Here is a 55,106-nt window from a genome sequence, read left to right as displayed (position 1 = left end):
CGACCCTGGTGGTCAACAAGATCCGCGGCACCTTCAAGTCCGTCGCCGTCAAGGCCCCGGGCTTCGGTGACCGCCGCAAGGCCATGCTCGGTGACATCGCCATCCTCACGGGCGGCACCGTCATCTCCGAGGAGGTCGGCCTCAAGCTGGAGAACGCCGGTCTCGACCTGCTCGGCCGCGCCCGCAAGGTCGTCATCACCAAGGACGAGACCACGATCGTCGACGGCTCCGGCGACAGCGACCAGGTTCAGGGTCGCGTCAACCAGATCCGCGCCGAGATCGAGAACTCCGACTCGGACTACGACCGCGAGAAGCTCCAGGAGCGCCTCGCGAAGCTGGCCGGCGGCGTGGCCGTCATCAAGGCCGGCGCCGCGACGGAGGTTGAGCTCAAGGAGCGCAAGCACCGCATCGAGGACGCCGTCCGCAACGCCAAGGCGGCCGTCGAAGAGGGCATCGTCGCCGGTGGTGGCGTGGCGCTCCTCCAGGCCTCCTCGGTCTTCGACAAGCTGGAGCTCACCGGCGACGAGGCGACCGGCGCGAACGCCGTCAAGCTCGCGCTGGAGGCCCCGCTCAAGCAGATCGCCGTCAACGGTGGTCTCGAGGGTGGCGTCGTCGTCGAGAAGGTGCGCAACCTGCCGATCGGTCACGGCCTGAACGCCGCGACCGGCGAGTACGTCGACATGATCGCCGAGGGCATCATCGACCCGGCGAAGGTCACCCGCTCTGCCCTGCAGAACGCGGCGTCGATCGCGGCCCTCTTCCTCACCACCGAGGCCGTCATCGCCGACAAGCCCGAGAAGGCCGGTGCCCCCGCGGGCGGCGGCATGCCGGGCGGTGACATGGACTTCTGATCGACTGGGGCCGTCAGGCCCACGTTGATCGGCTGTCTGCAGCCGAAGGCGGCACCCCTGGGGGGTGCCGCCTTCGGGCGTTTTGGGGGGCGGCTTCGCCGCTGTTTGGCTAGGGCTTCGTGCGTCCGGGGTCGGGGTGGTTCCGGGGGCTGCCCGTCAGTTCAACTGTCTCTCCGGTGTGGGCCGTGCCCTCAAGGGCGCTCCTTCGTCGCGTCGCTGCGCGATGGCCTGCGGCCACCCTTGACCGCCCAGCCCACCCCGGAAAGCCAAGAACTGTCGGGCCGCCCCCGGGGGAGGCAGGGGGGAGGCTGCCCATTCCTGGCCGTCCGCGCCCGGCCGAAGGCCGAGTGGGGGCTCATGTGGCGCCCTTTGGGCGATAGGAACGCAGTCAATCGCTACGCGCTTCGCCGAGAGAGGCGTCTGCGGGTTGTTTTGGGCTGGTGAGGGGCGCGGCGGGGCTCAAAGCTCGGCCAGACGAGAGTCCACTCGGGTCAAGGAGCCGTCGACGCTCAACAGTCGCTCAAGATGCCCCTTTTACGGCTGTTTGATCTCCGCTTTTGGGGCGGCTGGGCATCAGATCTGGACCAACACCCATCTGACCGAAGTCTCAGCCCCACGCAGCTCGCTGACGCTTCTCTCGGAGGAGCGCGTAGCGATTAGGGGCGCTCTTTCCGCCCGAAGGGCGGGGCATCGGCCCCACTCGGCCTGCGGCCGGGCGCCGGACGGCAAGCAACGGGGACCCTCCCCCCTGCCTCCCCCCGGGGGCGGCCCGACAGTTCTTGGCTTTTCGGGACGGGGTGGCATGTCAAGAGTGGCCGCAGGCCATCGCGCAGCGACGCGACCGCAGGGAGCGCTCTTGACAGGGCGCCCCGGCACGGGAAGACAGTGGAACTGACGGGCAGCCCCCGGAGCATCACCGACCCCGAAGCTCGAAACCCCGCCCCCCTCGCGGCGAAGCCGCGACCGGTTACGCGGCCGGGTGGGCCACGAATGCAACCTCTTCGTGGTCATGGCCGAGGTCGATGGTCAAGGATGCGTCCAGTGCGTGGGCGAGGCGGCGCAGCAGGGGCAGCGTGGGGACGGCGTCGGCCCCTTCCACGCGGGACACCTTCGCCTGGGTGAGCCCCGCCCGCTCGGCCAGCTGAGCCTGGGACAGGCCGAGTGCCTTGCGTCGGTCGTACACGGCCTTGGCGAACGCCATCGCGAGGTGGATCTCCGCCCGCTCGGCCTCGATCTCGGCCGGCTCGGCGTGCTCCCGCGAGGCCTTTCGTTCGCGGGCCGACTTCCAGCGGCTGTGGTTCATGACGCGTCCCCTCCCTCGCCGCGGCTGTACGTGGAGTGGGCCGGGGCGTGCTCCCGTGCGCACACGATACGGGCCGCCACCGCGCGTTCCACTTGGCCCGGTTCGTGCATGCGCGTCTTGCGGAATACGGTCAGCAACACGATTCTGCGCCCCGGCGCAAACCAGTAGGTGATCCGGGTGGCCACGCCATCGAGCGTGGGTCGCAGCTCGTACACGCCATCTCTCAGCGGACGGGCGAAGGGCATCGGGGTCAGCGACCCGTGGGCTGCCGGCAGCTCGGCGTACTCCTCGACCTTCCGGTAGTGCTTACCGGGCAGCAGGTCCAGTCAGATGCGCACGGCGGGCTCCACCTCGATTACGTGCAGATCCTCGTCCGAGGGGCAGGGCTGTCTGTGTTGACGGCGGGCCGGGTGGTTGACTTCTGGCATGACTGACGTGTTCATCAAGATCTGTGGGTTGCGGACCGCGGCCGATGTCGACGTGGCCGTGGGCGCCGGGGTCGATGCCATCGGGTTCGTTTTCGCCGCGGGCAGTCCGCGTACGGTCGATGCCGCCACGGCCCGTGAGCTGGTTGCCCGGGTGCCGGCGGAGGTGCTCACCGTGGGGGTGTTCCGGGGGCAGTCGGTGGACGAGGTGCGGCGGTTCGCCGAGGAGAGCGGCGTGCGGGGCGTGCAGTTGCACGGTGAGGAAGGGCCCGAGGACTTCGCGGCCCTGCGGGCCGAGGGGCGGACGCTGCTGCGGGCCACCTCCCGGCAGGTGGCGGACTGCGGGGAGTACGGGGAGGACCTGCTCCTGCTCGACGCTCCGGACCCCGGCTCCGGGAAGCCGTGGAACTGGGGGTCGCAGGAGTTCACCGCCCCTCGGGGCCGGTGGCTGCTGGCGGGCGGGCTGGCGCCGGGCACCGTGCGGGAGGCCGTGCTGACCACCGGGGCGTGGGGGGTCGACGTGTCCAGTGGCGTGGAGCGGGAGCGCGGGGTGAAGTCGCCCGAGCTGATCCGTGCCTTCGTGGAGGCGGCCCGCTCGGCGCGCGGGCAGTAAGTGGGTCTGTCGCCTTACGTGTTGGTGTGATTACTCTGAGCGAGAATTCGGGTGTCGGCGCGGCGCTGGGTGGGCAGACCGAAGTCATGGTCTCGGACATGCTCGAACGACTGCGGCGGTTGACTCCGTTCCTGCCGCGCCCGCGCCGTGCTCCCGTCTTCACCGCCGACTTCACCTCGCCCACCCAGTGGATCGCCGGCCGCTCGTGGGCCTATCCCGACGGCGGCCCGGTCAATCCGGGCGACAACAAGCTGGACCACCTCGTCGCCGACCCCGCCTACAGCCGGGGAGGGGTCTTCCGGGCGACGCTGCGCCCCGACGGCGACTGGGACAGCGGGCTGCTCACCACCGAGGGCAGCGACGAGGGCTTCATGGTGCGCACCGGCGACGTGCTGGAGGCCCGGGTGAAGCTGCCGGTGGGCCGGGGCGCGTGGCCCGCGATCTGGACCTGGCGGGACGGCGGGCAGGAGATCGACGTCTTCGAGTACCACCCCGACAATCCCGATCTGCTGGAGCTGTCGAACCACGTCCGTGAGGCCCACCGCTACTACCGCGATCCGGCGATCCGGCCGGGCGAATGGGTCGACCTCAAGGTCGAGTTCGGGCGGTACTCGGCCGTCTGGTGGGTCAACGGCGCGCGCGTCTTCAGTGACGGCCGGGGCGTGGGCCGCTCCTGGCACGCCTACCTCATCGTCAACCTCTCGGTCTCGGCCGGCCGCTACCACCCGGCTCCCGAGCCGGGGGTGACGGAGCTGTCGTACGAGGTCGCGTCGCTCCAGGTGTACCGGCGCTAGTGCCGGAGGAAAGGGGTCCGCGATGACCGTGGCCATGGCCGAGCCCGGCCGGAACGCGGATGGCGTCACGTGGGAGTACCTGCTGCGGAGCCGGCGCGGCCTGGACGTGCCGGAGGGCTGGCGCGCCGAGATCGACGGTGGTCGGATCGTCTTGGCGCCACCGCCGCACCGCCGCCATCACGGGATCGCGGCCCGGGTGCAGCGCGCGCTGTACGGCGCGCTGCCGGAGGCGTGGGCCTACGCCCACGCTCCCGTCCCGGTCTATCTGCTCATCGACCGCTTCGATGAGCACGGCCCCACGGCCACGCTGTTCACCGGGCCCCAGAACGGCGCGTACCGGCACGCGGACCGCGTGCCGTTCGGGGACGAGGTGGTGCTGCCGGAGCCGTTCGCGGTGGCGCTCGATACGGCGGCCTTCCCGCACTGAGTGCGGTCAGAGGGTGCTGACGAAGGCCGTCCAGGCGGGGGCGTCGAAGGTCAGGTGGGGGCCGTCGGGGCGCTTGGAGTCCCGGACCGGGACGATGTCCGGGTGGCCGTGGTCCTCGGCTACCTCTACGCAGTCACCTCCGGTGCCGTCGCTGTAGGTGGACTTCCGCCAGGTGGCCAGCTCCATGCAGCTGCCGCCGCTGCCGTCGCTGTAGCTGGACTTTTGCCACCGAGCCGTCGAGATGTCGTACTCACGCCTACTGGTCATGTTCGTAATCCTCCGCCACGGACTCGATCAAGGCCAGGGACTCCCGCGGTGACAGCGCGCTGGCCGTGAGCAGATCGTAGGTCAGGGTGTGGCGAGCGACTGTGGCCGGATCGTCCAACAGCACGCCTATGGCGTTTCCTTGAACGTAGGCGAGAGGAGGGGCGTCCGCGAAGGTCATCAGTTTGAGGGTGCCGCCCATGGAGGAATGGGCTCCTGCGGTGAACGGCAGCACTTGGACGACAATTCGACGCCTCCGGACCAGCGCCGCGATGTGGCGCAGGGCTTCCGCCATCACCTTCTTGCTGCCGACGATCCGGCGAAGGACTGCTTCGTCAATCACACACCACAACATCGGGGTTGTTGGATCAGAAAGCAGGCGGGCGCGCGCCAGTCGGTTCGTGACCAGCTCGTCGATGACCTCGTCCGTCGCCGTGGGCTGATAGGCGCAGAACACGTCCCGGGCGTAGGCCTCGGTTTGCAACATCCCCGGGAGGGCGAGCGGCGCGTACTCGCGGATCGTTTTTGCCTCGGCCTCCGCCTCGGCGGCCTCAGCGAAGTGGTTCGGATACTTGGACTTGGCCAAGGCGTCGCAGTTGCGGACGAAGAAGCCCCCCGTGTCCAGGATTTCGTCGATCCGGCGGGCGATGTCGAGGTGCATCCGCCGGGTGCCCGCCTCCAGTTGGCCGATGAAGGAGCCGCTGACGAAGAGGGGTTCGCCCAGTTCGGCCTGGGTGAGGCCCGCGCGTTCGCGCGCGACGCGGAGTTCCGCGCCGAGTAGGGCGCGGGGTGAGGAGGAGGGGTCGAGGTTCTTTCGTGCCATGGCAACTCCCTGGGCAACACGTGCCGTTGTTGCGGTGTCCGCATTGAAAGGCTAGCGAGCGGGTCGCCACTCTGTGTGGGGAAAGTGATTACTCAGAGCGAAAGGTGACATGTCATGGTGATGACCCCCAAGGAGCGGCGCCAGGCGGCGGAGGAGGCCGTGGGGCAGCTCAAGGAGGCGCTGGACGGCGTCGGGGTGGTGTTCCCCTCGCTCGGGGTGGACGTGGTGTCGGCGGCCGGGACGTACGGGCTTCCGCTCGTGGACCTGGGACGGTGCAACCTGGACACCGCGATGCGGCTGGCAGCGGTGCTCCACGAGCGGGCTCACCCGTGACCGCCTACGCTGAAAACTCGGGTTTGTCCTCGTATGGCAGGAGTCCGGCCATGACGCACTCGTCCAGTCGGTTGCGCAGGGGGGCCGTGACCGTCGTCGCGGTCGGGACGCTGTTGGTGCCGGTCGCGGGTGGGGCCGCCTTCGCGCAGGGGGCGTCCGTACCGGCCGTCTCCGCCGCGACCGATCCACCGGTCGCGCCCGGGACCGTACGGGACCTCACGCCCGCCGTGGCGCGGCAGCTGGACGCGGCCGTGCAGCAGGTCCTGCGCGACGCGAAGGTGCCCGGGGTGAGCGTGGGGATCTGGACGCCGGACAAGGGCGAGTACGTACGGTCCTTCGGGGTCGCCGACAAGGCCAACGGCCAGAAGATGACGCCGGACCTCTACACGCGCATCGGCAGCGAGACCAAGACCTTCACGGTGACGGCGCTGCTCCAGCTCGTGGACCAGGGCAAGGCGGGACTGGACGACCCCATCGGGAAGTTCATCGACGGCGTGCCGAACGGCGACCGGATCACCCTGCGCCAGCTCGCCGAGATGCGCAGCGGGCTCTTCAACTACTCGGCGGACCCGGGCTTCTACAAGGCGCTGACCTCGAATCCCGACAGGCCGTTCACGCCGCAGCAGCTGCTCGACTACTCCTTCAAGCACCCCGTGCTGTTCGAGCCGGGAGCGCGGTTCTTCTACTGCAACACCAACCTCATCCTGCTCGGCCTGGTGGTCGAGAAGCTGAGCGGACAGCAGCTCGCGGACTACGTGCACGAGCACATCACCGTCCCGGCGGGGATGGACAAGACGCTCTTTCCGAAGGGCGCGGAGTTCCCGGAGCCGCACGCGCAGGGCTACACCGAGCAGACGGCCAGCGGGAAGCTGGAGGACTCGGCCGACTGGAACCCGTCGTGGGGGTGGGCGGCCGGGGCGATGATCTCGACCCTGGACGACCTGCGCATATGGGCGCCCACCGTGGCGACGGGCGTGCTGCCCGACGGGAAGCCGCTGATCAGCGCGGCCACGCAGAAGGAGCGGCTGGACACGGTGAAGACGACCATCCCGGGGGCCGGTTACGGCCTCGGCATCTTCCGGGTGCAGGGGTGGATCGGGCACAACGGTTCGCTGCCGGGCTATGAGTCGCTGACCATGTACCTGCCGGAGGCGAAGGCGACCCTCGTCGTGGTGCTGAACACCGACGTCGACTACAACGGCGCGGAGCCCACCACGGTCTTCGGGGAGGCGATCACGAAGATCGTCTCGCCGGGGAACGTGTTCAACCTGCCCGCGCAGGCGGCGGCCCGCTGACGGGGCCGCGCCCACGGGCGGCCGTTACGACATCGCCGGTTCCTGTGCGGGGACCGGCGAAGCCGTGGACGCGGCGGTGGCGGCCGGGTCCGCTTCCGGGTCGGTGTTCAGGTCCGTCAGCATCTGCCGGGTGAAGCCGAAGAAGTAGGTGGCGAGGAAGCCGGTCGCGTAGCCGACGGCCAGGCCGCCCGCGTAGATGGCGACGGTCGCGCCGAGCCCGGCCTTGCCGTTGAGCAGCGGGAACAGGGCCCAGCCCGAGGGGCCGATGGCGGTCGAACCGAAGGCCACGCCCAGCTGGTTGAAGAGGCCGACGAAGGCCCCGCCCGCCGCGCCGCCGACGCAGGCGGTGACGAAGGGGCGGCCCAGCGGCAGCGAGACGCCGTAGATCAGCGGTTCGCCGACGCCGAGGAAACCGGCGGGGAGCGCGGACTTGATGGTGCGGCGCAGCGAACCGTTGCGCGGGAGGCGGCAGTAGACCGCGAGGGCCGCGCCGACCTGGCCGGCGCCCGCCATGGCGAGGATCGGGAGCAGGACGGTGTAGCCGGTCTGCTCGATCAGGGTGGTGTGGATCGGGATCAGGGCCTGGTGCAGGCCGAGCATGACCAGGGGGAGGAAGAGCCCGCCGAGGACCAGACCGGCGAAGGCGCCGCCAGTGGCGAGCAGCCAGGTGGCGAAGGTGCCGATGGCGTGGGCGGCCTCACCGGCGAGGAACATCAGGCCGAAGATCGTGACCAGGCCGGAGACCAGCACGGTGACGGTGGGGGTGACCAGGACGTCGAGGGTTTCGGGGACCAGGCGGCGGCACCACTTCTCGACGTGCACGGCGAGCAGCGCGGCGGCGAGGGCGCCGAGCACGCCGCCCTGGCCGGGGGAGAGCTGCTGACCGAACACGTCGATCTTCGCGACGCCGGGGAAGACGATGATCGCGGCGACGGCGCCGCCGAGGATGGGCGTGCCGCCGAACTCCTTGGCCGTGTTGTAGCCGACGAAGACCGCGATCAGCGACATGAAGCCGGAGGCCATCGCGGCGAGCGCGGGGACGAGGGCGGGCAGCCAGCCGGCGTTGGTCAGCAGGCCGTTCAGGCCCGCGATGATGCCGCAGCCGATGAGGGCCGGGATCAGCGGGACGAAGATGTTCGCGACGCGGCGCAGGAAGAGTTTGACGGGGGTGGAGTTCTTCGCCTTCTGCGCTTGCCGGAGGGCGGCGCCGCGGGCGGCGAGCGCGTCGGCGGTCACCGCGTCGGCGGGCGCCGGGGTGTGGTCGGCCGCCGGGGCGTCGGCGGGCGGGGGCGCGGCGGTGCGTTCCTCGGCGACGAGGGCTTCGAGTTCGGGGGTGACGCGGGCGACGGTGCCCGGGCCGAGGACGATCTGGTAGGTGTCGTCCTCGACGACGCCCAGGACGGCGGGCAGGGCCTTGAGGGCCTCGTCCCGGACCAGGCTGCGGTCGCGCAGGCCGATGCGCAGGCGGGTCATGCAGTGGGCGATCGAGGTGATGTTGTCGGAGCCGCCGACCAGCGGAAGGATCGCGGCGGCGGTGGCGCGGTTCTTGTCTGTGGACACGGTGCGGGTCGTCCCTCGGTGGTGGGTGGTCGGGGTGGCGGGGCCGACGGGGTCAGCCGGTGACGGGAGCGGGGGCGGGGGCCGGGGCCGGGGCGGCGGCCAGGGCCTCGCGGAGGTGGCCGTGGGACGACTTCAGCAGGGCGGCGGCCCGGGGGGCGTCGACCGCGCCGAGGATGACCAGGATGGCGTGCTTGACCTCCCCGTCCGTGGCGGTGAGCGCGGCCTCGATCTCCTCGTCGGGGGCGCCGGTGGCCAGGGCCACGATGCGGTGGGAGCGGGCGCGCAGCTTCTCGTTGGAGGCGCGCAGGTCGACCATCAGGTTCCCGTAGGTCTTGCCGAGCCGGATCATCACGACGGTCGAGACGAGGTTCAGGACCAGCTTCTGCGCGGTGCCCGCCTTGAGCCGGGTGGATCCGGTGAGCAGTTCGGGGCCGACGACGACCTCGACGGGGTGGTCGGCGGCCGCGCCGAGCGCGGAACCGGCGTTGCAGGACAGGCCGACGCTGAGGGCGCCGCGGGTACGGGCGAACTCGACGGCGCCGATCGCGTACGGGGTGCGCCCGGAGGCCGAGATGCCGATGACCGTGTCGTCGGCGGTCAGGCCTAGGGCGGTGAGGTCGGCCACCGCCAGGTCCGCGGAGTCCTCGGCGCCCTCGACGGCGCGGACCAGGGCGGAGGGGCCGCCCGCGATCAGGCCGACGACCTGGCCGGGGTCGGTGTTGAAGGTGGGCGGGCACTCGCTCGCGTCCAGGACGCCCATCCGGCCCGCCGTGCCCGCGCCCGCGTAGATCAGCCGTCCGCCCCGGGCCATGCGCTCGGCGATGGCGTCGATGGCGGCGGCGATGCGCGGCAGCTGCCCGGCGACGGCGGTGGGGACGGTGGCGTCCTCGGCGTTCATGGTGAGGGCGATGTCGAGGGTCGGCAGCCGGTCGATGTCGGCCAGCTCGGGGCGGAACGCCTCGGTGGTGAGGGTCTCCAGCTGGGCGCGCAGGGCGGCGTGGGCGTCGGCGGCCGGGTCGGTGGTCATGGCGGTGGGCTCCTAGGGGGCGGTGCCGGGGGTGCGGGGAACGCGGGGCGTACGGGCGCTGCGGGCCGGGGTGCTGCTGCCGGCGCGGGGGGCGGCGGGCGCGGAGGCGCGGTGGCGGGGCGCGAGGGCTTCGTAGGAGGCGGCCAGGGCGGGGGCGGCCGTGGCGAAGGAGCGCTGCGCGACGCCGACGAAGAGGCAGTCGACGACGAGCAGCTGGCCGGTGCGGCTGGACATGGCCGCCGGGCGCAGCTCGGTCTCCCGGGCGGCGGAGGTGGCGAGCACGAGGTCGGCGTAGCGGGCGACGGGACCGCCGGGGCGGCCCGTTATGGCGATGGTGGTCGCGCCGCGCTCGAAGGCGTGGCGCAGCGGCTCGATCACGTCGCCGGTGGAACCGGAATGCGTGATCGCGATGGCGACGTCCCCGGGGCGCAGCAGGACCGCGTTGGTGATGGCCAGGTGCGGGTCGCCGTGCGCGTGGGCGATGAGGCCGATGCGGAGCAGCTTCTGCGCGAGGTCCTGGGCGACGAGGGCGGAGGCGCCGACGCCGTAGAGGTCTGTGCGGCGGGCGCCCGCGAGCGCGGTGACGGCCGCCTCCAGCTGGGCGTGGTCCAGGCCCGCGGCGGTCTCGGCGAGGGTGCGCTGCTCCTCGTGGGCCAGCTTGGCGACGACGTCGGCGATCGGGTCGTCGACGGCTATGTCGGCGGTGAGGGCGGGGGAGGTGCCGGACTCCTGGCGGGCGGCGATGGCGGCGAGGGCCAGGCGCAGGTCCCGGTAGCCGGGGTAGCCGAGGAGGCGGGCGGTGCGGACGACGGTGGCCTCGCTGGTGCCGGTGCGGGCGGCCAGGGCGGTGACGGTGAGCTGCGAGCAGTCCGCCGGGTCGGCGGCGACGGCTTCGGCGACGATCTGCATGGAGCGGGTCATCGAGGGGCCGAGCGTGCGGATCTTGGCGCGCAGGGTCTCGGGGCCGGGGCCGGGGCCGGGGCCGGGGCCGGGTGCGGGGCCGCGGCCGGGGGTGGCCGCGGGGGCCGCCCCGGCGGACGCGCTGAAAGTTTCCTTCTCGGTTTCGCTCACCTCTGAAAGATATTTTCAGGCGGTTCCGGGCGTCAAGGAGCCGTGCGGCCCCTCCTTTGGGGGGCCTTCGCCACTTCGCGTGCCGCGGGTCCACAATGACTCGTATGGACCACGCGACCCCTCTGGAGCAGGCGCTGCACGCCGCTCGCGCTCTCGTACTCGCCGACCTCATCGCGGGTGAGGTCGCGGACGCCGACGTCGTCTCCCTCGTCGAGGACTCGGTCGTGCACCGCCGTTGGTGGGCGGAGCAGTGGCCGGAGGGCGCCGGCTACCTCGCCGGGCTCGTCGCCCAGGACGTGCAGGACGCGCTCCTGGAGAAGTACGGGCGCTGGCCGCTCTGCCCGGTCTGCTCGCACGCCGATCTCCACGCGCTCGACGTGGACCCGGAGTTGGGGCCCGATCCGCACTGGGTGTGCGGGAAGCAGGGTGTGAAGGTGGCCGCCGTGGGCGGCCTCGGACCCGTTCTCGGGCGCTAGGGGGACAGGGGGTGACCCTCTACATCGATCCGCCGACCTGGCCGGGGCACGGCCGGATGTGGTCGCACCTGGTCAGCGACGTCTCGTTCGAGGAGCTGCACGCCTTCGCGGCGGCCATCGGCTGCCCGGAGCGCGCCTTCGAGCGCGATCACTACGACGTCCCCTCGCACCGGTACGCGGACGCCGTGCGCGCGGGCGCGGTCGAGGTGGGCAGCAAGGAGATCGTCCGCCGGATCACGGCGGCGGGGCTGCGCCGCCCGAAGGGCCGCCCGGCCGCTCCGTAAGCCGCCGCCTGTGCATATGGCAAGGGCAAGATCGCGCCACGCGGCCGGTGGCGCGGCGCGGAGGGCCTGCGGGGCGTTATCCGGGCCCGGCGGGGCGGCCGGATGTGGCCGGTCGGGGCCCGGCAGGGCCGCCGAGGCCAAGTCCCCCGGGCGTGGGGGCCCGTAAACCTGCGGTGTCGGCGGCAGGAGAAGCTCCTGGCTGAAGCGGTGATTCCGCTCGCGGGGGAGTCGCGAAGGCCGGTGCGGGCCCCGTTCTTGCGGCCGGGAGGGCCCTCTCCGCTCCTTCTTCCGGTTGGCCGAAAAAGCGCTCCCGGCGCAATGCTGCCGCAATGAAAAGTGTGGGGGCAGGGACGAACACGTGCCTGCTGCACCGATCATTTGTTCGCTTCAACGAACCCTCTGGGGGACACATGCGCATCGAAATGATTCTCGCCAACGACGCTTCCGACCTGGACCTCGACCTCAGCATCTCCGAGGTGACCGACCAGACGCAGGAGTTCGGCGCCGGTACCTTCACCTCCCCGAGCAGCTACGCCATCGGCACCCGCTGCCCCACCTGCTGCTGACGCGGTAGACGTCCGATGTGAAGCGGGGCGGGCCGGTGCCCGCCCCGCTTCTCCGTACCGACACGGGGGATCAACGACGTGCGACCGGACCCGGAACCGGACCTGGCCTTCGAAGCGGACCTGTTCGAGGTGCGCGGGCCCGTGCTCGTGCGCATGGCGAGCACACCGCGCGCCGCCGCCGAAGCCCGGATCGACGCCGCCGACCCCGTCCCGGGCCTGCGCCGCCTCGCCGCCGATCCGTTCCTGCGCCAGGCCGTCGAGGTCGCCAGCGGCAGCCTCGCCCTGAGCCTGCGGCGCCTCGCCACCGACGAGGGCGCCGCCGCCCTCGGCCGCAAGCGGACCCTCAGCGCCGCCCGCACCCTCACCCGCTACGCCCGCCGGGCCGGCGGGCGCCCCACCCCCTTCGGCCTGTTCGCCGGCGTCGGCACCGCCCGCTTCGGCGCCACCGCCGCGGCCGAGCTCACCGGCTCCCCGGAGGTGGCGGTCCGGCTCGACGGGGCCTGGCTGCACCGGCGGGTGCGCGACTGGCTCGCCGTGCCCGCCGTCCGCCGCCGGACCGAAGTGGTCATGAACGACCTGTGCGTGCGCCGGGACGGCCGCCTCCTGCGGCACACCGGTGAGCGCGAGGTCTCCGTCCAGGACAACGCGCTCGTCGCCGTCGTCCGCGAAGCCGCCGCCCGCCCGGTCCCGTACACCGCACTCCTCGACGCCCTCGTCGAGCGCTTCCCCACGGTCGGGACGGACCGGATCGACGGCCTGCTCGCCGGACTCGTCCAGCACGGCTTCCTGCTCACCTCCCTCACCCCGCACCGCATCGACGACGCGCTCCTCGACCGGATCGGGGCCGCCGTCGACGGAGCGGTGCCCGGCGCCGCCGAAGGGCTGCGCGCCGTCCGCGCCGCGGCCGCCGCGCACGAGGCGGACCCGCCCGGCGAGGGGCACCGCTCCTGGCGCGCCCTGCTGGACGCCGTACGCGCCCTGGACGGCGAGGGCGAGGAAGCCGCCGGGGCGCGGCCGCCCGTCCACGTCGACCTGCGGATGCCCGCCGACCTCGTGCTGCCGGAGGCGGTCGGCGAGGAGGTGCGCCGCTACGCCGCCGCGATCTGGGCGATGACCCCGCAGTGGACCACCCTCGACCACATGCGGGACTACCGCGAGCGGTTCATCGAGCGCTACGGCACCGCCTGCGCGGTCCCGCTCGGCGACCTCGTCGACCCGCACCGGGGCCTCGGCCTGCCGCCCTCCTACGGCGCCCCCGCGCCCGCCCACCCGCGCACCGGCCCCGGCGAGGACGCCGACCGGCCGCGCCGCGCCGCGATCGCCGAACTCACCCAGCAGGCGGTCCTCGACGGCGGCGACATCGACCTCACCGACGCGGACGTGGCCCGGCTCGCCGCCGCCGTCGGACACGACCCCGCGGCCCGCGCCCCGCGCACCCTCGAACTCTGCTTCCAGATCCTGGCCGAGAGCCCGGAAGCCCTCGACCGGGGCGAGTTCACCCTGCTGGGCAGCCCGCACATCGGCTCCTGGACGGCCGGCGCGACCGCGGGCCGCTTCGCCGCCGTCGCCGGGCTCACCGCGGAACTGCGCGCACTGGCGGCGGGACCGGAAGCGGGACCCGGCGAGGGCCCGGGCGGCGCCGACGCGCCGATCCTCGCGCAGGTCGACGTCATGCCGGGCGACCCGCGCTCCCTGAACATCGTGCAGGTCCCGCCGCTGCTGGAGCACCGCATCCCCATCGGGGTCGCCGACGACCGCGGCGACCCGCGCTGCCTGGACTGGCGCACCCTGCTCGTCGCCGCCGGGGAGGACGGACTGCGGCTGCTGCACGGACCCACCGGCCGCCCGGTCGTCCCCGTCTTCCCGCACATGCTGGCCCTCGACGCCCAGGCCCCGCCCGTCGCCCGCTTCCTCTCCGACCTGGCCGCGGCCCGCCCGCGGGTGTGGTCCGGCTGGGACTGGGCCGGGCTGGACGTGCTCCCGTACCTCCCCAGCGTCCGCTACGGGCGGGTGATCACCGCCCCGCGCCGCTGGCTCGCCGGGCGCAGGCTGATGGACGCGGCCCGCTCGCCGGACACCGCCGTGTGGGAGGAGGGGCTGCGCGCCTGGCGGCGCCGCGGCCGGGTGCCCGACCGGATCCAGATCGCCCGCAACGACCAGATGTTCCCCGTCGACCTGAGCGACCCCTGGGACCAGGGGCTGCTGCGCGCCGAACTGACCGCCCGCGAACCGAGGTTCCAGCTGTACGAGGACCTCACCGCCGGGGGCGCCGGGCTCGGCTGGAACTCCGGGCACAGCACCGAGATCGTCGTCCCGCTGGTCCGGGCCGCCCGCGCCGCCGCACCCGCCGCGCCGGGGGAACCGGCGCCGCCCGCGCCGCTCGCCCGGTCCGCGGTCCGCACCGCGCCCACCGCCGTCCACCTGCCCGGCGAGGACTGGCTGTACCTCAAGCTGTACGCCGAAGCGGGCGTCCACGACGCGCTGCTCGCCGACCACCTCCCGCCGCTGCTCGCCGAGGTCGACGAGGACGTCGACCGCTGGTTCTTCCTGCGCTACCGCGACCCCGACCCGCACCTGCGGATCCGGCTGCACGGCGACCCGCAGGCGCTGCACGGCCGGGTGCTGCCCGCCGTCGCCCGGCACGTGCGCCGCCTGGTCGAGGCGGGCACCGTGAAGACCCTGCTGCTGGACAGCTACCGCCCCGAGACCGACCGCTACCTCGGGCCCGCCGCCCAGGAGGACGCCGAGGGGCTCTTCCTGACCGACAGCCAGTCCGCCGTCATCCAGCTGCGGGCCCGGCGCGCCGGAGCGGCCGCCGTCCCCGACGAGGTGTTCGCCGCCGCCGGGCACGCCGTCCTGCTGGACTCCCTCGGCGACTGGGACTGGTGCGCCTGGGCGGACCACATGTTCACCAAGGGCCCCGACCACGAGGTCTACCAGCGCCACCGCGCGCTCGCCGACGACCTGGTGCGCCCCGGCGACCTCCCCGGGGACACCGCACGCCGGGCCGCCGAACGCCTCGGCATCCCCGCCCTCGCCGACCTGTGGACGAAGGCCCCCGAACCGCGCGCCTTCGGCGAGCGGGTGCTAGCCGCCTCCGAGGCCGACCGCGACGAGGCCGTCCTGTCGCTGCTGCACATGCGCCACAACCGGCTCTTCGGCATCGACCCGGCGGCGGAGGCCCGTGGCTACGCCGTCCTGCGCGGGGCCGCCCGCACCCGGATCGAGGGCCGCGCGCACGCGGCCCGGACGGCGCGCAGCGCCCCGACCACGACGACCAGGAGCGCCCGATGAACAGCGACGACCAGGCGCTCGGGACGCGCCACGACGAGGTGCCCCCGATGCACCCCGGCCAGGGCCCCGGCCCGGTGCGTCCGGCGACCGCCGAGCGGGACGGGCCGGCGGGCGCCGCCGACGGGACGACGACGCTGCGCCGGCGCGCGGGCGAGGTCTGCGCACAGGTCCTCGACCGGCTCGCCGACCCCGCCGCCACCATGGCCGCCACCCGGATCCCCGCCGAGGCCTCCGACGACGGCGAGCCCGAGGGGATCTGGGCCGAGCTGACCCTCGGCAGCGGCAGCCCGGGCCTGGCCATCGCCTTCAGCGGGGCCGCCCGCCCCACCGCCCTGCACGCGGCCCGCGCGCACGGCTACCTGGCCGTCGCCACCCGGGCCGCCGGCACCGGGGAGACCGTCCCGAGCGGCATCTTCAAGGGCCCCGGCGCCCTCGCCTTCGCCGTGCTGCTCGCCCACCGCGCCACCGGCGGCTACGTCTCCGCGCTCCAGCGGCTCGACGCCTACCAGCGCGACCTCGTGCGCACCGCGATGCCCGCCGTCCCGGAGAACTCCCCGCTGCCCACCATCGGCCACTACGAGGTGGTGCGCGGGATGACCGGCGTCGGCCGCTACCTGCTCGCCCGCGCCGACACCTGCGGGGAGGAGCTGGAGTCCGTACTGGCCTACCTGGTCCAGCTGTCCGTTGGCGAGGTGGAGCACCGCGGGCACCGGGTGCCGCGCTGGTGGGCGCTGGACGCGCCGCGGATCGGCACCGAGGCGACCCTGCCCGACGGCCACCTCAACCTCGGGATCTCGCACGGGGTGGCGGGACCGCTGGCCCTGATGTCGCTGGCCTGGAGCGCGGGCGTACGGGTCCCCGGGCAGCGGGAGGCCGTCGAGTCGGCCGTCGCGCTGCTGACCAGGTGGGTGGTGCGCGACGAGCACGGGGCCTACTGGCCGCCGCACCTGAGCCTGGCCGACTACCTCGCCGGACCCGGGGCCTACACCCGGCCCGCGGGCTGGCCGTCCTGGTGCTACGGCGCCCCCGGCGTCTCGCGCGCGGTGCAGCTGGCCGGGCTGGCCTTGGACCGGGCGGACTGGGCGGCCACGGCACACGCCTCGCTGGAGCGGATGCTGACGCTGCCCCCGGAGCGGTGGGGGATCGAGGACAACGCGCTGTGCCACGGCTGGGCGGGCGCCCTGCACCAGCTCGGCCGCCTCGGCGAGCACCTCGCCGACCCGCGGATCGAGGCGGTCCGGGACGGGATCGCGGCCCGGCTCGTCGCCGACTTCGATCCGGAGCTGCCCTTCGGCTACCGCTTCACGATGACGAAGACGCCGTACGGGACGGACGTCTCGGGCTACCTGGACGGCGCCGCGGGCGTGGCGCTGGCGCTGGACGCCTACGCCGCCGGGGGCGCGCCCGCGGGGTGGGACATGCCGCTGCTGCTGTCCTAGACCGGCTGGTCTGCGGGGGCGGTGGCGGAGGCGGGCGACGAGGACGAGGTCACGACGCGGGTCGCGCGGGGCGGCGTACGGCGGTCCAGGCGCAGGGAGACGACGGCCAGGGCGATCGCGGTGACCGTCATGGCGGCGCCGGCCCAGGCGGTGGCGGCGAAGCCCCAGCCCGCGTCGATGACCGTACCGCCGAGCCAGGGGCCGCCGGTGTTGCCCAGGTTGAAGGCGGCGGTGGTGGTCGCCCCGGCCAGGGTCGGGGCGGCGCCCGCCACGTTGAACATGCGGGCGTTGAGCGCCGGCGCGGTGAAGAAGGCGGAGAAGCCCAGCAGGAACGCCAGCGCGATCGCGGCGGCCTGCGCGGAGGCCAGCAGGGCGAGCGCGGTCAGGAAGACGGTGGAGGCGCCGATCCCCCAGAGCAGCACCCCGAAGAGGTGCGCGTCGGCGACCCGGCCGCCGACCGTCGTACCGATGAGCGCGCCGATGCCGAAGAGGCCGAGGATCCAGGGGACCCAGGCCGCATCGAGTCCGGCGACGTCGGTGAGCAGCGGGGAGAGGTAGCTGAAGGCGCAGAAGACGCCGCCCGCGGCGAGCGCGGTGACGCCGATGGACAGCCACACCTGGCGGTCGCGGTAGATGCCCAGCTCGCGCCGCAGGCGGGGCTTCTCGGCGGGCAGCGGGATGGGCGGGATCAGCGCGAGGATGCCGACGAGGGCGACGGCGGAGGCGGCGCCGACCGACCAGAAGGCGGAGCGCCAGCCGAGGTGCTCGCCGAGGAAGGCGCCCGCCGGGACGCCGAGCACGTTCGCGATGGACAGGCCGCCGATCATGACGGCCATTGCGCGGGCCCGCTGGTGCCGCTCGACCATGGCGATCGCGACGGCCGCGCCGACGGCCCAGAAGCCCGCGCAGGCCAGGGCCGAGACGATGCGGGAGGCGAAGAGCAGCTCGTACGTCGGGGCGAGGGCGCCCGCGACCTGGCCGAGGCCGAACAGGCTGATCAGGGAGATGAGGGTGGTGCGCCGGGGCAGCCGCAGGGTGGCCACGGCCAGCAGCGGGGCGCCCACCACCATGCCGATCGCGAAGGCGGATATGAGCAGGCCGGCCTGCGGGATGGTGACGCCCATGTCCTCGGCGATGGGCGGCAGCAGCCCGGACAGCATGAATTCGCTGGTGCCGAGGGCGAAGACGGAGAGGCCGAGGACGTAGACGGCGACGGACATGCGGGTGCGTTCGGCTGCTGCGGGCATGTGTCGCACCAACCGCGGGGGAGGGATCCGCATTCCCGCGGGGGTGGTTATGTGAGGTTTTACTCGCTTCCGTCAGGCGGCTAGGAGGTCAGGCGGGCGGCTTCGGCGGCGAGGTTGGCGCGGGCCGGGGCCTCCCAGTGCGCGGCCCCGTACGGGGTGCGGAAGAGCCGCGGCAGGGCGAGGAGCTGGCGCAGGACGGCGGCGCGCCCGGCCCGGAAGGCGTCGTCGGGGACGAAGCCGTATTCCTCGCGGACGGCGGCGGCGTAGGCGGCGTAGTCCTGCGGGGACCCGGCGAGGACCGCGAGGTCCGCGTCGCAGAGCACCTCGCCGTCGGTGTCGCCGGGGGCCGGGTCGTGGGTGACGGTGAGCCGGACCAGGCGGGCCACCTCGGCGGTGCGGGCGGCGCCGATGCCGAGTTCGGGCAGGGCGCGCTCGGCGAGGGCGGCGCTGCGCTCCTCGTTCTCGGAGCGGTCGGGGCGGTAGACGGCGTCGTGGAACCAGGCGGCGAGGCGGACCGCGACCGGGTCGGCGGCGTGCCCGGCGAGCGTGTCGACGTGGGCGAGTACGGCGGCCAGGTGCGCGGTGGAGTGGTAGCGGCGCTGGGGTTCGGCCCAGGCGGCCAGCAGCCGGTCGGCGTAGGGGCCGGGATCGCGGTCGGCGCCCGCCTCGGTGGCGGTCCGGTGCCAGGCGGCGCGCAGGTCCTCGGCGGCGCCGTGTGCGCGCTGCGGTGTGTCGGAGTCCATGCGCACATTGTGCGGGTGGCGTGATGGGTGCTGGTGGTGGGTGCCGGGAGGGCCGTACCCTGGATATTGGACTAGACCTATTTTCCATACCAGTCATACGAGCAGCAATCCGAAGGATGGGGTCAAATGAGCAACCGTGCGCTCCTGGAGGTGATCGCCCTCACCGTGGAGGACGCGGTCGCGGCCCAGGCCGGTGGGGCGGACCGTCTGGAACTGGTGACCGACATGGCCGCCGACGGCCTCACCCCGCCGCGCGAGACGTTCGCGGCGATCCGGGCTGCCGTGGACATCCCGCTGCGCGTGATGCTGCGGCTGGCGGACGGCTTCGCCGCGGGCGACGTCGGGGCGCTCGTCGAGAAGGCGCGGGAGTTGCGGGCGGAGGGTGCGCGGGAGTTCGTCCTCGGCTTCCTCCACGCGGACGGCACGCCGGACCTGGCGGCCGTCGAGACCCTGGTCGCGGAGCTGGACGGCTGCCCCTGGACCTTCCACCGGGCCATCGACCGGGCCGCGGACCGGGACGGCCTGCGCAAGGCCCTCGCGGACCTGCCGGGCCTGGACACCTACCTGACGGCGGGCGCCGCCGAGGGCGTGGACGCCGGACTCGCGACCCTGCTGGCGGAAACCGCGCGGCGGGGAGATCCGGGTTACGGGCCGCGGATCCTGGTCGGCGGGGGCCTCGGCCTGCACCACCTGCCGCGGCTGCGGGCCGCGGGCGCGGACGCCTTCCACATCGGCGGTGCGGCGCGCCCCGGCGGCTGGTCGACCCCGGTCGACGCGGCCGCGGTGGCCCGCTGGCGCACGGCCTTGTCCTGACCCGCGGGCCCGGGAGCGGTCAGCGCGACCGCGACCGGCCGCCGCCTGCGCCCGTCCCACCCTCCGGGGGCGCCTCAATCGCCGGCGGGGCTGGGGGTGCGTCGCCTCGGACGCCGCTGGGGCCAAATCCAGCCCCGCCGGCGTTTGAGGCGCCCCCGGAGGGCAATGGCGGCGCGGGCGATTACGGGCCTCAGGCCGTCCCCGGGCGCGGGCCAAATCCAGCCTCGCCGGCGTTTGAGGCGCCCCCGGAGGGCAGCGGTGCCGCGGGCGGCTGCGGGGCCCGGGCCACGCTGGCACGGCCCCCGGCCCCGGGGCGGGTCAGGTCAGGGCGTCCGGCAGGGGGCCGGCGTGCAGCGCCGTCAGCCCCGACACGGCGCGCGTCAGGCAGACGTACAGGCGACGCAACCCGGTCCGCTCATCCGGCTCCCCCGCCACGATCGCCCCCGGCTCGTCCAGCACGACGTAGTCGTACTCCAGCCCCTTGGCCAGCGACGCCGGCACCAGCGTCAACCGCGACGCGGCAGTCGTCTCCTCCCCGGGCCCCAGATACGGCAGGCCCGCCGCCACCAACGCCTCCCCCAGCCCCGCGATCCGCGCGTCCGCCGCGATCAGCCCGATGGACCCCTCGTGCGCGAGCGCGTCCCGGCAGGCCGCCACGACGGCCGCGGTCAGCTCCTGCGCCGACCCGGCCACCGCCCGTACCTCCAGCGACCCCGGCGTCTCCCGCACCGAGGACACGGGCGCCAGCCCGGGCGAGATCCGCGGCAGCAGCCGCGACGCGTACGCGATCACCTCGCGCGGCACGCGGAAACCGGCCGTCAGCTCCTCCAGCACCGCCTCCGGCTTGCCCAGGTGCCCCAGCGCCTCGGCCCAGCTCCGCGTGGCCCACGGCGTGGTCCCCTGGGCCAGGTCGCCCAGTACCGTCGCCGAGCCCGTCGTACAGCGCCGCCCGACCGCCCGGTACTGCATCGGCGACAGGTCCTGCGCCTCGTCGAGGACGACGTGGCCGAGCGAGTGCGTCCGCTCCACCAGGTCCGTCGCCTCGTCGATCAGCACCAGGTCGGCCGGCGACCACTTCGCGGCCTTCACGCTGCGGAACGGCTTCGGCCACAGCAGCAGCTTCTGCTCGTCCTCGGTGAGGATGCCTTCGGCGTGCTCCGCGAGGAACTCCGGCTCGGCGAGCAGCCGCAGCACCAGCTTCGCCGGGTCCACCGGCGGCCACATCTGCTTGACGGCCGCCTTGACGGCAGGGTTCCGGGCCACGGCGTCCTGCACGCGGTCGTCGGGGGCCTCGCCCGCCTGCTCCATGCGCACGAGCACGGTGTGCGCGATGCGCTGCGGGAGCGCGTCGCGGGCGGCGCCGTAGCGGATGTCGCGGTTCTGGAGCTCCTCGACGATCTCGGCGAGTTCGTACGCCGGGACCCGCCAGCGGCGCGATCCGCGGACCACCATCAGCGGCTCGGTCGGCAGCGTCACGTGTGACCGTACGGCCCGGCGCAGCACCTCCGCCATCCGGGCGTCGCCCTTGACCACGGCCGTCTCGGCCTGATCGGCGGCCCGTACCTCGGGCCCTCCCGGGCGCGCCACGAGGTCGTCCACCGTCGCCTGCTTGACCTCCAGCTCGCCCAGCGCGGGCAGGACCTGCTCGATGTAGTGGAGGAAGGAACGGTTCGGCCCGATGACGAGGGTGCCGGTCCGGGCGAGCCGGTCGCGGTGCGCGTAGAGGAGGTAGGCGACGCGGTGCAGGCCGACGGCCGTCTTCCCGGTGCCGGGCCCGCCCTGGACGCAGACCGATCCGCCGAGGCCGGACCGCACGATTTCGTCCTGCTCCGGCTGGATCGTCGCGACGATGTCCCGCATCGGGCCGACGCGCGGCCGTTCGATCTCCTGCTGGAGCAGCTTGCTGACGGCGGACGCCTCGGCGGGGTCCAGGAGGTGTTCGTCCTCGTACGCCGTCAGCTCGCCCCCGGTGTAACCGAAGCGGCGGCGCAGCGCGACGTCCTGCGGGTCGGTCCTGGACGCGCGGTAGAAGGGCTGCGAGACGGGCGCGCGCCAGTCGATGACCATCGGGTCGCCGCCCGCGTCGTGCACGTGCCGGCGGCCGATGTAGAACTGCTCGCCCTCCGCGCCTTCGGCGAGGGACGCGCCGGGCGCGTGCAGGTAGGTGAGGCGGCCGAAGAAGAGGGGGGTGTGGGCCAGGTCCGCGAGGGCCTTGATGCGGTCGTCGATCTGGGCCTGGAGGACGACGGCGTTGACCCAGTTCGCGGTGACGTCGCGGATGTCGAGGGACTCGACGTCCTCGCGCATGGCGCGCAGCGCGGAGCGGGACGCCGCGAGGTGGGCCCGTTCCCGGGCGAGCGGACCGGCTGACCCGGAACCGGTTGGCCCGGAACCGGTTGACTCGGAACCGTCTGGACGGGCTACGGCACTGCCTGCGGACACGGAACTGCCTCCAGCTGCTGATCTCTGTGATCGGACCGTCCGGTTTCCGAGCGGACGGCGGCTCTCCCCGGCGGCGTGGTGGAGCGACGGCGGGAGGGGAGGCGGCAAGAGCGGAGAGTGTAGCCATCGGCGCGGCGGTGTGCGAACGGATTTCGGGGCCGGGGCGGGGACGGGAGCGGGGAGGGGGGAGAACGCTCCCGTGTCATACCTGAGAGTGTCAAACCTTTGGGAGGGGCCCTAGGGGTGGGCGTGCGCCGTGAGGAGGAGACGGGGGGTCGCCCGGTTCCGCCCCGAGGGCGATGTGCGATCCGCCCTGGAAAAGGACCATGGATCCATGAGCACCGCACTCTTCACCCCGAGCCAGGGCCGCCACACTCGCGGCGCCACCACCTCTGCCCCAACGTCCCCCATCTCCGGCGCCGCCGACCTCCACACCGCTCACACGGCCCGCGCGGCCGAGGCCACGCGGCCCGGTCAGCGGCGCAAGGGCGGCCTGCTGCGCGCGGCGAAGATCTTCGCCGGGACCGCCGTGAGCGTGGTCCTGCTCGGCGAATACGGCGAGGACGCCGGCGTCATACGTCGCTGACGCCCCCGCGGCCGGCTCAGCCGCCGGCCAGCAGCTCGTCCGCGTCCATGATCCGGTAGGCGTAGCCCTGCTCCGCCAGGAACCGCTGGCGGTGGGCGGCGTAGTCCTGGTCGATCGTGTCCCGGGCCACCACCGAGTAGAAGCGCGCCTCGTGACCGTCCGCCTTCGGGCGCAGCACCCGGCCGAGGCGCTGGGCCTCCTCCTGGCGGGAGCCGAAGGTGCCCGACACCTGGATGGCGACCGTCGCCTCCGGGAGGTCGATCGAGAAGTTCGCGACCTTCGAGACGACCAGCACACTGATCTCGCCCTCGCGGAAGGCGTTGAACAGCTTCTCCCGCTGCGCGTTCGAGGTCTCGCCCTTGATGACGGGCGCGTCCAGGTGCTCGCCCAGCTCGTCGAGCTGATCGATGTACTGGCCGATGACCAGCGTCTGCTCGCCCCGGTGCTTGCGCACCAGCGCCTCGGTGACCTTCCGCTTCGTCGCGGTCGTCGCACAGAAGCGGTACTTCTCCTCCGTCTCGGCGGTCGCGTAGGCCAGCCGTTCGGTCTCGGTGAGGTTGACCCGCACCTCCACGCAGTCGGCCGGGGCGATGTAGCCCTGCGCCTCGATCTCCTTCCACGGCGCGTCGAAGCGCTTGGGCCCGATCAGCGAGAAGACGTCCGACTCGCGGCCGTCCTCGCGCACGAGCGTCGCGGTCAGCCCGAGCCGCCGCCGGGCCTGGAGGTCGGCCGTGAACTTGAAGACGGGCGCGGGCAGCAGGTGCACCTCGTCGTAGACGATCAGGCCCCAGTCCCGGGAGTCGAAGAGCTCCAGGTGCGGATAGATGCCCTTCCGCTTCGTCGTCAGGACCTGGTAGGTCGCGATCGTGACCGGGCGGATCTCCTTGCGGGTGCCCGAGTACTCGCCGATCTCCTCCTCGGTGAGCGAGGTCCGCTTGATCAGCTCGTGCTTCCACTGGCGGGCCGAGACGGTGTTCGTCACCAGGATCAGCGTGGTCGCCTTGGCCTGCGCCATCGCCCCGGCGCCCACCAGCGTCTTGCCCGCGCCGCAGGGCAGCACGACCACGCCCGAACCGCCGTGCCAGAAGCCCTCGACCGCCTGCTGCTGGTAGGGGCGCAGCGCCCAGCCGTCCTCGGCCAGCTCGATCGGGTGCGCTTCGCCGTCGACGTACCCGGCGAGGTCCTCGGCGGGCCAGCCCAGCTTGAGCAGGGTCTGCTTGATCTGGCCGCGCTCCGAGGGGTGCACGGCGACGGTGTCGGCGTCGAGCCGCGCGCCGACGAGCGGGGCGACCTTCTTGGACCGCAGGATCTCCTCCAGCACCGGCCGGTCCGTGCTGGTCAGCACCAGCCCGTGCACGGGGTGCTTGGTGAGGGTGAGCCGCCCGTAGCGGGCCATCGTCTCGGCGACGTCGACGAGCAGCGCGTGCGGCACCGGGTAGCGGGAGAACTCGACGAGCGCGTCCACGACCTGCTCGGCGTCGTGCCCGGCGGCCCGGGCGTTCCACAGCCCGAGCGGGGTGATCCGGTAGGTGTGGATGTGCTCGGGAGCCCGCTCCAGCTCGGCGAAGGGCGCGATGGCCCGCCGCGCGGCGGCGGACAGTTCGTGGTCGACCTCGAGCAGGAGGGTCTTGTCACTCTGGACGATCAGAGGCCCGTTCAAGAGCGTCCCTTTCCGGCGGTGTGGCCGTCCGGGCGCGGACGGCCAAACCTCCAGTCTGCCGTATCCGCCGCCGTGTGTGGGGGTCCGGCGAGATCCGAAAGGGACTGCCCGGGCGTATCCGGAAGGGACTGCCTAGGCGCCCAGGTGCGGGAGGGGGCCCGCCGGGTACGGGGTCTCGACGGGGAGCAGGGCGCGGGCCGCGGCCTCGTCCCCGGAGCGGACCAGGGCGTGGATCTCGCGGGCCAGCGGGGTGACGTCGCGGATGGACACCGTCCACGCGTCGGCGTAGGCGCGGGAGGCGGGTCCGGACAGGCCCAGTTGCAGGGACCGGTCGGGCAGCGGGTTCAGGTGGAGGTCCCGCTCCGGATCCCACTGGACGCGGGCGGGGGCGGCGCGCAGGGCGTCCCGCCAGGTGCTGTGGTCGGGGTGGGTGGCGGCCTCGTAGTGCGAGAGGCAGGCCCGGCGCAGCGCGTCGTCGAAACCGGCCCGGGTGATCTCGACGGCCAGGACCGTCTCCTGGTCGGCCTTGGTGCCCCAGCCGCAGCGGTACATCATCCACAGGAACGACGGCTTGATCCAGGTCATCCGCTCCCGCTTCCAGGCGGGAGGGAAGCGCCCGTCACGCGCCGCCGGGAGGCCCAGGTGCGGTCCGTAGGCCTGGTAGACGGTGATCGTGTCGGCGGTGTGGACGGCGCGGATCCGGCGGGTCGGTTCTGGGGGCATGCGCTCAGGATGGCCGCCCGCCGAGCCGCCCGGCGAACGGTTTTCGCGGCCCGCCGCCTCGTCTCACAGCTGGTCGTCGGCCAGTTCCGCGACGCCCGTGACCCGGTGCAGGGCGTAGGTGCGGACCTCGTCCGCGGTGTGGTCGTAGCCGGTGACGAAGCCGCCCTCGACCCGCACCGGTGCGATCACGCGCTGACTGGCCGCGCCCTCGGCGTTCACGTAGCCGATCCACACCGCGGACCCGGTCAGCGCCGCCGCCTGCACCGTCGCCAGGGTCTCCGCCGCGCTGGTGCGCGGCAGTTCACCGGGGGCGGCGGACGCCGTGGCGGAGGGCGCGGGCTCCTTGCGGACCGCCGTCGCCGCGAGGTCGCCGGCGCGGATCGCGCGCACGGCCGCGCCCAGCAGCGTCGCGTCCGGCACCGGCGGCCCCTCCGGGACCGGTACGGGCGCGGCGCGGCGGGGGGTGCGGTGCGCGTCGGCGCGCGCCACCAGCACGTCACCGGTGCGGGATTCGGCGGCCGGGGCGTAGCCCATGGCCCGCAGCCCGTCGAGCAGCGCACCCGGTTCGGCCTGCGCGGCCAGCACGGTCGGCGCGAGGCGGCGCAGGCCCAGACCGGCCGAGCGCTTGTCGGCGAGGAGTTCGCCGAGCACCGCGTCGTCGTCGCAGCGCACGTAGGAAGAGGCGGCGCCCACCCGCAGGTGGCCGTGCCGCCGGGCCACGTCGTCGATCAGGTAGGACAGCGGCTGCGGGACCGGGGTGCGGCTGTGCTCGGCCAGGAAGGCGTGCAGGTCGACGGCGGTGTGCCCGTTGTCCAGGGCTCGGCGCACGGATCCGGGCGTGAACCGGTACACCGTCGCCCCGCCCTTGGACTCCACGTCGGCGAGCACGGCCAGCACGTCCCCGAGCGGCCGGCGCAGCGGACCGGGTGCGACGGCGGTCAGGTCGGCCTGCAGCAGGACGTGGTCCACCGGTTCCGGCAGCAGCGGCGCCAGCAGCGGCCCCGGATCCTCGTGCGCGAGCAGCGCCCGGCCGGGCGCCGACAGCGCCCCGCGCCCGGTCACCCCGAGCAGCTCCGCCTCCTCCAGCGTCCACCGCGCCAGGCGGGCCCGCAGCTCGCTGGTCCCGCGCACCGGCCGCTCCCAGGCGAGCCGCGCGAGCAGCGCGGCGGGGTCGGCGGAGCCGCCCTCGGGCAGCGCGGCGAGGAGTTCCAGGACCCGGTGGCGGACTTCGGGGGCCGCGCTGCGGTCCAGGTCGGGCCCGAGGACGGACAGGGTGCGGCCCTTGGCGTCCTGCTCGCCGGCCAGCGCGGCCGTGCGGGTGGCCGGGAGCCAGGCGGCGGCCAGCGCCGACCACCGCTCGGCGGGCGGGAGTTCGACCCAGGTGTCGAAGGCGGGGGTGGGGGCGTAGCGCTCGTCGGCTTCGCCGTCGCTGGCCAGCAGCCCCGCCGCGTAGGCGAGTTCGATCCAGAAGGCGGTGAGGGCCTCGGTGGTGTCCAGCGCGGCGGCGGTCCGCTTGAGGTCGCGGACGGCGAGTCCGCCCGCGCGCAGCACGGCGGGCCCGGTGTGCTCCCAGTACTTGACGAGCTCCTCGACGGTGGAGAGCGCGGCGAGCGCCTGACCGGCCGCGTTCGCGTCCACAAGCTGTGGACGGTGTTCGCGCGCCGCTTCCACCGGCGGGGCGACGGGCTCCACCGTGCGGTGCGCCAGCCCGCCGCGCAGGTGCAGGGCGACCTCGCGCGGCAGGACGACCGTGCGCGTCGAGGCGGGCAGCAGCAGCCCGTGGTCGCGCAGCCAGCGCACGGGCGGCGTCGGATGCGCGGTCACCTCGCCGTAGGGCGGCCCCCACACGAGCCGGCCCAGCACCTGGTGTGCTTCGGCGGGCGCCTCGTCGAGCAGCGCGGACATCCTCTCCCCGTCGGCGAACAGGGCGGTCAGCGCGGACACCGCCGAGACCGCGTCGTGGGTCGCGGGCAGCCCGGCGGCCAGCACGATCTCCTGGATCCGGCCCGGGGACATGCCCGCGGTGGCCTCGGCGACGGTCGGGCCGAGCCCGGTCGGGGAGGGCCGGGAGGCGGACGGGGCGAGCAACTCCCGCGCGGTGCGCACCAGTCGCAGGGAATCCTCGCCGCCCCAGAGGAGGGCCTGGTCGCGCAGGGCCCGCACGGCGCCCGGCAGCGCGGCCCGCACCGCGTCGGCGGCCTCCCGGCGGTCGTCGTCGCCGTCCGGGGCCGCGCCGGTCAGCAGCGTTTCCAGCACGCCGTAGGGGCACGGGTCCGGCGCCACCGCCAGCGCCTCCGCGGTCTGGAGCGTGAAGCGGTCCAGGTGTTCCAGGGCGCGCACCACCGAAGCGCGGGTCCCGGCGCGGGTCGCCAGTTGGGTGACGTCCCCCGGTACGGGGCTCAGCAGATCCGGCCGGGCGCGCAGCAGCGCGGCGAGCGCGGCGTCGTCGCGGGCGCGCAGCGCCTCGGCGAGAGAACGCGGAGCGGTCCCTGCGGTGCGTGGCTCGGGCACGGTCGCCTCCTGGTCGCGTCGGCCGGTCGTCGGCCGGTCCCCATCCGGTCCACGTTATCCGCTGCGTACGCGGCCGCTCCACGGGCGCACGCGCTACCTTTCGACGAGGCGGTACGGGAGGAGCCGGGGCGTGGGCATCGAGAGCGACCATCTGGTCTACGAATATCTGAGCCGGGTCGGGGACTTGGCCCAGCGGCGGCAGCTGGCGTCGAGCGACCGGATGCGGCTCGTGACGGGTCTGCGGGACGAGATCGACCGGCGCCGCGCCAAGTACGACCCGGAGACCCCGGCGGCGGTCCGGCGCATCCTGGACCGGATCGGCAGCCCCGAGGAGATCCTGGACGCGCTGGAGTCGGGCGGCCCGCGGGCGGCTTCCGCCTCGGCTCCCGCTCCGGAGGCGGATGCGGGGATCGGCGTACCGGTGCAGCGGGGGCCGGGGCGGCTGCGCGGTCGCCCGCCCGTCCCGGCGCCGCGCCCCGAGCCGCCCGCGGCCACCGGGCCCGCGTCGCCGCACCTCGCCGGACTGGACGAACTCGGCCCCGAAGGGGGCGAATCGGGCGAGCCCGACTGGTGGCGGGTCACCCCCGGCCCCTACGGCGACGGTCCGCAGGTCGACGGTTTCGTGGGCGGCATCGAGCGGCCGCACCCGCGCGAGCTGCCCGACCTCTTCAAGGTCCCGCCGGAGGAGGACGAGGCGGCCGAGGCCGCCGCCGCTGCCGGGGCGGGGGCGGCGGGCGGGTCCCGGGGGCGGGCCGCCGTACGGGCGCTGCGTGAGCGGCGGCGCCTGCGCAAGGAGGCCGCGGCGGCGGCGGGCGCGGCCCCGGTCGCGGAGGTCCCGGTCGTCCGGGCGAAGCCGCACGCCTTCCTCCTCCTCGCCGCGCTGCTCCTGGCGGTCGGCGTGGTCAGCGGCTACTGGGTGCTGCTCGGGCTCGGCTGGCTGCTGGCGTACGCGTCGCGGGTGCTCGGGCCCGCCGAGAAGAAGTGGGCGGTGTTCGGGCTGCCCGGGGCGGTGTTCGCGGGGGCGGTGGTGTGGGTGTGGGGCCGCCTGAACCACCGCTGGGGGGATCCCCTGGCCGATGCCCAGCTCGGCGAAGCCTTCCAGAGCATGTGGCCCTGGCTGGTCCGCGCCGCCGCCATCGCCTCGGCCCTCTACCTGGCCTGGCGCGCCCGCCGCGCCCGCTGACCCCTCCCGCCCCCACCCCGGGCACCCTTGACCCGCGGATCGGGGCCGCTCCCGGGCCGGGGCGCCCCTGGCTCCCGGGCGGGGCCACCCCCGGGCCCGGGGCGCCCCTGCCCCGCGGGCCGGGCCGCTCCCGGCGCCCACGCCGAGCCACTCCCGGGCCCGGAGCAAATCCAGCCCGCCCGGCGTTTGAGGGCCCGCCGGAGGCCTCCCGGACCGGTACTTGCATCGCCGGAGGGGTCTGGGGCGGCCCCCGGGCTCTGCCCGGACCCGCGCCTCAAACGCCGGCGAGGCTGGGAGGTTCCGCCTTGGCGGGTCACGTTCGGCTTGCCGGGTGCCTACGGGGGCAAATCCAGCCTGCCCGGCGTTTGAGGGGCCGCCGGAGGCCGCCCCCGTGTGGGCGCTTCGATGGCCGGTGGCCAACGGGCTCTGCCCGGGCCCGCGCCTCAAACGGCCGGCGAGGCTGGGAGGTTCTGCCTTGGCGGGTCACGTTCGGCTTGCCGGGTGCCTACGGGGGCAAATCCAGCCTGCCCGGCGTTTGAGGGCCCGCCGGAGGCCGCCCCCGTGTGGGCGCTTCGATGGCCGGTGGCCAACGGGCTCTGCTCGGACCCGCGCCTCAAACGGCCGGCGAGGCTGGGAGGTTCTGCCTTGGCGGGTCACGTTCGGCTTGCCGGGTGCCGACAAGGACAGATCCAGCCTGCCCGGCGTTTGAGGGCCTGCCGGAGGCAACGCCACGGGCCCGCACCCCGGAAGCCCCCCGACTCCCCGCCCCGTCAGCGGCCCGGGTGCCCTCAGGGGGTCCAAGGGGAGGTCGGGACGATCAGGGGGGAGCCCGTTACCGGGTCGGGGATGACCAGGGAGGCGAGGCCGAAGACCTCGTGGACCAGGTCGGCCGTGACCACGGCGGAGGGCGGGCCCTGCGCCACCACGCGCCCGGCCTTCATCGCCACCAGATGATCCGCGTACCGCGCGGCCTGGTTCAGGTCGTGCAGGACGGCCACCACCGTCCGCCCCCGCTCGTGGTTGAGCCGCCGGACCAGGTCCAGCACCTCCACCTGGTGCGCGATGTCCAGGAACGTCGTCGGCTCGTCGAGCAGCAGCAGCTCCGTCTCCTGCGCCAGCGCCATCGCGATCCACACCCGCTGCCGCTGCCCGCCGGACAGCGCGTCCACGGGCCGGTCCGCCAGGTCGGAGACGGACGTGCGCTCCATCGCCGCCACCACGGCCCGCTCGTCCGCCTCGGACCACTGCTGCCACCAGTGCTGGTGCGGCTGGCGCCCGCGCGCCACCAGGTCCGCGACCGTGATCGCCTCCGGTGCCACCGGGGACTGCGGGAGCAGCCCGATGGTCTGCGCGATCCGCCGGGTCGGCAGGGATGCGAGCGCCTCGCCGTCCAGCAGGACGGCCCCGGAGCGCGGCTTCAGCAGCCGCCCCAGCGCCCGCAGGGTGGTGGACTTCCCGCAGGCGTTCGGGCCGACGATCACCGTCACCTTCCCGTCGGGGACGGACAGGTCGAGGTCCTCCACGACGACCCGGTCCTCGTAGGCGAGCGTCAGCCCGCTCGCCGCCAGACGGCTCACGTTTCTCCTCCAGTTCGGCCAGAACGGCCACTACCACCGGCGTGCCCGGCGCGCCCGGTACGCCCGCGCACGATCAGCCAGATCAAGTACGGCGCCCCCACGGCGGCGGTCAGCACGCCCACGGGAAGCTCGGTCGGCGACAGCAGCCGGCGCGCCAGCAGGTCGGCCAGGACCACGATCACGGCGCCGGTCAGCGCCGAGCACAGCAGCGGGATCTGCGCGGTCCGGGTCATCCGGCGCGCGATCTGCGGGGCCAGCAGGGCGACGAAGTCGACGGGCCCCGCCGCACCCGTGGCCACGGAGGCCAGGACCACGCCCAGCGCGACCAGCCCGAGCCGCACCGGGCCCAGCCGGACCCCGAGCGCGGTCGCGGTGTCGTCGTCGAGCGAGACCGTACGCTGCGCCCGCGCCGCCCACAGGACGGCCGGCAGCAGCGCCAGCAGCACCCAGGCGAGCGGTTCGGCGATGTCCGATCCGCGCCCGTTGAGTGAGCCGGTCATCCAGATCTGGGCCTGCTGGGCCACGAGGTAGTCGCCCTTGGTCATCAGCAGCGTCGTCACCGACCGCAGCGCGATGGCGAAGCCGATGCCGATGAGCACGAAGCGCCCCGCGTGCAGCCCGCCGCGCCAGGCGAAGACGTAGACCAGGAAGGCCGCGAGGAGCCCGCCGAGCACGGAGAGGTAGGGCAGGACGGCGTACGAGGTCACCCCGAAGGTCAGCGCCGCGACGGTGACCGCGCCCGCGCCCTGGCTGATGCCGATGATGTCGGGGCTGGCCAGCGGGTTGCGGGCGACGGTCTGGATCAGCGCCCCCGCGACCCCGAAGGCGAGGCCGACGAGCAGGCCCACCGCCAGCCGGGGCAGCCGCAGCGTCCCCACCACCAGGTCGTCCGGCGAGGGCCGCCCCAGCAGCACCTTGACGACCTCCCCGGGGGCGACGAAGGACTCGCCGACGCAGAGGTACGCCACGCACACCGCGGCCAGCAGCGCCGCGAGGCCGCACGCGACCGCGGTGGCCCGGCGGTGCAGCAGGAACGATCCGCGCCGGCCCCGGACGAGCGCGTACCCGGCGGGCCGGGCGGGCACGGAGGAGGCGGCGGGGGCCGCAGCCGGGCCCCGTACGCCGGTGGGGGCGCTCACGCGGCCACCGCCTTGCGGCGGACCAGGACGACCAGGAACGGCACCCCGATGAGGGCGGTCATCACCCCGGCCGGAACCTCGCCCGGCGGTACCACGACCCGCCCGGCCACGTCCGCGACCAGCAGCATCACCGGCCCGATCAGCGCGGCCATCGGCAGCATCCAGCGGTGGTCGCCGCCGACCGCGGCCCGCGCGAGGTGCGGCACGGCCAGCCCGATGAAGGCGATCGGCCCGGCCGCCGCGACCGCGGCACCGGTCAGCACCGTGGCCCCGAGCCCGCCGACGACGCGGACGGCGCCGACGTTCTGCCCGAGCCCCTTGGCGACGTCCTCACCGAGCGCGAGCGCGTCCAGACCGCGCGCCACCGTCACCACCAGCACCGCCCCGACCAGCAGGAACGGCCAGATCTGGGAGACCACCCGCAGGTCGCGCCCGGCGACCGAGCCGACCTGCCAGAACCGGAACTCGTCCAGGGTGGACGCCTTGGTGGTGAGGACCGCCATGGTGACGGAGGCGAGCAGCGCGTTGATCGCGGCGCCGCCGAGGGCGAGTTTCACGGGGGTCGCGCCGCCGCGCCCGCTCGCCGCGATGGCGTACACGGCGACGGAGGCGACCGCCGCCCCGGCGAAGGCGAACCACACGTAACCGGTGAGCGTGTGCACCCCGGCGAAGGCGATCGCGCAGACGACCGCGACCCCGGCTCCCTGGCTGATGCCGAGGATGCCGGGGTCGGCGATGGGGTTGCGGGTGATGCCCTGGAGGGCGGTCCCGGCGAGCGCGAGGCCCACCCCGACCATCAGGGCGACCAGGGTGCGCGGGACCCGCAGGCTGCGCACCACCTCCGCGTCGGGGGTGTGCGCGCCGCGGAACAGCGCGTCGAACACCTCCGCCGGGGGTATGGAGCGGGCGCCGACGGCCAGGCTCAGGACGACCGCGCACAGCAGCGCGGCGAGCCCGGCCGCCGTCCACCCGAGGCGGCGGGCCGTCAGGGCGCGCCGCGGGAGGGGTGCGCTGCGGGCGGCCGGTGGGCCGTGGTCGCGGTCGCCGGGGGCGCCGCGGTCGGGGGTACTGGGAGCGGGGGCTGACATCTCACCCAATTTCATGATCCGGTAAGGCGAGCCTAAGTCTACGTTCCCGGGCGTTGCCGCGGCCTCGGCACAATGGAGGGCATGACCTCTCCCGCCACGGCCCCCGCCGGACCCCCCGCCGCGCCCGCGTTCACGGTCGGCTTCGACCTCGACATGACCCTCATCGACTCCCGCCCCGGCATCAGGGCGACGTACGAGGCGCTGTCCGCCGAGACGGGCACCTGGATCGACGCCGCGGAGGCGGTCACCCGGCTCGGGCCGCCGCTCGACGACGAGCTGGCGAACTGGTTCCCCGAGGAGCGGATCGCGGAGATGGCCGACCGCTACCGGGAGATCTACCCCGCCCACGCCATCGCGCCGACCCCGGCGATGCGCGGGGCGCGCGAGGCGGTCGAGGCGGTGCGGGCGCTCGGCGGCCGGGCGATCGTCGTCACGGCGAAGCACGAGCCCAACGCCCGCCTGCACCTGGCGCACCTGGGCATCGAGCCCGACGCGGTGATCGGCTGGCTGTGGGCGGAGGCGAAGGCGGTCGCGCTGCGCGAGTACGGGGCGCAGGTCTACGTCGGCGACCACGTGGGCGATGTCCGCGGGGCCCGCACGGCGGGCGCGCTGTCCGTGGCGGTGCCGACCGGCCCGTGCCCCGAGCCGGAACTGCGCGCGGCGGGCGCGGACGTGATCCTGGCGGATCTGACCGCGCTGCCGGCCTGGCTGGCGGAGTACGTCGCCACGCGCCCGGTGGTGGCGGAGGCGGCCGAGCTGGTTCAGGAGGTCTGAACCGACCCCTACGCGGAGCCCCGCGCGGCGGAGGCGGCCGACGCGGCGGCCTGCGAGCGGCGGGCCGCGCGGCGCTGGGCGGCGGCAGAGCGGAGCACCCCGGCGGCGGAGATCGCGAAGCCGACGCCCATGAGCATGCACACGGCCCACGCCCACGAGGGGAACGGCCGGGTGTGCAGGAACAGCGGGGCCATCGTCGCGAGGGTCGCCACGGCACCGAGGATGAACACGATGCCGCCGGCCCTGACCAATGCGTCACCGGGCCGCGCCTCGTCGGGCTGCGCTTCGCCGGGCCGCGCATTTTCGGAACGGGGAGTGGGAGTCACCTCACCAGGGTAGTTCCCTGGCCGAAGGGCCACTGCAGGAAGGACCGGGGGACGCCTTGTCAGGGTGATCTCGGCCATTAGCCTTGAGGGTGACAGGTCACAGATGATCTGCCACACCGACGAGCGCAAGGACAGAGGACGGACGTGCCTACCGGCAAGGTCAAATGGTTCAACAGTGAGAAGGGCTTCGGCTTTCTCTCCCGCGACGACGGCGGCGACGTCTTCGTCCACTCGTCGGTACTGCCGGACGGGCTCGACGCGCTCAAGCCCGGCCAGCGCGTGGAATTCGGCGTGGTCGCGGGCCAGCGGGGCGACCAGGCCCTGTCCGTGACGGTCCTGGACCCGACGCCGTCGGTCGCGGCCGCGCAGCGCCGCAAGCCCGATGAACTCGCGTCGATCGTCCAGGACCTGACGACCCTGCTGGAGAACGTCACGCAGCAGCTGGAGCGCGGCCGCTACCCCGAGAAGGCGCAGGGCGCGAAGATCGCCGGCATGCTGCGCGCGGTGGCCGACCAGCTCGACGTCTGACCTTCCGGCCCGGGTCCCGGCCGGTCCCGGACGCCGTGAACGGCCGTGCCCCGGCCCCGCTCTTCGCGGGGGACCGGGGCACGGCCGTTCCGGCGTCGCATCTCAGGGGAAGTCGAGGGCGCCCGGCGCGATCGCCGGGACCAGGCCCTCCGCCGCCGCCCGCGTCAGCAGGCCGCGGACCGCCGCGTAGCCGTCCTCGCCGAGGTCCGCGGTGAACTCGTTGACGTACAGCCCGATGTGCTGGTCGGCGACCGCCGGATCCAGCTCCTGCGCGTGCGCGCGGACGTACGGGCGGGACGCCTCGGGGTCGTCCCACGCCATCCGCACCGACGTACGCGCCGCCTCGGCCAGCCCCCGCAGCGTCTCGGCGCCCAGCGAACGCCGGGCGATGATCGCGCCGAGCGGGATCGGCAGCCCGGTCGTGGACTCCCAGTGCTCGCCCATGTCGGCCAGGCAGTGCAGCCCGTGGTCCCGGTAGGTGAACCGCGCCTCGTGGATCACCAGTCCGGCGTCCACCCGGCCCGCGCGCACCGCGGGCATGATCTCGTGGAACGGCATCACCACGACCTCGCCGACCGCGCCGGGCAGCACGTCCGCCGCCCACAGCCGGAAGAGCAGGTAGGCCGTCGAGCGCTCGCTCGGCACGGCCACCGTCTTCCCCGTCAGGTCGACGCCCGGCTCGCGGGTCAGGACCAGCGGCCCGCAGCCCCGGCCCAGCGCCCCGCCGCAGGGCAGCAGCGCGTAGTCCTCCAGCACCCAGGGCAGCACCGCGTACGACACCTTCAGCACGTCGAGCCCGGCGAGGCCGGCCGCCTCGGCGGGAGCGTCCGGACCGCGCTCGGCGATGCCGTTGGTGACGTCGATGTCGGCGAAGGTCACGTCCAGCGCGGGCGCGCCCGGCACCCGGCCGTGCGCCCACGCGTCGAAGACGAAGGTGTCGTTGGGACAGGGCGAGTAGGCGATCTTCAGCGGTTCGTCACTGCGCATGCGGACGTTCTCCCCAGTTCGCGAGTACGGGCCCCAGCGCGCGGAAGCCGTCGGTGAGCGCACCGAGCGCCTCCCCGATCCGCCAGGCGGCGCGGTCGCGCGGGCCCACGGCGTTGGACACGGCGCGGATCTCCAGGACCGGCAGCCCGTGCGCGGCGGCCGCCTCGGCGACCCCGAAGCCCTCCATGGCCTCGGCCCCCGCGAGCGGGTGCCGGGCGGCGAGGCGCGCCGCGCCCTCGGCGGTGCCGGTGACCGTGGACACGGTGAGCACGGGGGCGAGCAGGGCGCCCGTGGCCTCGGCGGCGCGGGCGGCCAGCGCGGCGGGCGGCAGGTGCACGGTGTGGCCGAAGCCCAGTTCCCGGACGTCCAGGAAACCCTCGGCGGTCTCGGCCCCGAGATCGGCCGCGACGACGGCGTCCGCGACGACGAGCGAGCCGACCGGAGCGGCCGGCTGGAACCCGCCGCCGATCCCGGCGCTGACGACGAGGGCGTACGGACGGGGGCCGCTCGCGCCGGGCCCGCCCGCGAGGGAGACCGCGAGCGCGGTGGCCGTGGCCGCCGCGGCGGCGGCCGGGCCGACCCCGCCGACGAGCACGTCGAGGGCGAGGCCCGGCAGGTCCCGGCGGGTGATGAGGTACCCGCCGGGGAGCGTGCGCGGCTCGGGCGGACCGGAGAGGTCCGGATGAGGGGTGAGACCGGCGACGACGGAGTCGGCCTCCGCCGCCACCGCGGTCACGATGAGCGCGCGCACGGCGAGGACTACTTCTTGAGCTTGAGGTTGAAGGTCCAGACGGAGGTGGGCTTGCCGTTCTCGCTCAGCTCGATGATGTGGATCGGCTGGGCGTCCACGGGGGCGGCGGGCGCGCCCTGGCCACCGGTGGAGAAGGGGTTCAGGCCGGGGAAGCTCTGGTAGGTGTTGGAGGTGAGGTCGCCGAGGCGCTGCGTGCCGACGGCGGCCAGCCACTTCTTGCCGCCCTCCACGACCTCGGGCTCGACGCCCAGACGCAGGGTGTCGCCGGCGGTGTAGTCGATGGACTGGGCGTTCTTCGCGCCCTTGGAGTCTTCGAGGCACTCCTGGACGCGCGCGTCCGACAGCTCCTTCTCCGAGTCCTTGAGCTTGCAGGTGGCCTGCGCGGACACCGACGAGCTGCCGACCGTCACGGTCGCCAGCGGCGTCGGCTTGTCGCAGGCGGAGAGGACGAGGAGGCCGGCGGAAACGGCTCCGAGGGCCGCGACACTGCGGCGGGCCCTACCCGAGGAAAGCGGTGCGGTCATGAGCCGAAGGCTATCGGGCCCCCGGGCCGCGCCGCCGCATGGGGTCCCGGTGCGGCGCCACCGCCTGCGGCGGACTCGCTCCGGCGCCTACGCCACCCGGGTCCGCTGCGGCCCGCGCCGGGTGTGCCCGGGCGAGGACAGCAGGCCGCGCACCGCCATCACCGCGCCCAGCGCCACGATGACCGCGGCCACCCCCATGCCCAGCACCCCGTGCAGCGGGAGCGCGATGCCGATCGCCCCGCCCAGCACCCACGCCACCTGGAGCAGCGTCTCCGACCGGGCGAAGGCCGACGTGCGCACCGCCTCCGGGACGTCCCGCTGGATCATCGCGTCCAGCGACAGCTTCGCCAGCGCCTGGCAGAACCCGGCCGCTCCGGCCAGTACCGCCATGAACAGGCCGCTGAACAGCACGGCCGCCAGGACCGCCACCCCGAGCGTCACGCACAGCACCACCGCGATGATCGTCTCCGGCGCACGGGCCCGCAGCCAGGCACCCACCGCCGTCCCGCACGCGTTGCCGACGCCCGCCGAGACGCCCACGATGCCCAGCGAGACGGCCGCGCTCTGCCCGGCCAGCGGGTGCTCCCGCAGCAGGAACGCCAGGAAGAAGATCAGGAACCCGGACAGCCCGCGCATCGCCGCGTTCGCCAGCAGCCCGCAGAGGACCGGCCGGCTGACCGTCCGCAGCCCCGGACGCTTCGAGTGCGCCTCGTGGGTGGAGAGCCGGGCCCGGCGCTCGCCCTTCGCGTCGTCCACCTTGTGCGGCATGGAGAGCGCGGCGAAGGTACCGGCGACGAAGACCGCGCACGCCCCGTACAAAGGCCACGGCGGGCCGATCGCGTGCAGGCCCGCCCCCACCGGCGCCGCGGCCCCGGTGGCCAGCAGACCGGCCAGCGTGACCCGGGAGTTGGCCTTCACGAGCGAGAAGTCGGGCGGGAGCAGCCGCGGCACGACCGCGCTGCGCACCACCCCGTACGCCTTGGACGCGACCAGCACGCCGAGCGCCGCCGGATACAGCTCCAGCCCGCCCGTGGCCACCGCGCCCGACATCATCACGGCGAGCACCGCCCGGGTGAACATCGCCGCCGCCATCGCGGCCCGGCGGCCGTGCGGCAACCGGTCCAACAGCGGGCCGATGACGGGGGCCAGCAGGGTGAAGGGCGCCATGGTGATGGCGAGGTAGAGCGCGACCCGGCCGCGGGCCTCGTCGGTGGGGACGGAGAAGAAGACGGTCGAGGCGAGCGCCACTGTGATCATCACGTCACCGGCGCCGTTGATCGCGTGCAGCTCGATCAGCTTGCCGAGGCCCGATTCGCCCGCCCCGTGGGCGTGCGTGGCCCGCCGGATTCCGCGCGCCGTCCCCGTGATCGGCAGGTGCAGGGCACGGCCGACCGCCCGGCCGGTCCTGCGGACCGGTCCCGGGCCGCCTTCGGACGACCGTACGGGTGCCATCTCGCCATAGTGCCCCACACGGCCCGCGGGAACCCCTCCCGGCGCGCTTCCCGTCCCTTCCCCGTGTCCCCGGGGCCGGGGCCGCGGGGAGCCGGGCGTCCGCGAATCGGACGTGCATGTGGGCCCAGGCCCCAAGAAGAGGTAGCGTGCGTAGCGCGCCACCGGCGGTTGCTCTTGGCCGCGCGCCTGTTCGCTATCCCGCAGAATGGATTGCAAAAGGTGCGCCCGAGGCCGATCGGGTGCGGACGTCGACGCGGCCCTCTGGTCCGCTCCGCCCGCGCCACGTACGGACAGCACCGACGGGTCGTTGTGGACGACAGTACGGACGGCGCACACGTGAGACGGCGTAGGAGAGAACGAGACCAGTGAGTGCTGCGACGACGCGAAGCCGTACCCCGCGTACCCCTGACCGCCTGTGCGTCGAGGCGGTAGAACTCGCGCGGGCGGCGGCCGAAGAGGCCGCCTACCCCGGGGTGGTGGGAGAGCACGTATCCGCGGTGGCGGAGGGCGACCGGGTCGTCACCCACTACTTCGAGGCCAAGGAACCGGGGTACCGGGGCTGGCGCTGGGCCGTCACGGTGACCCGCGCCTCCCGCGCGAAGAACGTCACCCTCGACGAAACGGTGCTGCTCCCCGGCTCCGACGCGCTCCTCGCGCCCGAGTGGGTGCCGTGGAGCGAGCGGCTGCGACCGGGTGACATGGGGCCGGGCGACCTGCTGCCCACCGACGCCGAGGACCTGCGGCTGGAGCCCGGCTGGTCCGGCGAGGACGCGCCGCCGCCGAACTCCGTGGTTTCCGCCGAGATGGCCGAACTGGTCGAGGCGGAGGACGCGGACGTCACCGACCGCGCGGTGGTGCCGGTCGTGCCGGTGCGCGGGTCCATCACCTCGGTGGCCGAGGAACTCGGCATGCGGCGGGCGCGCGTGCTGTCCCGCTACGGCCTGCACACCGCGGCCGACCGCTGGGACGAGTCCTTCGGGGCGAAGACGCCGATGGCGCAGGCGGCGCCCGCGTCGTGCGTGTCCTGCGGCTTCCTGGTCGCGATCGGCGGCTCGCTGGGGCAGGCCTTCGGGGTCTGCGCGAACGAGTTCAGCCCGGCCGACGGGCGGCTCGTGTCCCTGTCCTACGGGTGCGGGGGGCACTCCGAGGCGGCGGTGATGCCGGTGCCGATGCGGCCTGCGCCGCCGGTGCTGGACTCCATGGCCTCGGACGAGTTCACCCTGCGCCCGACGCCCGACACCGGCTCGGTCCCCACCACGGACCCCACCCCGCCGGACCTGGGCCACTCCTGACCCACCGGTCCGCTCCCTCCGGGGGCGCCTCAAACGCCGGCGAGGCTGGAATTCCAGCCCCGCCGGCGCTTGAGGGCCGGCCGGAGCCAGCGAGGCTGTATTTCCAGCCCGCCCGGCGTTTGAGGGCCTGCCGGAGGCGACGAGGCTGGAATTCCAGCCTGCCCGGCGTTTGAGGGCCGGCCGGAGCCAGCGGGGCTGTATTTCCAGCCTGCCCGGCGTTTGAGGGCCCGCCGGAGGCGCTTCAGCCCCGCCGGCGCTTGAGGCGGCGCACCCCGGTCGGGCTACGGGAGGGGGTCCTCCGTGATCGGGATCGGGTGGCTCCCGTTCGGCGAAGCCACCGGCACCGGCACCGGCACCGGCGAAGCCACCGGCACCGCCGCCCCCGCATCGGCCTGGTTCATCGACGACAGCAGCTGCCGCGCGAGCCCCAGCCCCGTACCGCCCATCGTGAGCGCCTTCGCGAACATCTCCGACATCCCCTCGGCCCCGTTCAGCAGCACCATGTGCTCGACGTTGCCGAAGGCGCTCGCGCCCGCCTGCACGATCTGCGGCCAGTTCTCGGCGAGCTGCTGGGCGACCACGGCCTCCTGGTTCTCCGCCAGCGCCGCCGCCCGGGCCTTGATGGACTCGGCCTCGGCGAGACCCTTGGCCTTCGCCGCGTCGGCCTCCGCCAGCCCCCTGGCCCGCGCCCACTCGGCGTCCGCGAGGCCCTTGGCCTGCGTCGCCGCGGCTTCGGCCTCACCGGTGGCCCGGGTGGCCTTCGCCGCCGCGAGACCGCGGGCCTCGGTGGCCTCGGCCTCGGCGGCCGCGGCCGTCTTCACCCGGGTGGCCTCGGCGGCCGCCGCGAGTTCGGTCTCCCTGGCCTTGGCCTGGGCGGCCGAGATCCGGGAGTCGCGGTCGGCCTCGGCGAGCGTGCGCTGCTCGTAGGCCTTGGCGTCCGCGGGCTTGCGCACGTCCGCCTGGAGCTGCTGCTCGATGCGGTCGGCCTCCAGCTCGGCGACCCGGGTCTCCTGGACGACGACCTCCTGGCGGGCGGCGGCGTCCGCGAGCGGACCGGCTTGGCGGGCCGAAGCCGCGGCCTTGTCCCGCTCGGCCTGGTAGCCCGCCTGGAGGATCTCGCTGTCCCGGGTGGCCTCCGACATGCGGGCGAAGGCGGCCTGTTCGGCCTCGGTGGCCCGCAGGTTCGCATCGGCCTGGGCGATCCGCGCGTCCCGCTGGACGGCGGCCGCGTGCGGCATCGCGAGGTTCTTGATGTAGCCGGTCGGGTCCTCGATCTCGTGGATCTGGAGCGAGTCGACGATGAGGCCGAGCTTCTCCATCTCGCTGCCGCAGGCCGCCCGGGTCTGCCCGGTCAGCTTCTCGCGGTCGCGGATCATGTCCTCGACCGTCAGCCCGCCCACGATGGAGCGCAGGTGACCGGCGAACACGATGTGCACGCGTTCCGGGATCATCTTCTGCTGGTCGAGGAAGCGGCGCGCCGCGTTCGCGATGGAGACCATGTCGTCCCCGACCTTGAAGATGACCACGCCCTTGACCTTGAGCGGGATGCCCTGGTGGGTCACGCAGTCCACCAGCAGCTGGGTCTCGTTCAGGTCCAGCGACAGCTTGCGCACCGCCTGGACGCCGGGCATGACGAGCGTGCCGCGGCCGGTGACGATCCGGAACCCCATGCCGTCGCCGAGGCCCTCGGTCTTGTGGGTGGAACCGGAGATGACAAGTGCTTCGTTCGGTTCGGCCACCCGCCACATGAGCTTGAAGAGGCCGATCAGAAGAAGTAGTGAGGCGAGGACTGCTCCCGCCACGACGCCGATAGCCATCGGCAACGCCCCCTTAGTGCAGTGCCGTTGCGGCACCGGTGAGGGCGAGTCTGCGCCCGCGCGGGGGTGGCGTGAAGACGCCGGAGGAGCCTTGTCGCAATCTTGATACGTGCCGGCGGCGCGGGGGTCAGCCGGCGTAGGCGGCGGTCACGTACACCGTGCGCGGCGGCAGGTGTTCGACCACCGTGACGACGGTTCCGACGGGGAGGGTTTCCCGTCCGTCCAGGGCCGGGTGGGCGAGGAAGTGCTCGGCCCCACCGCGGATCCGGATGATGACCTCGCCCACGAGGCCGGGCCCCACCGTGCCGGTGACCCGCCCGGTCATCCCCGCCATGTCCTGGTCCATGGGGGCAGGTTACGCGGGAAGGGCCCGGGGAGACCCCGGGCCCGTTCCATCCGTCCGCTGCCGCGCTCGTCAGTTGGCGAGCGCGACCGTGGTCCGGTCCGGTCCGGGGTCCGCCGTCGGGGCGGCGCCGGTGCGCCGGACCCGGGTCGCGGCGATGACGGCGGCGACGAGCAGCAGGGCGATGGCGCCGTAGGAGGCGGCGTGCATGCCGTGGACGAAGGCCTCGCGGGCGGCGGCCAGTACGCCCTCCCCGGCCCGGCCGCCGATCTGCCGGGCGGCCGCGGCGGCGCCGCCGAGGGTCTCCCGTACGGCGGGCTGCGCGTCGGCCAGGTCGCTGCGGTAGACGGCGGTGCCGAGGCTGCCCAGCAGGGCCATGCCGAGCGCCCCGCCGAACTCGCTGCCGGTCTCCAGCACCGATGCGGCCGAACCGGCCTTCTCGGCGGGGGCCGAGGACAGGGCCATGTCGGAGACGAGCGACATCACGGCGACGATCCCGCCGGCCAGGACGGCCGCGCCGGCCAGCAGCAGCCAGAGCGAGTCGGTGCCGGTGAGGGCGAGGAGGGTGAACCCGGCGGCGCCGGTGGCGAACCCGCCGGCGATGACGACGGGGCGGCCGTACTTCTGGCCGAGCGCGGTGGAGGCGGGGGCGGCGGCGCCGACGGCGAGCGAGGGGGCCAGGGACCACAGCGCGGCCTCCAGGGTGCCCATGCCGAGGACGGACTGGAGGTACTGGGTGGTGAAGTAGGCCGAGCCCATCATGACGAAGGCGGCGATGGTGTTGAAGGCGACCCCGGCGGCGAAGCCGCGGCCCCGGAAGAGGTCCCGGCCGATCATGGCGTCGTCCCGGGTGAGCTGGCGGCGTACGAAGACGGCGCCGAAGACCAGGCCCGCGGCGAGGCAGCCGAGGGGGACCGGCGCGAAGCCCTCGGCGGCGATCTCCTTGAGGCCGTAGACGACGGGGAGCACGGCGGCCATCGAGAGCGGGACGCCGAGCAGGTCGAAGCGGCCGGGGGCCGGGTCCTTGAACTCCGGTACGAGCACGGGGACCAGCACCAGCAGGAGCAGCATCGCGGGCACGTTGACGAGGAAGACCGACCCCCACCAGAAGTGGTCCAGGATCAGCCCGCTCATGACCGAGCCGAGGGCGATGCCGCCGGCCATGGCGCCGGACCAGATGCCGATGGCCTGCCCGCGCTGCTTGTCGTCCTGGAAGAGGTTGCGTACGAGCCCCAGCGTGGACGGCATCAGGGTCGCGCCGCCGACGCCGAGCAGGACGCGGGCGGCGATGAGCATCTCGGCGCTGGTGGCGTAGGCGGCGCCGACGGAGGCGAGACCGAAGGCGGCCGCGCCGATCAGCAGCAGCTTGCGGCGGCCGATGCGGTCGCCGAGCGAGCCCATGGTGATGAGGAGTCCGGCGAGGGCGAAGGCGTAGCTGTCGAAGATCCACAGCTGCTGCGTCGCGGTGGGGTCCAGCTCCCGGGTGATGGAGGGGATGGCGAAGTAGAGGACGGAGACGTCCATCGAGACCAGGAGCAGGGGGAGCAGGAGGACGGTGAAGGCGGTCCATTCCCGGCGGCCTGCGCGTCGTGCTGCGGAGTTCGTCATGAGCAGCAATGTACAACCGTCATAAACGCTTGTCTAGTACTGGCGTATGGCACAGCCGTATATGACGCTTGTCTTGCTAAGGTGGGCGGCATGGGACATCGTGAAGATCTGCTCGAAGGCGCCAAGAAGTGCCTGGTCGAGAAGGGTTTCGGGCGCACGACGGCGCGGGACATCGTCAACGCGTCCGGCGCCAACCTGGCCTCCATCGGCTACCACTACGGCTCCAAGGACGCCCTCCTCGCCCAGGCGTTCATCGCGCTCGCGGAGGAATGGGGCGATGCCTTCAGCCCGGACGTGACGGGGGAGGGCGGCTCGCTGGAACGCTTCCGCTCGGTGTGGGAGGGGATCCTCTCCCAGCAGCAGCGGTCCGCGCCCATGTGGGCGGCCAGCATGGAGGTCGCGCTCAACCGGGACCAGATGCCGGAACTGGGGGACATGCTGGCCGCCTCGGAGAGCGAGGGGCGGCGCGGGCTGATCTCCCTGTTCACGGGCATCCCGGAGGAGGACCTGAGCGCGGACGACCTCCGCACGCTGGGGGCGGTGTACCAGGCGCTGCTGACGGGGGTGATGCTGCAGTGGAAGTTCGATCCGGCGACCGCCGCGACGGCGGCGGACCTGACGGAAGGCATGCGGCGCCTGGCCGCCTCCGCCTCCGCGCCGCCGCCCCGGACCCCCTGACGGGGCCGCCCCCCGCCGCCTCAATCGCCGGCGGGGCTCAAGGTCCCCCGGCCGGGGGCGGATCGCCCGGGCACGCCCCCCCGCCCCAGCGCCCGCGCCTCAATCGCCGGCGGGGCTCAAGTTTTCCGCGCCGGGGGCGAACCGGCTGGGCCCCGGCCCTTGGCCCCGCACCGCGCCTCAATCGCCGGCGGGGCTGGGTATGGCCGGCGGTGGCCCGGTGGTGGCCGGAGCCAGGGGGATCGATCGGCGGGGACCGGTCCCTGGCCCAGCGCCCGCGCCTCGAACGCCGGCGGGGCTGGGTATGGCCGGCGGTGGGCCAGTGGTGGTCTTACTCGCCGGGGCTCGGGGCATTTTCAGCCTCGCCGGCGTTTGAGGCGCGGCACCGGGTCGGGGCTGCGGCCGGCCGATCCGTCCCGCTGGCCCAGGGCGCATCCAGCCCCGCCGGCGTTTGAGGCGCGGTGCTGGTCCGGGGGCCGTGCCCCGGTCAGCTCATTCCCTGGCTCGGGGGCACATCCAGCCTCGCCGGCGATTGAGGCGCGGCACTGGGCGGGGGCCGCGCCCCGGCCGATTTGCCCCCGGGTCGGGGGCACCGCCCCCCTCAGTCCCGCCGCCCCCGGCGGGTCAGGCGGCGGGTGGTCACGGCGAGCGCGGCAGCGCCGAGCAGGACCGCCGCGCCCACCGTGACGTTGCTGCCGTCGGTCCCGCCCGGCGCCGCCGAGGGCCCCGCGCCACCGGCCGGAGCCGACGGCCCGCCGCCCGGCCCGGGCGACGACGCACCCGGCCCCGGCCCCGGCACCGGCACCGCCACCACCCGGCTGCTCGCCCCCTCCGAGCCGAACATCAGCGTCCTGCCGTCCGGCGCGTACGTCACCGACTCCGCCTGCCCCTGCCACGGCGCGTCCACCCGTACGCCCTCCCCCTGCGGCTTGCCGTCCTTCCAGGGGAAGGTCCGCGCGAAGAAGTACCCCCGCAGCGTGAGGCTCGCCCCGTCCGGCGAGAAGGCCCCGTCCGTCACCCACGGCACGTCCGCCACCCGCCGGAACTCGTTGCTCCCCGACGCCGACAGCTGCTGCGGCCCCTCGTACAGCCCGCCCTTGTCCTCGCTCTTGCTCGCGATGTACACCCGCCCGGTCACCGGATGCACCATCAGGGCCTCGGCGTTGCGCGGCCCGTCCGCGTAACGCACCGTGAACTGAACCGGCTTGACCGTTACGTCGCCCAACTGGGCCGGCTCCGGAAAGCGGTAGATCCACACGTGGTCCCAGGTGCCGCCCAGGTTGTCGCCGATGTCCCCGACGTACAGCTGCCCGTCCGGGCCGAGCGAGATCGCCTCGACGTCGCGCGGGGCGCCGACGCCCGCCATCGTGACGCGGGCGACCGTACGGCCGGTGGCGGAGTCGACGGCGTACACGTACGGCCCGTCGTCACTGTCGTTGTGCGTCCAGTAGACCCCCGGGTGGATCTTGCTGGCCGCCAGCCCGCTGGACTCCTTGATCCGCGGATCCGCGATCGTGAAGGACGAGGCCCCCGGCCCGGGCGCGGGCGAACCGGCTGCTGCCGCGGCGGTCCCCGGCAGCAGCGACAGGATCCCGACAGCGGTGACGGCAACGGCAGCGACGGCGAAGGCGGAGGCGGCAGGCAGGGGCGGGCGCATCCCCCCAGCCTGCCAGGCCGCCCCGGCCGGCGCGTGTCCGGCATCACGTGGGCAGCGCGACGGTGATCCGCGATGATGACCGGATGCGTTTCATGTTCGTCGGCGATTCCATGACCATCGGACGCGCCGGCGACTTCACCTGGCGCTACCGGATGTGGCAGCACCTCAGCACCCGCTGCGGCGGCCCCCACGAGATCGTCGGCCCGCGCAGCGGGCTCTACGACGCCTCGGCCGACGCGCCGGCCAGCCACGCCTACGCCGACCCCGGCTTCCCCGCCGCCGCCCGCCGCCACCTGGCCGGCTGGGGCGAGGGCTGGCAGCACATGGTCCCGCTCATCGGCGACGCCGCCCGCGCGCACCGGCCGGACGTGCTCCTGGTCTCCCTCGGCCTGATCGACCTCGGCTTCTACACGAACGCCGAGCAGACCGCCGCGAACGTCCGCCGCTTCGTCGCCGAGGCCCGCGCCGCCCGCCCCCGGATACGCATGGTGCTGCTCCCCGTCATCCCCAACGTCCGCGCCGACGTCGACGTTCCCTTCGCCGCCGAGGTGAGCCGCTTCAACGAGCTGCTCGCCAAGGCCGTCGCCGACCTGTCCACCGACGCCTCGCCGCTGCTGCTGGCCGCCCGGCCGCAGGGCTACGAACTGGCCCGCGACACCTACGACGGCACCCACCCCAGCGTTTCCGGCGAGCACCGCCTCGCGGGCGAGTTCGCGGCCGTCCTGCACCAGGCCTGGGGCATCGGCGCCCCGTACGCGCCGCTCCCGGGCCCGTGATTCCGTAGGTCCGTAGCTCCGTACGGGGGTGCCGTAACACGCCCTTCACCGGGGGGTCTTGCTTCGAGCGCGCTCCAAGCAGTTGGCTAGTGCCCCATGAAGTACACGCAGCTCGGACGCACCGGCCTCAAGGTCAGCCGACTTGTCCTCGGCACGATGAACTTCGGCCCCCAGACCGGGGAGCCGGAAAGTCACGCGATCATGGATTCCGCGCTCGACGCGGGCATCAACTACTTCGACACCGCCAACGTCTACGGCTGGGGCGAGAACAAGGGCCGCACCGAAGAGATTATCGGCACCTGGTTCGCGCAGGGCGGCGGCCGCCGCGAGAAGACCGTTCTCGCCACCAAGGTCTACGGCAGCATGGCTGCCGAGGGCGACCCGTGGCCCAACTACGACCGGCTCTCGGCGCTCAACATCCGGCGGGCCGTCGACGCCAGCCTGAAGCGCCTGAACACCGACCACATCGACGTCTACCAGTTCCACCACGTCGACCGGAACACCCCCTTCGAGGAGATCTGGCAGGCCGTCGAGGTCCTGATCCAGCAGGGCAAGATCCTCTACGCGGGCTCGTCCAACTTCCCCGGCTGGAAGATCGCCCAGGCCAACGAGGCGGCCGCGCGGCGCGGGCGGCTCGGCCTGGTCAGCGAGCAGTGCCTCTACAACCTGGCCGAACGGCGCGCCGAGATGGAGGTCATCCCGGCCGCCGAGGCGTACGGGCTCGGGGTCATCCCGTGGTCGCCGCTGCACGGCGGGCTGCTCGGCGGCGCCATCCGCAAGTCCGCGGAGTCCGGCCGCACCGCGACCGGCCGCTCGGCGGAGGCCCTGTCCAACAGCTCGGTGCGGGCGCAGGTCCAGGCGTACGAGGACCTGCTCGGCAAGCACGGCCTGGAACCGGGCGAGGTGGCCCTCGCGTGGCTGCTGACCCGGCCCGGGATCACCGGTCCGATCGTGGGGCCGCGTACGCCGGAGCAGCTCGCCTCCGCGCTGCGCGCGGTCGAGCTGGAGCTGTCGCGGGAGGTGCTGGACGGGCTCGACGAGATCTTCCCGGGGCCGGGCGCCTCGCCGGAGGCCTTCGCCTGGTAGCGCGGGCCTTCGCCGGGTAGTGTCCGGGCGCCTTGCCGGCGCCCGGGCCCACGCCCGCGCCTACTGTCCGACGGCGGCGGCCACCGCCACGACGACGAACATCAGCACGAGCACACCGGCCATCACACGGTTACGGGTCTTGGGATCCACCTGTTGAGACTAACGCGTCGGGGTCAGCCGCCGAGCGGCCAGGCCCCGACGACGTCGTAGCGGGACCCGTCGGCCGCCCGGACCGGGCTGCTGCGCACCAGGCTCAGCTCCTCGACCGGCCACGGCGTGCCCTCGAAGCCCGCGAGGGCCTCGGTGTACGGGCGCAGGTCGCCCTCCCCGCTCCCGCGGGCCAGGGTCAGGTGCGGGGTGTAGCGGTGGTGCTGCTCCATCGGTACGCCGGCCCGCCGGGCGGCGGCGTCGGCGCCCTCGGCGAGCATCCGCAGCGCGTCGAGGCCGCCGGCCGCGCCGGCCCAGAGGGCGCGGCCGCCGAAGTGGCCCGAGCCGTGGATGCGGAGCGTGAAGGGTGCGCTTTGGGCGGCGGCCCGGGCGAGGCGGGCGTGCAGGTCGGGGAGGAGGTCTTCCCCGACCTCCCCCATGAAGGCGAGGGTGTAGTGCCAGCCGGCCTCGGCGGTCCACCGCAGCTCGGGCGCCGCGGGCAGCGCCCGGACCGCCGCGCGCAGCTCCGCGACAGCCCCGGCGGGCGGCAGCACGGCGGCGAAGAGTCTCATCCCCCGACCCTAACGGCCCCGGGGGCGGGGCGGCCCGAACGGCCTCGATCCCCGGCGGCGCCTCAAACGCCGGCGGGGCTGGGGTGTGCTCGGCGTGGGTGCGCCCAGGGCAAGCGCCGGCCGGGGAAATCCAGCCTGGCCGGCGTTTGAGGGCCCGCCGGAGGCCGGACCGGGCCGTAGCCCGGACACCCATCGGTACGCGCACGAGGTTCCGCCGGGTGTGGCCTCCGGCGGCGCCTCAAACGCCGGCGGGGCTGGGGTGCGCCCGCAGCGGGGCTGGGAGGTTCCGGGGCCGGGCCGTGCCCGGCGGGAGGCCCCCGGGGCACCGCCCCGCGTCAGGCCGCCGTCACCAGGTGGCGGGACGGTTCGCGGGGGACCAGGGAGAGGCCGCGGTGGCGGTCCACGCGGAGCCGGAGGTTGCCGACCCGGGACAGGATCACGCCGATCGTCAGCGCGGCCAGCAGCGCCACCGCGCCGCCCGCGGCCATGCCGACCCGCGCCCCGTAGGTGTCGGTCACCCAGCCGACCACCGGCGCGCCCACCGGCGTACCCCCGGTGAAGACCATCATGAACAGCGCCATGACCCGCCCCCGCATCTCGGGGTCGGTGGCCATCTGGATGCTGGAGTTGGCGGTGACGTTCACCGTCAGCCCGAAGATCCCGATCGGCACCAGGAGCAGGGCGAACAGCCAGAAGCCGGGCGCGAAGGCGGTCACGATCTCCAGGATCGAGAACAGCACGGCCGCCCCGACCAGCACCCGCAGCCGGGACTGCGCCCGCCGGGCCGCGAGCAGGGCGCCCGCGAGCGAGCCGGCCGCGATCAGGGTGTTGAACAGGCCGTAGGTGCCCGCGTCGCCGTGGAAGACGTCGCTGGTGAAGGCCGACAGCCAGATCGGGAAGTTGAAGCCGAAGGTCCCGATGAAGCCGACCAGCACGATCGGCCAGATCAGCTCGGGCCGGCCCGCGACGTAGCGCAGCCCCTCCCGCAGCTGTCCCTTGGCCCGCGGCTGGGTTTCCGTACGGTGCAGCTCGTGGGCCCGCATCAGCAGCAGGCCGGCGATGGGCGCCGCGAACGACAGCCCGTTCAGCAGGAAGGCCCAGCCGGAGCCGACGGCGGTGATCAGCACGCCCGCCACCGCCGGGCCGACCAGCCGCGCGGACTGGAAGTTGGCGGAGTTCAGGCTGACGGCGTTGCTGAGCTGGTCGGGGCCGACCATCTCGGACACGAAGGACTGCCGCGCCGGGTTGTCGACGACGGTGACGAGGCCGAGCAGGAAGGCGGCCAGGTAGACGTGCCATACCTGGACGTGTCCGGCGAGGGTGAGGCCGGCGAGCGCGAGCCCGGTGAGGCCCATGGCGCTCTGGGTCGCGATCAGCAGCGGCCGCTTGGGCAGCCGGTCGGCGAGGACGCCTCCGTAGAGGCCGAACATCAGCATCGGCAGGAACTGCAGGGCGATGGTGATGCCGACGGCGGAGGCGGAGCCGGTCAGGGAGAGGACCAGCCAGTCCTGGGCGATGCGCTGCATCCAGGTGCCGGTGTTCGAGACGACCTGTCCGGTCGCGAAGAGCCGGTAGTTGCGGATCTTCAGCGAGCTGAACATCGAGTTCTTGTTCGTGCGCGCCGCGCGCGGCGCGGCGGGTGTGGCGGTAGGAGCGGATGTGTGGCCGGGTGCGGAGTCTGCTCCGTTTCCCGTACTCAAGGGTGCGCCTCCAGGCGTGTGCGGTTACAAGTGCGCGAGCTTCTCCAGGACGGGCGCGGCCTCGCGGAGCTTGGCCCACTCGTCCTCGGTCAGCTCGGCCGCGAGCCCGGCCAGGAAGGCGTTGCGCTTGCGGCGGCTCTCTTCGAGCATCGCCTCGGCTTCCTCGGTCTGGCTGACCACCTTCTGGCGGCGGTCGTCGGGGTGCGGCTCCAGCCGGACCAGTCCCTTGGCCTCCAGCAGCGCGACGATGCGGGTCATCGACGGCGGCTGTACGTGCTCGCGCCGGGCCAGCTCACCGGGCGTGGCCTGGCCGCAGCGGGCCAGGGTGCCGAGGACCGACATCTCGGTCGGGCTGAGCGACTCGTCGACGCGCTGGTGCTTGAGGCGTCGGCCGAGCCGCATCACGGCGGACCGGAGGTCGTTCACGGCGGCGGCGTCGACGCCATGGGAAAGGTCTTGCATGTTCATTAGAGTAACTCATTACTCTACCTAAAGAACACCGGCTTCTTTTCGTCACTCGTACGGGTGAGTCGCTTCCGGAAAGCGACCCGCGTCCGCGCCCGGTGCCCCGACCCTGTGGGCATGGGGACACACGTGCTCAGCCTGCGGATAGACGGAGAGCTGCTGGACCGCCTCCGGGACCACGCCTCCAAACGGGGAATGAGCGTCCAGGACTATGTGGTCCGGACGCTCATTCGCGACGACTTCGACGAGCGCTTCAAGGTGGCGGTCGACGAGACGGAGAGGTTCTACGGCCTCACGTGAGGCGGAGGCGGCACGAGCCCGGGGGCCGCATGGGCCCGGGGGCTACGTTAGGCCCAGGGCGGGCATCGCGTAGTAGAAGACGAACACCGCTGACACGACGTACATCGCCACCGGGACCTCGCGGCCCCGGCCGGTCGCCAGCCGCAGCACGCAGAAGCTCACGAAGCCGATGCCGATGCCGTTGGTGATCGAGTAGGTGAAGGGCATCATCGTCATCGCCAGGAAGGCGGGGACGGCGATCGTGAAGTCGCTCCAGTCGATGTCCTTGACCGAGCCCGCCAGGATCAGGAAGCCGACCGCGAGCAGCGCGGGGGTCGCGGCCTGGGACGGGACCATCGTGGCGAGCGGCGTGAGGAACAGCGCCACCGTGAAGAGGCCGCCGGTCACCACGTTCGCCAGGCCCGTACGGGCACCCTCGCCGACGCCCGCGGTGGACTCCACGAAGCAGGTGGTAGCGGAGGAGGAGGTCGCTCCGCCGGACGCGACGGCGAGGCCGTCGATCAGCAGGACCCGGTTGATGCCGGGGAAGTTGCCGTCCGCGTCCATGAGCTCGGCCTCGTCGCCGACGCCGAGGATCGTGCCCATCGCGTCGAAGAAGCAGGACAGCAGCACGGTGAAGACGAAGAGGACGCCGGTCAGCACCCCGACCTTGTCGAAGCCGCCGAACAGGCTGACCTCGCCGACGAGCCCGAAGTCCGGGGCGGAGACCGGGTTGCCCGGCAGCTCGGGGACCGTCAGGCCCCAGGCCGCGTCCGGCAGCTCGGTGACCAGCTGGACGATCACCGCGACGACCGTCATGGCGACGATCGAGATCAGGATCGCGCCGGGCGTCTTGCGGATGATCAGGGCGAGGGTGAGCAGGACGCCGACGACGAAGATGAGCACCGGCCAGCCGTGCAGGTGCCCGTTGCTGCCCAGCTGGAGCGGGACCGTGGTGTGCGCGAGGTCGGGCATCCGGGTGATGAAGCCCGAGTCGACCAGGCCGATCAGCATGATGAAGAGGCCGATGCCGATCGCGATGCCCTTGCGCAGGCCCAGCGGCACGGCGTTCATGACCCGCTCGCGCAGGCCCGTGGCGACCAGCAGCATCACGACGAAGCCCGCCAGGACCACCATGCCCATGGCATCGGGCCAGCTCATGCGCGGGGCGAGCTGGAGGGCGACGACGGTGTTGACGCCGAGGCCGGCCGCCAGTGCGATCGGCACGTTGCCGATGACGCCCATCAGCAGGGTGGAGAAGGCCGCGGTCAGCACGGTGGCGGTGACCAGCTGGCCGCCGTCGAGCTGGTGGCCGTACATGTCCTTCGCGCTGCCGAGGATGATCGGGTTCAGCACGATGATGTACGCCATCGCGAAGAAGGTGGCGAAGCCGCCCCGGACCTCGCGGGCCACGGTGGAACCGCGCTCCGAGATCTTGAAGTAGCGGTCGACGCCGTTGGTGGGCGTCGGAGTGGGGGCCGCGGCGGGTGCCGAGGTGCTCATGCGGTCCTCAAACTGGTTCGTTTTGGTGGGTTCGTACGAACGAATCCCGTCACAGGCAAACTGTTTCAGTATGAACAGATGAGAACTGTGGCGTCCATCTCCGCGCGTAGAGCCAAGGGGCGCCCGGGCCGACGCGTCCGGCCGGAGGTGGGCGGGCGCCCGCCTCGGACCCCGGGGGAGCGCCCAATAGACTGGTGACATGGCCAAATGGACCGCACAGCACGAGGCGCCCGAGCCCTTGGAGGGCCCGATCGTCGCGACCGTCACCGGTGGCACGATCCTCTGGTTCGCGCTCTTCCTCGTCCAGCTGCCCTTCTACGGCTGGTTCGCGGACCGCGACCTGCTGTGGTGGGTGTGGTGCTGCGCGGCGGGCGGCGTCCTCGGCCTGATCGGGATCTGGTACGTCCGCGGACGCGACGCGGCCCTCAAGCGGCACGCGGCGGAGCAGGCGGCCGAGCAGGCGGCGCAGCAGGCGGCCGGAGCCCCGCTTCCGGGGCCGGAGCCCCGCCCGGCCGAACAGGCGCCGACCGGCGCGGTCGAGCCCCCGGGGAACCGGGCGGCCGGGTAGCGGCCGTACCCGGGCTACTCAGGGACGATTCGGGTCATCCCGAAGTCGGATCTTCGCACCGCTCGGCGGGTGAACCGTTCGAACGCCCTCTACCGTCGAAAGCATGACGCAGCGGGCGAGGATCGATTCCGACGGGCCGGAGCCGGGCGGTACCCCGGCCGGCGGCACCACCGCCGCCATCGACGCGGGGGCGGAGCTGGATCCCGTACACCCCGTGGCACCCCCCGCGCCCCGCTTCCGGACCGGCGGCCTGAGCACCGCAGAGGTCGCCGAACGGGTCGCCCGCGGCGAGGTCAACGACGTCCCGGTGCGCTCCTCGCGCTCCACCCCGGACATCGTCCGGGCCAACGTCTTCACCCGGTTCAACGCGATCATCGGCGTGCTCTGGGTGATCATGCTGTTCGTCGCGCCGATCCAGGACAGCCTCTTCGGCTTCGTGATCATCGCGAACACCGGCATCGGCATCATCCAGGAACTGCGCGCCAAGAAGACCCTCGACGGCCTCGCCGTCATCGGCGAGGCCAAGCCCAGCGTCCGCCGCGACGGCACCACCGCCGAGATCTCCACCGGCGAGATCGTCCTCGGCGACGTCATCGAGCTGGGCCCCGGCGACAAGGTCGTCGTCGACGGCGTCACCGGCGAGGCCGACGGCCTGGAGATCGACGAGTCGCTGCTCACCGGCGAGGCCGACCCGGTCCTGAAGAAGCCCGGCGACCCCGTCATGTCCGGCTCGTTCGTCGTCGCGGGCGGCGGCGCCTTCACCGCCACCAAGGTGGGCCGCGAGGCCTACGCCGCCCAGCTGGCCGAAGAGGCCTCGCGCTTCACGCTCGTCCACTCCGAGCTGCGCACCGGCATCTCCACCATCCTCAAGTACGTCACCTGGATGATGGTCCCGACCTCCATCGGCCTGATCATCAGCCAGCTGGTCGTCAAGGACTCCAACCTCAAGGACTCCATCGCCCGCACCGTCGGCGGGATCGTCCCGATGATCCCCGAGGGCCTGGTCCTGCTCACCTCCGTCGCCTTCGCCATCGGCGTCATCCGGCTCGGCCGCAAACAGTGCCTCGTACAGGAACTGCCCGCCATCGAGGGCCTCGCCCGCGTCGACGTCGTCTGCCTCGACAAGACCGGCACCCTCACCGAGGGCGGCATGGACGTCACCGAGCTGCGCCCGCTCGGCGGCGCGGACACGGCGTACGTACAGAAGGTCCTCGGCGCCCTCGGCGAGTCCGATCCGCGCCCCAACGCCAGCCTCCAGGCCGTCATCGACGCCTACCCGGACAGCGAGGAGTGGCGCTGCACCGAATCGCTGCCCTTCTCCTCCGCCCGCAAGTACAGCGGAGCCAGCTTCAGCGAGGGCGACGGCGAGAACTCCACCTGGCTGCTCGGCGCCCCCGACGTCCTGCTGCCCGTCGGGGACCCCGCCCTCGACGAGATCGACGCGCTGAACGAACAGGGGCTGCGCGTCCTGCTGCTCGCCCGCTCGGCCCGCGAACTGGACGACGAGCAGGTCACGACCGCCGTCCGGCCGACCGCGCTGGTCGTACTGGAACAGCGGCTGAGGCCCGACGCCGGCGACACCCTGCGCTACTTCGGCGAGCAGAACGTCCACACGAAGGTCATCTCCGGCGACAACGCGGTCTCGGTCGGCGCGGTCGCGGCCAAACTGGGCCTGCCGGGCGCGGAGAACACCGTCGACGCCCGCGACCTGCCGACCGACCGGGACGCGCTGGCCAAGGTCCTCGACGAGAACACGGTCTTCGGCCGGGTCACCCCGCAGCAGAAGCGGGACATGGTCGCCGCCCTCCAGTCGCGGGGCCACACCGTGGCCATGACGGGCGACGGGGTCAACGACGTCCTCGCCCTCAAGGACGCCGACATCGGCGTCTCGATGGGCTCCGGGTCCGAGGCGACCCGCGCGGTCGCCCAGATCGTCCTGCTCAACAACAGCTTCGCGACGCTGCCGTCGGTGGTCGCCGAGGGCCGCCGGGTGATCGGCAACATCACCCGCGTCGCGACCCTGTTCCTGACCAAGACCGTCTACTCGGTGCTGCTGGCCGTGCTGGTGGTGTGCAGCCAGGTCGAGTACCCGTTCCTGCCGCGGCACCTGACCCTGCTGTCCACCCTCACCATCGGCATCCCGGCCTTCTTCCTGGCCCTGGCCCCGAACCGGGAGCGTGCGCGGCCGCACTTCGTGCGGCGCGTCATGCGGTACGCCGTGCCCGGTGGGGTGATCGCGGCCGTCGCCACCTTCGTGACGTACCTGATCGCCCGGGCGCACTACGACGGGCCGGACGCGCTGAAGGCGGAGACCAGCGCGGCGACGCTGGCGCTGTTCCTGACCTCGATGTGGGTCCTGGCGATCATCGCCCGGCCGTACACGTGGTGGCGGATCGCGCTGGTCGGCGCGATGGGGGCCGCCTTCCTGATCGTCCTGGTCGTGCCGTGGCTCCAGGACTTCTTCCAGCTGAAGCTGGAGGGGGCGGTGATGCCGTGGACTGCCGTCGGCGTGGCGGTGGCGGCATCGGCCCTGATCGAATACGTCTTCCGCCAGGTGGACCACCGCTTCCCGGCCTGACGGGCCCCCTACCGGCCCGGTGGAGCCTCCGGCGGGCCCTCAAACGCCGGGCGGGCTGGATTTGCCCGCCGGGGTCCGGCACCTGGCTGGCGTTCGAGGTCTAGCCCCGGCGCGGCCAACTCCAGCCCCGCCGGCGTTTGA

52 protein-coding genes (1 of these 52 running past the window's edge) are annotated in these 55,106 nt (G+C 73.8%); 23 read left to right on the top strand and 29 right to left on the bottom strand.

The window, feature by feature from the left end:
* Window positions 1-851, top strand: the 3' portion of a protein-coding gene (groL, locus tag AC0693_RS04625; RefSeq protein ID WP_356416449.1) for a chaperonin GroEL. 772 nt of this gene lie to the left of the window's left edge; 851 of the gene's 1,623 nt are visible here — the last part of the coding sequence; its start codon lies beyond the left edge, outside the window; it ends in the stop codon at window positions 849-851.
* A gap of 967 nt (window positions 852-1,818) precedes the next feature.
* Here the strand turns inward: groL and AC0693_RS04620 are convergent.
* The gene (locus AC0693_RS04620; protein WP_478800945.1) at window positions 1,819-2,154 is read right to left on the bottom strand and encodes a helix-turn-helix domain-containing protein; all 336 of its coding nucleotides are present in this window, start codon (window positions 2,152-2,154) and stop codon (window positions 1,819-1,821) included.
* Window positions 2,151-2,471: a type II toxin-antitoxin system RelE/ParE family toxin gene (locus AC0693_RS04615; RefSeq protein WP_478801005.1), complete on the bottom strand. Its 321-nt coding sequence runs from the start codon at window positions 2,469-2,471 to the stop codon at window positions 2,151-2,153. Before AC0693_RS04615 ends, AC0693_RS04620 begins: the two co-directional genes overlap by 4 nt.
* A gap of 109 nt (window positions 2,472-2,580) precedes the next feature.
* On the opposite strand from AC0693_RS04615, the gene AC0693_RS04610 reads away from it, so the two are divergent.
* The 3 genes from AC0693_RS04610 (at window position 2,581) to AC0693_RS04600 (ending at window position 4,413) form a co-directional block, all read left to right on the top strand.
* Window positions 2,581-3,192, top strand: coding sequence for a phosphoribosylanthranilate isomerase (locus tag AC0693_RS04610; protein ID WP_478740478.1), 612 nt, complete (start codon window positions 2,581-2,583; stop codon window positions 3,190-3,192).
* Between the two features lie 98 nt (window positions 3,193-3,290).
* Window positions 3,291-3,986: a LamG domain-containing protein gene (locus AC0693_RS04605; RefSeq protein ID WP_468469240.1), complete on the top strand. Its 696-nt coding sequence runs from the start codon at window positions 3,291-3,293 to the stop codon at window positions 3,984-3,986.
* 22 nt (window positions 3,987-4,008) lie between these two features.
* Window positions 4,009-4,413 (top strand): hypothetical protein, encoded by a 405-nt coding sequence (locus tag AC0693_RS04600; protein WP_478800944.1) that lies wholly within the window; start codon window positions 4,009-4,011, stop codon window positions 4,411-4,413.
* Between the two features lie 6 nt (window positions 4,414-4,419).
* On the opposite strand, the gene AC0693_RS04595 is transcribed toward AC0693_RS04600, so the two are convergent.
* Complete coding sequence (locus tag AC0693_RS04595; RefSeq protein ID WP_478800943.1) at window positions 4,420-4,680, bottom strand: DUF397 domain-containing protein; 261 nt, start codon at window positions 4,678-4,680, stop codon at window positions 4,420-4,422.
* On the bottom strand, window positions 4,670-5,500 hold the full coding sequence (locus tag AC0693_RS04590) for a helix-turn-helix domain-containing protein (RefSeq protein WP_478740475.1): 831 nt from the start codon (window positions 5,498-5,500) through the stop codon (window positions 4,670-4,672). Before AC0693_RS04590 ends, AC0693_RS04595 begins: the two co-directional genes overlap by 11 nt.
* 114 nt (window positions 5,501-5,614) lie before the next feature.
* Between AC0693_RS04590 and AC0693_RS04585 the strand changes: the two genes are divergently transcribed.
* Window positions 5,615-5,833 carry a hypothetical protein gene (locus tag AC0693_RS04585; protein WP_356411794.1) on the top strand — a complete coding sequence of 73 codons (219 nt, stop codon included), beginning with the start codon at window positions 5,615-5,617 and terminating at the stop codon, window positions 5,831-5,833.
* A 50-nt stretch (window positions 5,834-5,883) separates the two neighbouring features.
* The gene (locus AC0693_RS04580; RefSeq protein WP_478800942.1) at window positions 5,884-7,128 is read left to right on the top strand and encodes a serine hydrolase domain-containing protein; all 1,245 of its coding nucleotides are present in this window, start codon (window positions 5,884-5,886) and stop codon (window positions 7,126-7,128) included.
* Between the two features lie 24 nt (window positions 7,129-7,152).
* Here AC0693_RS04580 and AC0693_RS04575 read toward each other — a convergent pair whose 3' ends face one another.
* The 3 genes from AC0693_RS04575 to AC0693_RS04565 are packed head-to-tail and all read right to left on the bottom strand — an operon-like array spanning window position 7,153 to window position 10,786.
* Complete coding sequence (locus AC0693_RS04575; protein WP_478800941.1) at window positions 7,153-8,688, bottom strand: PTS transporter subunit EIIC; 1,536 nt, start codon at window positions 8,686-8,688, stop codon at window positions 7,153-7,155.
* Between the two features lie 52 nt (window positions 8,689-8,740).
* Window positions 8,741-9,715, bottom strand: coding sequence for an N-acetylmuramic acid 6-phosphate etherase (gene murQ, locus AC0693_RS04570; RefSeq protein ID WP_478800940.1), 975 nt, complete (start codon window positions 9,713-9,715; stop codon window positions 8,741-8,743).
* Between the two features lie 12 nt (window positions 9,716-9,727).
* Entirely contained in the window at window positions 9,728-10,786 is a 1,059-nt protein-coding gene (locus AC0693_RS04565) for a MurR/RpiR family transcriptional regulator (protein ID WP_478800939.1), read from the bottom strand.
* A gap of 104 nt (window positions 10,787-10,890) precedes the next feature.
* On the opposite strand from AC0693_RS04565, the gene AC0693_RS04560 reads away from it, so the two are divergent.
* The 5 genes from AC0693_RS04560 (at window position 10,891) to AC0693_RS04540 (ending at window position 16,845) form a co-directional block, all read left to right on the top strand.
* Window positions 10,891-11,262 carry a hypothetical protein gene (locus AC0693_RS04560; protein WP_356411808.1) on the top strand — a complete coding sequence of 124 codons (372 nt, stop codon included), beginning with the start codon at window positions 10,891-10,893 and terminating at the stop codon, window positions 11,260-11,262.
* 11 nt (window positions 11,263-11,273) lie between these two features.
* On the top strand, window positions 11,274-11,546 hold the full coding sequence (locus tag AC0693_RS04555; protein ID WP_356411810.1) for a DUF4031 domain-containing protein: 273 nt from the start codon (window positions 11,274-11,276) through the stop codon (window positions 11,544-11,546).
* Window positions 11,547-11,956: 410 nt separating this feature from the next.
* The gene (gene lanA / locus AC0693_RS04550; RefSeq protein ID WP_356411813.1) at window positions 11,957-12,112 is read left to right on the top strand and encodes an SCO0268 family class II lanthipeptide; all 156 of its coding nucleotides are present in this window, start codon (window positions 11,957-11,959) and stop codon (window positions 12,110-12,112) included.
* 153 nt (window positions 12,113-12,265) lie between these two features.
* Window positions 12,266-15,406, top strand: a complete 3,141-nt coding sequence (locus AC0693_RS04545) for a lantibiotic dehydratase (protein WP_478801004.1) — start codon at window positions 12,266-12,268, stop codon at window positions 15,404-15,406.
* 47 nt (window positions 15,407-15,453) lie between these two features.
* A complete protein-coding gene (locus tag AC0693_RS04540) occupies window positions 15,454-16,845 on the top strand; it encodes a lanthionine synthetase C family protein (protein ID WP_478801003.1) in 1,392 nt (463 codons plus the stop codon).
* Here the strand turns inward: AC0693_RS04540 and AC0693_RS04535 are convergent.
* Complete coding sequence (locus AC0693_RS04535; protein ID WP_478801002.1) at window positions 16,842-18,065, bottom strand: Cmx/CmrA family chloramphenicol efflux MFS transporter; 1,224 nt, start codon at window positions 18,063-18,065, stop codon at window positions 16,842-16,844. The two genes, AC0693_RS04540 and AC0693_RS04535, sit on opposite strands and share 4 nt — an antisense overlap.
* 107 nt (window positions 18,066-18,172) lie before the next feature.
* Window positions 18,173-18,835 (bottom strand): HD domain-containing protein, encoded by a 663-nt coding sequence (locus tag AC0693_RS04530; RefSeq protein WP_468469069.1) that lies wholly within the window; start codon window positions 18,833-18,835, stop codon window positions 18,173-18,175.
* 126 nt (window positions 18,836-18,961) lie between these two features.
* Between AC0693_RS04530 and AC0693_RS04525 the strand changes: the two genes are divergently transcribed.
* A complete protein-coding gene (locus AC0693_RS04525) occupies window positions 18,962-19,648 on the top strand; it encodes a copper homeostasis protein CutC (RefSeq protein WP_478740470.1) in 687 nt (228 codons plus the stop codon).
* A gap of 318 nt (window positions 19,649-19,966) precedes the next feature.
* Here the strand turns inward: AC0693_RS04525 and AC0693_RS04520 are convergent, their stop codons facing one another.
* Window positions 19,967-21,955, bottom strand: a complete 1,989-nt coding sequence (locus AC0693_RS04520; protein WP_478800938.1) for a HelD family protein — start codon at window positions 21,953-21,955, stop codon at window positions 19,967-19,969.
* A 469-nt stretch (window positions 21,956-22,424) separates the two neighbouring features.
* On the opposite strand from AC0693_RS04520, the gene AC0693_RS04515 reads away from it, so the two are divergent.
* On the top strand, window positions 22,425-22,676 hold the full coding sequence (locus AC0693_RS04515; protein ID WP_478800937.1) for a hypothetical protein: 252 nt from the start codon (window positions 22,425-22,427) through the stop codon (window positions 22,674-22,676).
* A 16-nt stretch (window positions 22,677-22,692) separates the two neighbouring features.
* Here the strand turns inward: AC0693_RS04515 and AC0693_RS04510 are convergent, their stop codons facing one another.
* The 3 genes from AC0693_RS04510 to AC0693_RS04500 all read right to left on the bottom strand — a co-directional run bounded on the left by AC0693_RS04510 (window position 22,693) and on the right by AC0693_RS04500 (window position 27,570).
* The gene (locus tag AC0693_RS04510) at window positions 22,693-24,336 is read right to left on the bottom strand and encodes a DNA repair helicase XPB (RefSeq protein ID WP_356411828.1); all 1,644 of its coding nucleotides are present in this window, start codon (window positions 24,334-24,336) and stop codon (window positions 22,693-22,695) included.
* Between the two features lie 132 nt (window positions 24,337-24,468).
* The gene (locus AC0693_RS04505) at window positions 24,469-25,059 is read right to left on the bottom strand and encodes a DUF4291 domain-containing protein (protein ID WP_478800936.1); all 591 of its coding nucleotides are present in this window, start codon (window positions 25,057-25,059) and stop codon (window positions 24,469-24,471) included.
* Window positions 25,060-25,122: 63 nt separating this feature from the next.
* Entirely contained in the window at window positions 25,123-27,570 is a 2,448-nt protein-coding gene (locus AC0693_RS04500) for a helicase-associated domain-containing protein (RefSeq protein WP_478800935.1), read from the bottom strand.
* A gap of 130 nt (window positions 27,571-27,700) precedes the next feature.
* On the opposite strand from AC0693_RS04500, the gene AC0693_RS04495 reads away from it, so the two are divergent.
* On the top strand, window positions 27,701-28,753 hold the full coding sequence (locus AC0693_RS04495; RefSeq protein WP_478800934.1) for a hypothetical protein: 1,053 nt from the start codon (window positions 27,701-27,703) through the stop codon (window positions 28,751-28,753).
* 788 nt (window positions 28,754-29,541) lie between these two features.
* Here the strand turns inward: AC0693_RS04495 and AC0693_RS04490 are convergent.
* Genes AC0693_RS04490 through AC0693_RS04480 form a run of 3 tightly spaced genes read right to left on the bottom strand, consistent with a single transcriptional unit; the run spans window position 29,542 to window position 32,557 of the window.
* On the bottom strand, window positions 29,542-30,330 hold the full coding sequence (locus AC0693_RS04490) for an ABC transporter ATP-binding protein (protein WP_356411839.1): 789 nt from the start codon (window positions 30,328-30,330) through the stop codon (window positions 29,542-29,544).
* A complete protein-coding gene (locus AC0693_RS04485) occupies window positions 30,327-31,469 on the bottom strand; it encodes a FecCD family ABC transporter permease (RefSeq protein WP_478800933.1) in 1,143 nt (380 codons plus the stop codon). The genes AC0693_RS04490 and AC0693_RS04485 overlap by 4 nt, the downstream gene beginning before the upstream one ends.
* Window positions 31,466-32,557: a FecCD family ABC transporter permease gene (locus AC0693_RS04480; RefSeq protein ID WP_478800932.1), complete on the bottom strand. Its 1,092-nt coding sequence runs from the start codon at window positions 32,555-32,557 to the stop codon at window positions 31,466-31,468. Before AC0693_RS04480 ends, AC0693_RS04485 begins: the two co-directional genes overlap by 4 nt.
* 81 nt (window positions 32,558-32,638) lie before the next feature.
* Here AC0693_RS04480 and AC0693_RS04475 point away from each other — a divergent pair, with 81 nt between their 5' ends.
* On the top strand, window positions 32,639-33,331 hold the full coding sequence (locus AC0693_RS04475) for an HAD family hydrolase (protein ID WP_469317992.1): 693 nt from the start codon (window positions 32,639-32,641) through the stop codon (window positions 33,329-33,331).
* Between the two features lie 8 nt (window positions 33,332-33,339).
* On the opposite strand, the gene AC0693_RS04470 is transcribed toward AC0693_RS04475, so the two are convergent.
* Complete coding sequence (locus tag AC0693_RS04470) at window positions 33,340-33,657, bottom strand: hypothetical protein (RefSeq protein WP_468469087.1); 318 nt, start codon at window positions 33,655-33,657, stop codon at window positions 33,340-33,342.
* A gap of 144 nt (window positions 33,658-33,801) precedes the next feature.
* Between AC0693_RS04470 and AC0693_RS04465 the strand changes: the two genes are divergently transcribed.
* The gene (locus AC0693_RS04465) at window positions 33,802-34,185 is read left to right on the top strand and encodes a cold-shock protein (RefSeq protein ID WP_356411850.1); all 384 of its coding nucleotides are present in this window, start codon (window positions 33,802-33,804) and stop codon (window positions 34,183-34,185) included.
* Window positions 34,186-34,287: 102 nt separating this feature from the next.
* Here AC0693_RS04465 and AC0693_RS04460 read toward each other — a convergent pair whose 3' ends face one another.
* From AC0693_RS04460 to AC0693_RS04445, 4 genes are all read right to left on the bottom strand, one after another.
* Complete coding sequence (locus AC0693_RS04460; protein ID WP_468469089.1) at window positions 34,288-35,172, bottom strand: 1,4-dihydroxy-6-naphthoate synthase; 885 nt, start codon at window positions 35,170-35,172, stop codon at window positions 34,288-34,290.
* Window positions 35,162-35,923 (bottom strand): futalosine hydrolase, encoded by a 762-nt coding sequence (locus AC0693_RS04455; RefSeq protein WP_478800931.1) that lies wholly within the window; start codon window positions 35,921-35,923, stop codon window positions 35,162-35,164. Before AC0693_RS04455 ends, AC0693_RS04460 begins: the two co-directional genes overlap by 11 nt.
* A gap of 8 nt (window positions 35,924-35,931) precedes the next feature.
* A complete protein-coding gene (locus AC0693_RS04450) occupies window positions 35,932-36,447 on the bottom strand; it encodes a DUF2771 domain-containing protein (RefSeq protein ID WP_356411857.1) in 516 nt (171 codons plus the stop codon).
* Between the two features lie 87 nt (window positions 36,448-36,534).
* The gene (locus AC0693_RS04445) at window positions 36,535-37,899 is read right to left on the bottom strand and encodes an MFS transporter (RefSeq protein ID WP_356411860.1); all 1,365 of its coding nucleotides are present in this window, start codon (window positions 37,897-37,899) and stop codon (window positions 36,535-36,537) included.
* Between the two features lie 365 nt (window positions 37,900-38,264).
* Here AC0693_RS04445 and AC0693_RS04440 point away from each other — a divergent pair, with 365 nt between their 5' ends.
* Window positions 38,265-39,191 carry a DUF3027 domain-containing protein gene (locus AC0693_RS04440; protein WP_356411863.1) on the top strand — a complete coding sequence of 309 codons (927 nt, stop codon included), beginning with the start codon at window positions 38,265-38,267 and terminating at the stop codon, window positions 39,189-39,191.
* Between the two features lie 281 nt (window positions 39,192-39,472).
* Here AC0693_RS04440 and AC0693_RS04435 read toward each other — a convergent pair whose 3' ends face one another.
* The 3 genes from AC0693_RS04435 to AC0693_RS04425 all read right to left on the bottom strand — a co-directional run bounded on the left by AC0693_RS04435 (window position 39,473) and on the right by AC0693_RS04425 (window position 42,959).
* Window positions 39,473-41,008, bottom strand: coding sequence for an SPFH domain-containing protein (locus AC0693_RS04435; RefSeq protein WP_478800930.1), 1,536 nt, complete (start codon window positions 41,006-41,008; stop codon window positions 39,473-39,475).
* Window positions 41,009-41,135: 127 nt separating this feature from the next.
* Window positions 41,136-41,354: a hypothetical protein gene (locus AC0693_RS04430; protein ID WP_356411869.1), complete on the bottom strand. Its 219-nt coding sequence runs from the start codon at window positions 41,352-41,354 to the stop codon at window positions 41,136-41,138.
* Window positions 41,355-41,423: 69 nt separating this feature from the next.
* Complete coding sequence (locus AC0693_RS04425; protein ID WP_478800929.1) at window positions 41,424-42,959, bottom strand: MFS transporter; 1,536 nt, start codon at window positions 42,957-42,959, stop codon at window positions 41,424-41,426.
* 90 nt (window positions 42,960-43,049) lie between these two features.
* Here AC0693_RS04425 and AC0693_RS04420 point away from each other — a divergent pair, with 90 nt between their 5' ends.
* Complete coding sequence (locus AC0693_RS04420; protein WP_469317988.1) at window positions 43,050-43,637, top strand: TetR/AcrR family transcriptional regulator; 588 nt, start codon at window positions 43,050-43,052, stop codon at window positions 43,635-43,637.
* A 598-nt stretch (window positions 43,638-44,235) separates the two neighbouring features.
* On the opposite strand, the gene AC0693_RS04415 is transcribed toward AC0693_RS04420, so the two are convergent.
* Window positions 44,236-45,291 carry a WD40 repeat domain-containing protein gene (locus tag AC0693_RS04415; RefSeq protein WP_478800928.1) on the bottom strand — a complete coding sequence of 352 codons (1,056 nt, stop codon included), beginning with the start codon at window positions 45,289-45,291 and terminating at the stop codon, window positions 44,236-44,238.
* An 83-nt stretch (window positions 45,292-45,374) separates the two neighbouring features.
* On the opposite strand from AC0693_RS04415, the gene AC0693_RS04410 reads away from it, so the two are divergent.
* Both AC0693_RS04410 and AC0693_RS04405 read left to right on the top strand, forming a co-directional pair.
* Window positions 45,375-46,067: a GDSL-type esterase/lipase family protein gene (locus AC0693_RS04410; RefSeq protein ID WP_356411880.1), complete on the top strand. Its 693-nt coding sequence runs from the start codon at window positions 45,375-45,377 to the stop codon at window positions 46,065-46,067.
* Between the two features lie 96 nt (window positions 46,068-46,163).
* Window positions 46,164-47,153: an aldo/keto reductase gene (locus AC0693_RS04405; RefSeq protein ID WP_468469105.1), complete on the top strand. Its 990-nt coding sequence runs from the start codon at window positions 46,164-46,166 to the stop codon at window positions 47,151-47,153.
* Between the two features lie 173 nt (window positions 47,154-47,326).
* On the opposite strand, the gene thpR is transcribed toward AC0693_RS04405, so the two are convergent.
* The 3 genes from thpR to AC0693_RS04390 form a co-directional block, all read right to left on the bottom strand.
* Entirely contained in the window at window positions 47,327-47,872 is a 546-nt protein-coding gene (gene thpR / locus AC0693_RS04400; protein ID WP_478800927.1) for an RNA 2',3'-cyclic phosphodiesterase, read from the bottom strand.
* Window positions 47,873-48,207: 335 nt separating this feature from the next.
* On the bottom strand, window positions 48,208-49,572 hold the full coding sequence (locus tag AC0693_RS04395) for an MFS transporter (protein ID WP_478800926.1): 1,365 nt from the start codon (window positions 49,570-49,572) through the stop codon (window positions 48,208-48,210).
* Window positions 49,573-49,596: 24 nt separating this feature from the next.
* Window positions 49,597-50,034 carry a MarR family winged helix-turn-helix transcriptional regulator gene (locus tag AC0693_RS04390; protein ID WP_356416839.1) on the bottom strand — a complete coding sequence of 146 codons (438 nt, stop codon included), beginning with the start codon at window positions 50,032-50,034 and terminating at the stop codon, window positions 49,597-49,599.
* 120 nt (window positions 50,035-50,154) lie between these two features.
* Here AC0693_RS04390 and AC0693_RS04385 point away from each other — a divergent pair, with 120 nt between their 5' ends.
* A complete protein-coding gene (locus AC0693_RS04385; protein WP_356416837.1) occupies window positions 50,155-50,337 on the top strand; it encodes a ribbon-helix-helix protein, CopG family in 183 nt (60 codons plus the stop codon).
* 42 nt (window positions 50,338-50,379) lie between these two features.
* On the opposite strand, the gene AC0693_RS04380 is transcribed toward AC0693_RS04385, so the two are convergent.
* Complete coding sequence (locus AC0693_RS04380; protein ID WP_356416835.1) at window positions 50,380-51,819, bottom strand: NCS2 family permease; 1,440 nt, start codon at window positions 51,817-51,819, stop codon at window positions 50,380-50,382.
* A 199-nt stretch (window positions 51,820-52,018) separates the two neighbouring features.
* On the opposite strand from AC0693_RS04380, the gene AC0693_RS04375 reads away from it, so the two are divergent.
* Together AC0693_RS04375 and AC0693_RS04370 are read left to right on the top strand one after the other, a co-directional pair.
* Window positions 52,019-52,387: a DUF2530 domain-containing protein gene (locus AC0693_RS04375; RefSeq protein ID WP_356416833.1), complete on the top strand. Its 369-nt coding sequence runs from the start codon at window positions 52,019-52,021 to the stop codon at window positions 52,385-52,387.
* Window positions 52,388-52,490: 103 nt separating this feature from the next.
* The gene (locus AC0693_RS04370) at window positions 52,491-54,965 is read left to right on the top strand and encodes a cation-translocating P-type ATPase (RefSeq protein WP_478800925.1); all 2,475 of its coding nucleotides are present in this window, start codon (window positions 52,491-52,493) and stop codon (window positions 54,963-54,965) included.
* The last annotated feature ends 141 nt before the right edge of the window (window positions 54,966-55,106 follow it).

Source organism: Streptomyces sp. NPDC043876 (assembly GCF_056435825.1).
This window is presented reverse-complemented; position numbering and strand designations above follow the sequence as displayed.

Coding starts and splice junctions, on each gene's coding strand:
- AC0693_RS04620 (WP_478800945.1), bottom strand. CDS start 2,154: ATGAACCACAGCCGCTGGAAGTCGGCCCGCGAACGAAAGGCCTCGCGG.
- AC0693_RS04610 (WP_478740478.1), top strand. CDS start 2,581: ATGACTGACGTGTTCATCAAGATCTGTGGGTTGCGGACCGCGGCCGAT.
- AC0693_RS04605 (WP_468469240.1), top strand. CDS start 3,291: ATGCTCGAACGACTGCGGCGGTTGACTCCGTTCCTGCCGCGCCCGCGC.
- AC0693_RS04600 (WP_478800944.1), top strand. CDS start 4,009: ATGACCGTGGCCATGGCCGAGCCCGGCCGGAACGCGGATGGCGTCACG.
- AC0693_RS04595 (WP_478800943.1), bottom strand. CDS start 4,680: ATGACCAGTAGGCGTGAGTACGACATCTCGACGGCTCGGTGGCAAAAG.
- AC0693_RS04590 (WP_478740475.1), bottom strand. CDS start 5,500: ATGGCACGAAAGAACCTCGACCCCTCCTCCTCACCCCGCGCCCTACTC.
- AC0693_RS04585 (WP_356411794.1), top strand. CDS start 5,615: ATGGTGATGACCCCCAAGGAGCGGCGCCAGGCGGCGGAGGAGGCCGTG.
- AC0693_RS04580 (WP_478800942.1), top strand. CDS start 5,884: ATGACGCACTCGTCCAGTCGGTTGCGCAGGGGGGCCGTGACCGTCGTC.
- murQ (WP_478800940.1), bottom strand. CDS start 9,715: ATGACCACCGACCCGGCCGCCGACGCCCACGCCGCCCTGCGCGCCCAG.
- AC0693_RS04560 (WP_356411808.1), top strand. CDS start 10,891: ATGGACCACGCGACCCCTCTGGAGCAGGCGCTGCACGCCGCTCGCGCT.
- lanA (WP_356411813.1), top strand. CDS start 11,957: ATGCGCATCGAAATGATTCTCGCCAACGACGCTTCCGACCTGGACCTC.
- AC0693_RS04545 (WP_478801004.1), top strand. CDS start 12,266: ATGGCGAGCACACCGCGCGCCGCCGCCGAAGCCCGGATCGACGCCGCC.
- AC0693_RS04540 (WP_478801003.1), top strand. CDS start 15,454: ATGCACCCCGGCCAGGGCCCCGGCCCGGTGCGTCCGGCGACCGCCGAG.
- AC0693_RS04535 (WP_478801002.1), bottom strand. CDS start 18,065: ATGTCCGTCGCCGTCTACGTCCTCGGCCTCTCCGTCTTCGCCCTCGGC.
- AC0693_RS04530 (WP_468469069.1), bottom strand. CDS start 18,835: ATGGACTCCGACACACCGCAGCGCGCACACGGCGCCGCCGAGGACCTG.
- AC0693_RS04525 (WP_478740470.1), top strand. CDS start 18,962: ATGAGCAACCGTGCGCTCCTGGAGGTGATCGCCCTCACCGTGGAGGAC.
- AC0693_RS04520 (WP_478800938.1), bottom strand. CDS start 21,955: ATGCGCGAGGACGTCGAGTCCCTCGACATCCGCGACGTCACCGCGAAC.
- AC0693_RS04515 (WP_478800937.1), top strand. CDS start 22,425: ATGAGCACCGCACTCTTCACCCCGAGCCAGGGCCGCCACACTCGCGGC.
- AC0693_RS04505 (WP_478800936.1), bottom strand. CDS start 25,059: ATGCCCCCAGAACCGACCCGCCGGATCCGCGCCGTCCACACCGCCGAC.
- AC0693_RS04480 (WP_478800932.1), bottom strand. CDS start 32,557: ATGTCAGCCCCCGCTCCCAGTACCCCCGACCGCGGCGCCCCCGGCGAC.
- AC0693_RS04475 (WP_469317992.1), top strand. CDS start 32,639: ATGACCTCTCCCGCCACGGCCCCCGCCGGACCCCCCGCCGCGCCCGCG.
- AC0693_RS04460 (WP_468469089.1), bottom strand. CDS start 35,172: ATGCGCAGTGACGAACCGCTGAAGATCGCCTACTCGCCCTGTCCCAAC.
- AC0693_RS04450 (WP_356411857.1), bottom strand. CDS start 36,447: ATGACCGCACCGCTTTCCTCGGGTAGGGCCCGCCGCAGTGTCGCGGCC.
- AC0693_RS04445 (WP_356411860.1), bottom strand. CDS start 37,899: ATGGCACCCGTACGGTCGTCCGAAGGCGGCCCGGGACCGGTCCGCAGG.
- AC0693_RS04435 (WP_478800930.1), bottom strand. CDS start 41,008: ATGGCTATCGGCGTCGTGGCGGGAGCAGTCCTCGCCTCACTACTTCTT.
- AC0693_RS04430 (WP_356411869.1), bottom strand. CDS start 41,354: ATGGACCAGGACATGGCGGGGATGACCGGGCGGGTCACCGGCACGGTG.
- AC0693_RS04425 (WP_478800929.1), bottom strand. CDS start 42,959: ATGACGAACTCCGCAGCACGACGCGCAGGCCGCCGGGAATGGACCGCC.
- AC0693_RS04420 (WP_469317988.1), top strand. CDS start 43,050: ATGGGACATCGTGAAGATCTGCTCGAAGGCGCCAAGAAGTGCCTGGTC.
- AC0693_RS04415 (WP_478800928.1), bottom strand. CDS start 45,291: ATGCGCCCGCCCCTGCCTGCCGCCTCCGCCTTCGCCGTCGCTGCCGTT.
- AC0693_RS04410 (WP_356411880.1), top strand. CDS start 45,375: ATGCGTTTCATGTTCGTCGGCGATTCCATGACCATCGGACGCGCCGGC.
- AC0693_RS04405 (WP_468469105.1), top strand. CDS start 46,164: ATGAAGTACACGCAGCTCGGACGCACCGGCCTCAAGGTCAGCCGACTT.
- thpR (WP_478800927.1), bottom strand. CDS start 47,872: ATGAGACTCTTCGCCGCCGTGCTGCCGCCCGCCGGGGCTGTCGCGGAG.
- AC0693_RS04390 (WP_356416839.1), bottom strand. CDS start 50,034: ATGCAAGACCTTTCCCATGGCGTCGACGCCGCCGCCGTGAACGACCTC.
- AC0693_RS04385 (WP_356416837.1), top strand. CDS start 50,155: ATGGGGACACACGTGCTCAGCCTGCGGATAGACGGAGAGCTGCTGGAC.
- AC0693_RS04380 (WP_356416835.1), bottom strand. CDS start 51,819: ATGAGCACCTCGGCACCCGCCGCGGCCCCCACTCCGACGCCCACCAAC.
- AC0693_RS04375 (WP_356416833.1), top strand. CDS start 52,019: ATGGCCAAATGGACCGCACAGCACGAGGCGCCCGAGCCCTTGGAGGGC.
- AC0693_RS04370 (WP_478800925.1), top strand. CDS start 52,491: ATGACGCAGCGGGCGAGGATCGATTCCGACGGGCCGGAGCCGGGCGGT.